A 54,750-nucleotide genomic window follows, 5' to 3' on the forward strand; every position below is an offset into this window, starting at 1 on the left:
TTGCAGGCCCCGCCACAAGCTCGCCGGCGCGGGCGCGCCGGTGTTTGTGGCTGGCGAGGAAGCCGGCGGCAATATCGCCGCGGCCGTGGCGTTGATGGCGCGCGACCTGCAGGAGCCGGCCCTGGCCGGGCAGATATTGCTCTCGCCCATGCTGGACCCTTGCCTGGCCACGGCTTCGCTGCGCGACGCCGAAGCCGGCCCGGTGGGCTGCACCTGGGCCGACGGCTGGCACAACTACCTGCCGCGCCTGGAAGACGCGAGCCACCCTTACGCCGCGCCGGGCTCGGCCTTTCGTCTGGCCGGCCTGCCGCCCACCCTGCTGATCACGGCCCAGGACGACCCGCTGCGCGACGAGACGCTGGCCTATGCCGCGCGCCTGCGCGCCGCCGGCCTGGTCGCGCTCGACACGGTGTTGCCGGTTCCCACCGGCTGGCCCTGCAGCTACCTGGAGCCGGCGGACCCCCAAAACGCCTGGGGGCCGCTGCTGCGTGAGCGCTTTGGCCGTTTCTTTGCCACCGCGCTGGATGCGCGGACCGCCGCGCACGGCGCCGTGGCCTGAGTTTTATCGATTGTTTTATTGCTTCAATTTTTTCTTTGAGGGAGTTCACCATGCCACTGATTCATCCGGATACCGATCAACGCCGCGCGCAAGGCCGCGGCGGCTTGATGTCCCTGCCCGGGCAGCGTGTCGGGCGCCGCGCGCTTGACCTCAACTTAAGTTGAGGTTTTAGAGTCGCCGGTTTGCCGCTTTGCCCAACCCGCTCATCACCCCTCCATTTATCCGTTTATCCGTTTTCTTCATCCATCCCATCTTCGAGAGAATTGACATGCCATCCATACAACTGCATACCCCCAAGCGCCGCCTGCTGGCCGTGGCCCTCGCCGTGCTGGCCGTGACCGGCATCTCCGCCGCCGTGTTCGGCGTCTCCGGCACCCGCGCCCAGTCCGGTCCCGCCGCGCCGCAAGCCACCCCCGTCTCGGTTGCCACCGTGGTGCAGAGCGACGTGTCCGCCTGGGACGAGTTCTCGGGCCGGCTGGAGGCGGTCGAGCGCGTGGACGTCCGTTCGCGCGTGGCCGGCACCATACAGTCCGTGCACTTTCGCGAAGGGGCGCTCGTCAAAAAGGGCGACCTGTTGCTCACCATAGACCCGGCGCCTTATGCCGCCGACGTGGAACGCGCCGATGCGCAGGTCGCCGCCGCCCAGGCCCGGGTCACCCAGGCCAAGGGCGAGCAGGAGCGTTCGCAGCGCCTGTGGAGCGAGCAAGCCATCTCCAAGCGTGAATTCGACGAGCGCACCAACGGCAAGGGTGAGGCCGAGGCCAACTTGCGCGCCGCGCAGGCGGCCCTGCAGACGGCGCAGCTGAGCCTGGGTTACACCCAGGTGCGCGCGCCGGTCTCGGGCCGTGTCGGCAAGCTCGAAGTGACCGTGGGCAACCTGGTCGCCGCCGGCCCGGGCGCGCCGGTGCTGACCACGCTGGTGTCGGTGAGCCCGATCTACGCGAGTTTTGATGCCGACGAACAGGTCGTCACCAAGGCCCTGAAGGACGTGGGCGGCAATGGCGGCCCGGCCAGCCGCAACCTTGAGCGCATTCCCGTGCAGATGGGCACCGCCGCGAGCACCGACACGCCGTTTGAAGGCCGCTTGCAGCTGGTCGACAACCAGGTTGACGCCCGCAGCGGCACCGTGCGCGCCCGCGCCGTCTTCGACAACAAGGACGGCCAGCTCATGCCCGGCCAGTTCGCGCGCATCCGCATGGGCCAGGCCACCAAGGGTACGGCCTTGCTGATCAACGAACGTGCCGTCGGCACCGACCAGAACAAGAAGTTTGTGCTGGTGGTGGGCGCCGACAACAAGGCGGTCTACCGCGAGGTCACGCTGGGTGCGGCCGTCAACGGCCTGCGCGTGGTCAAGGGCGGCCTTGCCGCCAACGAACGCATCGTCGTCAACGGCCTGCAGCGCATCCGTCCCGGCGCGCTGGTCGCGCCGCAAACGGTGGAAATGTCCGCCAAGGCCGAGCTCACCGAAAAAGCCGTCAAGGTCGCGGCCAAATCCTGAGCCGGCTTTGACACCTGAACAAGAAGAATCGCCATGAATTTATCCAAGTTTTTTATTGACCGGCCCATCTTTGCCGGCGTGCTGTCGCTGCTGATGTTCATCGCCGGACTGATCGCGCTGCGCTCGCTGCCGATCGCCGAATATCCCGATGTGGTGCCGCCCACCGTGGTGGTGCGCGCCAACTATCCCGGCGCCAACCCCAAGGTGATCGCCGAGACCGTGGCCACGCCGCTGGAGGAATCCATCAACGGCGTGGACGGCATGCTCTACATGAGCAGCCAGGCCACCACTGACGGCCTCATGACGCTCAACGTCACCTTCAAGCTGGGCACCGACCCGGACAAGGCGCAGCAGCTCGTGCAGAACCGCGTCTCGCAGGCCGAACCGCGCCTGCCCGAGGAAGTGCGCCGCCTGGGCATCACCACCATCAAGAGTTCGCCCGACCTCACCATGGTGGTGCACCTGCTTTCGCCCAACGACCGCTATGACATGACCTACCTGCGCAACTACGCGGTGCTCAACGTCAAGGACCGCCTGGCGCGCATCAACGGCGTCGGCCAGGTGCAGCTCTTCGGCTCGGGCGACTATTCGATGCGCGTCTGGCTGGACCCGCAAAAGGTGGCAGAGCGCGGGTTGTCCGCCGGCGATGTGGTGCGCGCCATCCGCGAGCAGAACATCCAGGCCGCCGCCGGCGTGGTGGGCGCTTCGCCCGGCCTGCCCGGCGTGGACATGCAACTGTCCATCAATGCCCAGGGCCGCCTGCAAAGCGAGGAAGAGTTCGGCGACATCATCGTCAAGACCGACAAGGGCGGCGCCGTGACGCGCCTGCGCGACATCTCGCGCCTTGAACTGGGCGCCTCCGACTACGCCCTGCGCTCGCTGCTGGACAACAAGCAGGCGGTTGCTGTGCCGGTGTTCGCCGCGCCGGGCTCCAACGCCATCCAGATTTCAGACGACGTGCAGGCCGTGATGAAAGAACTCAAGAAGAACATGCCCGAAGGCGTGGACTACGAGATCGTCTACGACACCACGCAGTTCGTGCGCTCCTCCATCGAAGCCGTGGTGCACACCCTGCTCGAGGCCGTGGCCCTGGTGGTGCTGGTCGTGATCATCTTCCTGCAAACCTGGCGCGCTTCCATCATCCCGCTGCTGGCCGTGCCCATTTCCGTCATCGGCACCTTCGCGGTGATGCACCTCTTCGGTTTTTCGATCAATGCGCTCAGCCTGTTCGGGCTGGTGCTGGCCATCGGCATCGTGGTGGACGACGCCATCGTGGTGGTGGAAAACGTGGAGCGCAACATCGAGGCGGGGCTGAGCCCGCGCGACGCCACCTACCGCGCCATGCGCGAGGTGTCCGGGCCCATCATCGCCATCGCCCTGGTGCTGATCGCCGTGTTCGTGCCGCTGGCCTTCATCACCGGCCTGTCGGGCCAGTTCTACAAGCAGTTCGCGCTGACGATTGCGATCTCGACCGTGATCTCGGCCGTCAACTCGCTGACGCTGTCGCCCGCCCTGGCCGCCATGCTGCTCAAGGGCCACGACGCGCCCAAGGACGCGCTGACCCGCGGCATGGACAAGGTCTTCGGCCGTTTCTTCGGAGCCTTCAACAAGGCCTTCAGCCGCGGCTCCGAGAACTACAGCCGCGGCGTCAAGGGTGCGATCTCGCGCAAGGCCGTGATGCTGGGCATCTATCTGGTGCTGGTGCTGGCCACCACGGGCCTGTTCAAGGCCGTGCCCAGCGGTTTTGTGCCCGGCCAGGACAAGCAGTACCTGATCGGCTTCGCGCAGCTGCCCGACGGCGCCACGCTGGACCGCACCGAAGACGTGATACGGCGCATCAGTGACATCGCCATGAAACAACCCGGCGTGGAACACGCGATTGCCTTCCCAGGCCTGTCGATCAACGGTTTTACCAACAGCTCCAACTCGGGCATCGTGTTTCTGTCCCTGAAACCCTTTGACCAGCGCAGGAGTGCGGACCTGAGCGCGGGCGCCATCGCCGGCCAGCTCAACGGCAAGTTCAGCGGCATCCAGGAAGCCTTTATCGCGATGTTCCCGCCGCCGCCCGTGCAGGGCCTGGGCACCACCGGCGGCTTCAAGCTGCAGCTGGAAGACCGCGGCTCGCTCGGTTATGCCGCGCTGGACAAAGCCACCAAGGACTTCATGGCCAAGGCCTACCAGACGCCTGAACTGGCCGGCCTGTTCTCGAGCTTCCAGGTCAACGTGCCGCAGCTCTACGCCGACATCGACCGCACCAAGGCGCGCCAGCTCGGTGTGCCGGTGACCGACGTCTTCGACACCATGCAGATCTACCTGGGCAGCCTCTACGCCAACGACTTCAACAAGTTCGGCCGCACGTATTCCGTGCGGGTCCAGGCCGACGCGCCTTACCGCGCCCGCGCCGAGGACATAGGCCTGCTCAAGGTGCGCTCGGCCACCGGCGAGATGGTGCCGCTGTCGGCGCTGATGAAGGTCACGCCCAGCTTCGGCCCGGAGCGCGCCATGCGCTACAACGGCTTCCTGTCGGCCGACATCAACGGCGGCGCTGCGCCCGGCTATTCCTCGGGCCAGGCGCAGGACGCGGTCGCCCGCATCGCGGCCGAAACCCTGCCGCCCGGCATCAGCTACGAGTGGACCGACCTGACCTACCAGGAAATCATCGCCGGCAACTCGGCTATGTGGGTGTTCCCGCTGGCGCTGCTGCTGGTCTTCCTGGTGCTGGCCGCGCAGTACGAAAGCCTGACCCTGCCGATCGCCATCGTGCTGATCGTCCCCATGGGCCTCCTGGCCGCCATGCTGGGCGTGAAGCTGACCGGCGGCGACAACAACATCTTCACGCAGATCGGCTTGATCGTGCTGGTGGGGCTGTCGGCCAAGAACGCCATCCTGATCGTGGAGTTCGCGCGCGAGCTGGAGTTTGCCGGCCGCACGCCGCTGCAAGCCGCGATTGAAGCCAGCCGCCTGCGCCTGCGTCCCATCCTGATGACCTCGCTGGCCTTCATCATGGGCGTGCTGCCCCTGGTGCTGTCGACCGGCGCCGGCGCCGAAATGCGCCATGCCATGGGTGTGGCGGTGTTCTCGGGAATGATTGGCGTCACGGCTTTCGGCTTGTTCCTCACGCCGGTGTTCTACGTCACCTTGCGCGCGCTGACGGGCAACCGCCCACTCAAGTTGCACGGCGAAGTGCCGCACCTCGAAGCCTTCGCGGGCAGCGGCGGTGCAGGCGCGCACGCCCAGCCGGCCGCGCCCGTCAAGCTACACGAATAACAACAAGCATCAAGTTACAGGAGTTCATCATGAACCACGCATCCACAAAGCTGCGCAGCGCACTGCTGCCCCTGCTGGCCGCCCTGGTGCTGGCCGGCTGCGCCACCAGCGCCTCGGTAGACCCGGCCAGCATTCCCGCCGCGCCCGCGGCCTACAAGGAAAACGCCGGTGCGGCGGCTGTTGCCACGGCTACTGCCCCGCAATCACAAGGCGCCTGGTGGAAGGTGTTTGCCGACCCGGTGCTGGACCGGCTGGTCGAGCAGGCCGGCCAGAACAACAACAGCGTCAAGGTGGCCGCGGGCCGCCTGGCCCAGGCGCGCGCGATCTTGCGCAACACCGACGCCGACCGCCTGCCGCAAGTGGGCTTGAGCGGCGGCGCGGTGCGCCAGAGCAACATCACCACCAACCGCGTCGCGCAGACCACGGTCACGGCCGCCGCCAATTTTTCCTATGAGGTCGACCTGATCGGCAAGCTCTCGCTGAACTCGGACGCCGCATCGCTGGACGCCCAGTCGCGCGAAGCCCTGCTGCGCAGCACCCAGCTGCTGGTGCAGGCCGACGTGGCGCAGGCCTACCTGAACCTGCGCGCGCTGGACACCGAACGCACGCTGGTGCGCGATACGCTGCAGGCCTACCGCAACACCTTGCGCCTGACGGAAGTGCGTTTCCGCGAGGGCGACGTGGCCGAGCTCGACGTGGCCCGTGTGCGTACCGAAGTCGCTTCGACCGAATCCGAGGCGCTGGCCTTGGACCGCCGCCGCGCCGAAATCGAACATGCGCTGGCCGTGCTGGTCGGCGAGGTAGCCTCCAGCTTTGCCGTCGCGCCCACCGAATGGGCTACCGTGCTGCCCGTGATCCCGGCCGGCGTGCCCAGCACGGTGCTGGAGCGCCGCCCCGACGTGTCCGCCGCGCAAAGCAGCATGCAGGCCGCGCAGGCCCGCGTGGGCGTGGCCAAGGCCGCCTGGTTCCCGACCTTCTCGCTGACGGCCAACGGCGGTTATGCCGCGCCCGAAATCAAGGACCTGTTCAAGGTCTCCAGCCAGGCCTGGGGTGTGGGCGCGCTGCTGTCGCTGCCGCTTTTTGACGGCGGCCGCCGCCAGGCCGGCGTGCAGAACGCAAATGCCGAGCTCGACATCGCGCTGGCCAACTACCGCGAGCAGATCCTCGTTGCCTTCAAGGATGTGGAGGACCAGCTCTCGGCCCTGCGCCTGCTGGCCGAGCAGTCGGAAGCCCAGTCGCGTTCGGTGGCCTCGGCCACGCGCGCCACGGTGCTGTCGGATTCGCGCTACCGCAACGGCTTTGTCAGCCAGCTCGAGCTGCTGGACGCCCAGCGCAGCGAGCTGCGCAACCGCCGTCAGGCGCTGCAGGTCAAGACCGCGCAGTACCTGGCGACGGTGGGTTTGATCCGTGCGCTGGGTGGCGGCTGGAATGTCTGACTGGCACACCCCTATCGGCGCTCACTTCGTGTAGCGCCTTTTCCCCTTGCAGGGGACGGCGCCTGCGGCCTGGCAAAGCCAGTTCCGCGGCCCCCGCTTGGGAAGATGGGTACACCCCTATCGGCGCTCACTTCGTGTAGCGCCTTTTCCCCTTGCAGGGGACGGCGTCTGCGGCCTGGCAAAGCCAGTTCCGCGGCCCCCGCTTGGGAAGATGGGTACACCACTGTCGGCGTTCACTGCGTGTAGCGCCTTCTCCCCTTGCAGGGGGATGGGCGCCTTGGGGCCGGTAAAGCCGGACCCCGGCCCCCGCTTGTCAAAGCGCTATGCCGGGCCGGTCTTGGGCTCAATTCACCTTGTGTGTTTTGCGCGGGATGAATTCCGCGTGGGGCACCGCGTTGATATTGGGCAGGTTCATGCCGAAGCCGGGTGGCAGGTTGTAGCAGCCGTCGAGGAAGACGCCGCCCACGCGCAGCGCTTGCGCCACCAGGCATTCGGCTTCGTCAGGGCGCCAGGCAAAGCCAGGGGAGAGTTTCACGAAGGAGTAGCGGCAGTGGCCTTCCGACTCGATCAGGGCGAACTCCCTGCCTTGGATCAGCAGGTAGCTGAAGGCCCAGTCCTTGCCGTTGATGAGGCTGACCTCGAGGAAATAGGCATCGCGGCCTGGGTCCACGGCCCAGCTGCGGCGGCTCAGGTCAAACCGCTCCCGGGTGGGGTGGACAAAACCCATCAGCTGCTGCGTGAGTTCCGGTGTGTAGACCGCGTCAAAAGTCTCCTGGTCGATGGGCTTGATTTCAAATGGCATGGTGTTTTTGGACAGGCCTGACAGCGGCCTGTCCTCTCCAGAAGCCGCACCATAGAGGTATTCGCGGCGCGCGTTGGCGTTGAATGTCCGTGCGTGGAACATTGGCGCTGGATTTTTGAAAATAGTGCCGTGGGCCGGCTTTGGATACGGCATGCACTGCAGTTGGTGCGACCTGAACTTTCATGAAGGTTCCACCGGAAAAGCGGCCATTTGCAGCATTGGCAGGCAGTTTTAGGGCCATTCCGCCCAAACGGGTGGCTGCATCTGTTAAAACACTTGGCTCCCTTTGCTGTGTTTGCCCCTGATGCCTGTTTCACCTGCCGTCCCCGTTTCCCCGCCGCCCGCGCCCGCCTTGATCCACTGGATGGAAGGCGGCGAAGCGCATTCCGCGCGCTGGCGCTCCGAGCGCGGCGCGGCGCCGCCCAAGCGTGTGGTGCTGGCCGACGACAGCATGAGTGCCGACACGGCTTACCGCCTGGCCTGTGAGGGCACGGGGCTGCTGTGGCGCGGCGATTTCCAGAATGCCCGCATGCTGGTGCAGGCGCTGGCGCGCCGCGTCGACAAACCGGCCAGGCCCAAGCGCGACAAGCGCGTCAAAGCCCAAAAGGCCGGGGAGGCCGTGCAAGCCGTAGAGGCCGGCGCCCCCGCCGAAGCGCCGGCACCGATATTTCCGCAAGCTTTTCATCTGCATCGCCAGGCCCAGGCGCAGCGGGCCCGTGTATTGGGCATGGTGCTGGTTCCGTTTGACGCGGACTACGGCATTCCCCTGCGCCGCGCACCTGATGCCAAAAAAGCCTGCGCCGAGGCCTGGGGCCCCGCCAGGGACGGTGCGGGTCCTTCGGTCGCCTCCTTGCGCGAACTCATGGGATTTATCAGCGCGCACGAATGGCGCCGCAAGGGTGTGCCGATCCCCGCGCTTGGCGAAGACGGGCCGCACAACCGCATCCATCCGCATTACGGCGTGTTCTCGCCGGTGCGCGGCGAATACATAGACCTGGTGGCCCAGGCGCCCGTGCCCGAGGGCATGGCCGACCTGCTGGGCTTTGACATAGGCACGGGCACCGGTGTGCTGGCTGCCGTACTGGCCCTGCGCAGCGGCGTGCAGCGTGTGGTCGCGACCGACCAGGACCCGCGCGCGCTGGCCTGCGCGCGCGACAACCTCAAGCGCCTGGGTTTTCCGCAGGTCGAGGTGCGCGAGGCCGACCTGTTTCCCGAAGGCCGCGCCCACATCATTGTCTGCAACCCGCCCTGGTTGCCCGCGCGCGCCGGCTCGCCGGTCGAGCATGCGGTGTACGACGAAGACAGCCGCATGCTGCTGGGTTTCCTCAAGGGCCTGGCCGCGCACCTGGAGCCCGAGGGTGAGGGCTGGCTGATCCTGTCGGACCTGGCCGAGCACCTGGGCCTGCGCACGCGCGCCTGGCTCATGCAAGCCATCGATGCCGCGGGCCTCAAGGTCATAGACCGCCTGGACGCGCAGCCGCAGCACCCCAAGGCTTCGGACGCAAGCGATGCGCTGCATGCGGCGCGCGCGGCCGAAGTGACCTCGCTGTGGCGATTGGGCGCCAAACAAGCGTGAAGCGCGATGAAGGCTGAAGCGCACGCCACCGTCCTGCTGGCCCCCATGGAAGGGCTGCTGGACTTTGTGCTGCGCGACATCCTCACCCGGGTCGGCGGCATAGACCGCTGCGTCTCCGAATTCATCCGCATCACCGACCAGCTGCTGCCCGAACGCGTTTTTTACCGCATCGTGCCCGAGCTGCACCACGGCGGCCGCACCCTGGCCGGCGTGCCGGTGCGCGCGCAACTGCTGGGTTCGGACCCGGGCTGCATGGCCGAGAACGCCGCGCGGCTTGCGGGGCTGGGGCCGGCCGGCATCGACCTCAACTTCGGCTGTCCGGCCGCGGTCGTCAACCGCCATGGCGGCGGGGCCTCGCTGCTCAGGGAGCCCGAAACCCTGACGGCGGTGGTCGGTGCGGTGCGCCGCGCGGTGCCGGCGCACATGCCTGTTTCCGCCAAGATGCGTCTGGGTTATGAGGACGACACGCGCGCCGTCGAATGCGCGCTCGCGATCGAAGCGGGCGGCGCGGGCGAGCTGGTGGTGCACGGCCGCACCAAAGCCCAGGCCTACAGGCCGCCGGCTTACTGGGAGCGTATTGCCGACATACGCGCCGCGGTGAAGATTCCGGTCGTGGCCAACGGCGAGATCTGGACGGTGGAGGACGCTCGGCGCTGCCGTGAGCTTTCGGGCTGCGACACCCTGATGATTGGCCGCGGTGCGGTGCGCGACCCCGGCCTGGGCCTGGCAATCAAGGCAGACCGGCTGGGCGCGCACGCCACCGTGGGCTGGCCCGATTTGCTGCCGCTGGTCGCTGAGTTCTGGCGCATCGTCTGCTCACGGATTGAACCGCGCGCGCGGGCCGGCCGGCTCAAGCAGTGGCTGAATTTTTTGCGGCGGCGGTTTCCCGAAGCCGAGGCCGCTTACCAGGCGATCAAGACGGTCAACGACCCGGTGCTGGTGGAGGCCTGGCTGGTGCAGGCGCTGCGGGGCAGGGACCTTGATGCGCCTGCTGTGTGCCCGCGCGTGCCCGAAACCGTTTGAGAGAAGGGTGCTCAGGCGCTGACGCTAGCGCGGCGTCGCGACAGGCGTGGCGCGCGCGCCGCCCAGCGTGCCGCGCGCCATCGCATACGCCAGCAGCGCGCAGCCCGCGATGCCGGCCACCATGGGCAGGGCGGTTCCGTCGGCAAACACGCCGACCGTCGCCATCACCACCGCGCCGGTCACGAACTGCAGGGTGCCCATCAGGGCGGAAGCCGTGCCGGCAATCGCGCCGTGCTCTTCGAGCGCGAGCACGGCGGTGGTCGGCACCACCAGGCCCAGGAAGCCGTAGCCCACCAGCAGCAGGGCGATCATCACGTCCAGCCGTTCGATGCCGGCCAGGTTGACGACCAGCAGCAGCGCCATCACCGCCGCATAGCCCGTGACCGCCACTTTCACGATGGGCACCAGGCCGAAGCGCGCCGCGAGCTTGCCGGTGAACTGCGAGACACCGATGAAGGAGGCCGCGTTGACCGCGAAGGCGATGCTGTATTGGCGCGGCGTGAGGCCGTAGTGGTCTATCAGCACAAAGGACGAGTTGGCCAGGTAGGCGAAGAAACTCGAGATGCCGAAAGCGCCTATAAACACCAGGCCCATGAAATGGCGGTCCCGCAGCAGCACGCCGTAGGCCTTGATCGCGCTGCCGAAGCTGCTGTCCACGCGCTGCTCGGGCGGGCGCGTCTCGGGCAGGGTGAAGCCCACCAGCAGCAGGCCGGCGGCGGCCGCCACCGTGACGGCCCAGAACACGCTGCGCCAGCCGAAGGATTCGATCAGCAGGCTGCCGGCCAGCGGCGCCAGGATGGGCGAGACGCTGAAGACCAGCATCAGCAGCGACATCAGCCGCGCCGCGTCGTGGCCGGTGTGCAGGTCGCGCACGATGGCGCGCGGCACCACCATGCCGGCGCAGGCGCCCAGGCCCTGGATGAAACGCAGCACCACCAGCGTGTGGATGTCGGGCGCCAGCGCGCAGCCTATGCTGCCCACGGCAAACAGCAGCAGGCCGAAGTAGAGCGGCGCCTTGCGGCCCACCATGTCGGACACCGGGCCGTAAACAATCTGGCCTATGCCCAGCGAGATGAAGAAGGCCATCAGGCTGGCCTGCACCGCGCCCATGGAGGCACCCAGGCTCTGCCCGATGGAGGGCAGGGCGGGCAGGTACATGTCGATGGCGAAGGGGCCGATGGCGGACAGCAAACCCAGCACCAGGGCTGCCCGGTAGAAACTTTTGGTCATGAAAGGAAGTGGGTCAGGCCGCCCGTGCGCTAAAAAACGAGGGCTTGACCCTTGCACGAAAGCGGTTTTGTGAAAGCTGCCAGGGCCGCTGCCGTGGCTGCCAAAAAATACCTGGCGCTATTGTCGCCGACCTCGGACCATCGCGCTGGCGGGGCGATCCAGGCGGGTGTCCTGTCAGGCCTGACAGGGCCGAACGGACCTGAAATGTAAGCAGCCCCGAGCTGCTGCGTCAAACTGTAATGAACCGCTGAATTGGGCCTTAACCTGAACGCTTCAGGAAAGGGTTTTCATGCAAAGACGCGAATTTTCACAGGCCGCCCTGGCCGCAGGCGCCCTTGCGGCCCTGGGCCCCCTCACCGTGAGCCGCCAGGCGCAGGCCGCCGTGGCGCGCGCCGCGGCCGGCATGCCCGCCATGGGCACCAACCTCTCGGGCATGGAATGGGCCAAGCCCGGCTTGCGGGCCAACACCAGTTCGGCGCCCAACTACCATTTCACCGTGCCGCGCAAGGCCGATGTGTCTTACCTGGCGGCCTGCGGCTTCATCAAGAACCGGCTGCCCATCCAGTGGGAGCTGCTGCAGCCCATGCTGCACGACACGGTGGCCAATGCGGCCGCGAAAGCGGCCATAGGCAACCCGGGCGTCTTCCACGCGGGCTACGAGGCCTTTATCACCGGCGTGCTCGATGCCCATGCCGCGGCAGGCACGCGCTGCATCATCGACAACCACAACTACGGCCGCTACCAGGATTTCCGCTTCCAGCCCGACGGCTCGGTGATAGGCCTGACCGTGCCGCCCAGCCCTTTGCGCCCTTACACCACGGATGCGGTGCAGATCCAGTCGCGGATTTTTTCGCTGGCGCCGGGCGCGACGCTCAGGATTGCGCACTTCACCGATTTCTGGACGCGCGCCGCGACCAAGTGGAAGAACCACCCGGGCTTTGGCGGCTACGGCCTCATGAACGAGCCGCACGACATGCCCAAGCCCGGCGGCGTCATCGCCTCCAACGAGGAAGCGGTGAAGGGCGGCGAAGACCTCACGATATGGCCCGCCTTCGCGCAAGCCGCCATCCAGGCGATACGCGCGGTCGACACCGTCAATCCCATTTATGTGGCCGGCAACCTCTACGACTCGGCCATGTACATAGGCACCAAGAACCCCGGTTTCCCGCTGACCGGTGCCAACCTGGTCTACGAAGTCCATATGTACCTGGACGCCTTCAGCAACGGCGCTTTTTTTGACTACGACACCGAGGTCGCCAAAAACTACAGCGCCGGTTTCGGTACCGGCCCGATCAAGGTCTCCACCGGCGCGGATCGCCTCAAAATCGCGGTCGACTGGGCCGCAGCCAAAGGTGTGAAGCTGGCGCTCACCGAGGTGGGTATGCCCATAGACGACCCGCGCTGGGAGGCCATGTTCGCGCAGGCGGCGGTCTATGCCGCGCAGTCGGGCTGCGAGGTCTACACCTGGATGGGCGGCAACCACTGGCCCATCCACAACTACGCCATCAACCACGTGCCCGGCTGGCACCAGAACAAGTCGCTGGAGCCGGCGGTCTCGGGCGTGCTCAAGGCCGCGACCGGCATCGTGCAGGCGACCCTGTTCGACGACGGGCCGGGTTATGCGCCGGCGGGCACGCCGCTGACCATCACCGTCTATGCGCGCGGCAACCTGGCCCAGCCGGTGGTGCTCACGGTGGCCTCCAACAAGGGCGGCACGCTGAGCAAGTCGCGCCTGACGATTCCGGCCGGCGCCAACGGGCAGGACAGTTTCACCTACACGCCCGCGGCCAACCAGGTCGCCACGCTGAGTTACACCAGCGACGGGCAGCTCTCAGGCCAGGTGCCGCCGCCTCGCAAGGTGTTTTCGCTCACCGACCCGGTGGCCTATGCCGCGACCAGCCTCCCGGATGCCGCGCTGGCCATCATCGCCAAATACGGTGCCTGCAAATGGGAGCTGGCCGACGGCTACACCGACTACCTGCTGGGCGCGCCGGCCGCCGCCGGCCAGGTGGTGCGCGCCGTATCGGATTCGGGCTATGGCTCCAGTCCGGGCAATGCCATGGAGATGATCAACTGGATGAACAAGGACAGCGGTGCCGCCGGGCCCATGTCGGTGCCGGTGATGCGCGTGACCAACGGCAAAAAGAACTCCGACCACAGCGTGCCCGAGTCCTTCGGCTTCTGGTGCAAAAAATCCGGTCGCGTGGCGGGCGTGCAACCGAATCCGCGCAACCGCGTGCCCTACAACCTCGAGGATGCGCATTTCGCCATCGCGGCCCTCAGTGTTCCCGCGGCGACCAACACCGGCGTGGTGTTCCAGGCCTCCAAGGCGGAAGACCTGCAGACCTCGGAACTGGGTTTTCTCAACGGCCAGCCGCGCGCCAGGTGGATTGATTCAAAAGGCCAGACGGTGCAGTTGCTGGCCCCAAGCCGGTTGGCCGTCAACACGCCCGCGGTGCTGGCGCTGGCATCGGTGCCGGGCGCGCAAAAGCTGCGCCTCAATTCCGCCGAAATCGGCAGCGCCGCCGCGACCTTCGCGCCCAGCGCCTTCACCCAGATGCTGATGGGCTGCGGCTATATCAGTTACTACCCGCGCGAAGGCTTTCGGGGCAACCTGTATGCCGTTATCGCGGGCAAGGGTGCGCCCACGGCGGCCGAGCTGGCGGTGCTGGAGCAGTACCTGGGTAGCACCGCGGGCCTGGCGCTCAAGTAAGCGCCGGGGCCTTACCAGGCCGCGATGGCGCCGTCCGCTCGCGGTTCAGTGCCGCCGCAAAGCACGCCGTCGGCATTGCGCCAGATGATCTGCCCGCGGCCGAAGCCCATGCGGTTGCCGGACCAGGCCACCTCATGGCCCAGGCCGGCGAGGCCGTGGAAAAGGTGCTCGGGCGTCGATCGCTCAATGCTCACGCGCTTGCCGTTTTCCCACTCCCAGCGCGGGGCGTCCAGCGAGGCCTGCGGGTTCAGGCCGAAGTCCACGGTGTTCATCACCATCTGCACATGGCCTTGCGGCTGCATGAAGCCGCCCATCACGCCGAAGGGGCCGACCGCCTTGCCGTCCCGGGTCAAAAAGCCGGGGATGATGGTGTGGTAGGGCCGCTTGCCCGGCGCCAGGCAATTGGGGTGTTTGGCATCCAGCGAAAAATTGTTGCCGCGATTGTGCAGCGCGATGCCGGTGCCCGGCACGACCATGCCTGAGCCGAAGCCCATGTAGTTGCTCTGGATCAGCGAGACCATATTGCCTTCGCCGTCGGCCGTGCTCAGGTAGACCGTGCCGCCGCGTGAGGGCTCGCCCGGCATGGGCTGCAGGGCGCGCGCGCCTATCAGTGCGCGGCGCTCGGCGGCGTAGGCGTCAGACAGCAGGTCGGCCACCGACACGCGCATATGCGCCGGGTCGGCGATGTGCGCCAGGCCGTCGGCAAAGGCCAGCTTCATGGCCTCGATCTGCAGGTGGTGGGTGCGCAGGCTGTCGCGCTCGCTGAAGTCAAAGCCCTTGAGGATGTTGAGCGCCATCAAGGCCACCAGGCCGTGGCCGTTGGGCGGGATCTCCCAGACGTCGTAGCCGCGGTAGTTGACGCTGATTGGCTCGCACCAGTCGACCTGGAAGGCTGCCAGGTCTTCCTGCGCCAGGTAACCGCCTGCCGACTGCACAAAGGCCGCGATGCGTTCGGCCAGCGGACCGCGGTAAAAGCTCCCGGCGGCGGTGTCGGCAATCGACTGCAGGGTGTCGGCATGCGCGGCGGAGCGCCAGAGTTCGCCCGGCTTCGGCGCGCGCTCGGGCGCGAAGGTGTCGAACCAGGATTTGAAATACGGCTCCTTGAATTTTTCACGGAACAGCGCCGTGGCCTGCTGCCAGGCGGCCGCCACCGTGGGCGATACCGGGAAGCCTTCGCGTGCCAGTTCAACGGCGCGCGCCATCGAAGTCTTGAGCGGCAGTTTGCCGAAGCGCTGCGCCAGCGCGGCCCAGGCGGCGGGCGTGCCCGGCACCGTCACGGGCAGCGGGCCGTACTTGGGCACTTCGGTCAATCCCTGGCTGGTCAGTTTGTCGAGTGTGATGGCGCGCGGCGCCGGGCCGCTGGCGTTGAGGCCGTGCAGCTTGCCGCCGTGCCAGACCAGCGCGAAGGCATCGCCGCCTATGCCGTTGGCGTTGGGCTCCACCACGGTGAGCGCGGCGGCCGTGGCGATCGCCGCGTCGATCGCGTTGCCGCCGGCCTGCAGCACCTGCAGGCCCGCCTGCGCGGCCAGCGGCTGCGAGGTGGCGACCATGCCCTTGTTGGCATACACCACGTTGCGGCGGGAGGCATAAGGGTAGTGGAGGGCGTCGAAAGTCGGCATGGCGAATAGGAGGGTGGGCGCCTTGCGGCGTGAATTATTTGTGCTTGGGGTCCAGCGCGTCGCGCAGTCCGTCACCCAGCAGGTTGAAGGACAGCACCAGCAAAAAGATGGAAAGACCGGGCCAGATCGCCATCCAGGGTGCATTGTCCACGTAATTCTTGGCGGTGTTAAGCATGCTGCCCCAGCTGGGTGCCGGCGGCTGCTGGCCCAGGCCCAGGAATGACAGGCTGGCCTCGGCGATGATGGCCGCGGCAATTGCGAGCGAGGCCTGCACGATCAGCGGTGGCAGCACATTGGGCAGGATGTGGCGCAGCGCGATGCGCCAGTGCGGGTTGCCCACGGCGCGCGCCGCTTCGACGAAGTCTTCCACCTTCATGGCCAGCACCTGGGCGCGCGTCAGGCGTATGAAGATGGGCGTGGCCGACACGCCGATGGCGATCATCGCATTGCTCAGGCTGGGGCCCAGGAAGGCGGCCAGCGCGATGGCCAGGATCAAAAAGGGCACGGCCAGCATGGCGTCGGTAAAGCGCGAGATCAGGCTGTCCGTCCAGCCGCCGACGTAAGCCGCCAGAAGGCCGACCGGCACGCCCAGCGCCATGGAAATGCAGACCGACACCAGGCCCGCCAGCAGCGAGGCGCGCGCCCCCCACACCACGCGCGAGAGCACGTCGCGGCCGATTTCGTCGGTGCCGAACAGGTATTGCATGCTGGGCGGCTTGCGCACCGCGCTCCAGCTCGTGGCGATGGGGTCGTAGGGCGCGATCCAAGGGGCGAACAGCGCCAGCACCACAAAAATCACCACGATCGCCAGGCCCAGCATGGCGCCGCGGCGCCGCATCAGGCGGCGCAGCGCGCGGCGTGCCGGCGTGGCCTCGCGCGGAACGACAACGGGAAGGACTGCGCTCATGCCTCAGCCTCTCAGCCGCGGGTTGACCACGAAGTAGGCCAGGTCGGCCAGCAGGTTCAGCAGGATGTAGACGCTGGAGGTGAACAGCACCACGCCCTGCACGACCGCATAGTCGCGGTTGAAAACGGCGTCCACGATCAGCTTGCCGAAACCGGGAATCGAAAACACCTGCTCGGTCAGCACCGCGCCCGACAGCAGCGTGCCGAACTCGAGCGCGCCCAGCGTGATGATGGGCGTGAGGGCGTTGCGCAGTGCGTGCTTGAGCACCACGCGGCGCTCGTTCAAGCCCTTGGCGCGCGCGGTGCGCACATAGTCGGCATTGAGCACCTGCAGCATGGCGCTGCGCGTGTGGCGCATCAGTACGGCCGCAATCGCGTTGCCCAGCACAAAGGCCGGCATGATCATGGCCGCCAGGTTGGCCTTGAGGTCCTCAAAGGGGCTGACATAGCCCGAGGCCGGCAGCCAACCCAGCTGCACCGAAAACACCAGGATCATCAGGATGCCCAGCCAGAAGTTGGGCGTGGACAGGCCCCACAGCGCAATCACATTGGCCAGGTAGTCCCAGGCCGAGTCCTTGCCCACGGCCGAGACAATGCCGGCCGGAATACCGATCAGCAACGCGATGACCATGGCCATGGCCGCCAGCTGCAGCGTGACCGGCAGCTTTTCCTTGATCAGGTCCAGCACCGGCTGCTGGATGCGCATCGATTCGCCGAGGTCGCCATGGAACACGCCGGAAATCCAGTAGGCGTAGCGCATCGGCAGCGGCTCGTCGAGGTGCATCTTCTTTTGCAGGTAAGCGATGACCTCGGGGTCCTGGTTTTCGCCGGCCAGGACCGACGCGGCATCACCAGGCAGCAGTTGCTGCAGCCCGAAGATGATGACGGTGACGAAGAACACCGTCGGGATGATCGCGGCAAGCCGCTTGAGAAAGTACTGGAGCATGAAAGGTGATGGCTGCCTGCTTTATCTCGTCACGTCTTTACATCTTCAGGCCCTGGGGACGCACCAGGCCGTCAGGCACGGTGCGCATGCCCGTGATCTTCTTGTTATAGGCCCACAGCCAGTTGCGGTGGAACAGGTAAATAACGGGCTTTACCTTCTCGGCTTCGGCGGCCAGGGTCGCGAAAACCTTGATACGGCCGGCGGTGTCCAGCGTGTTGCGAGAGCGGTTCAGCAACTCGTCCCATTGCGGCCGGCATTCGCCGCTGTAGTTCAGCGGCTGCTTGCAGCCGTAAAAGCTGAACAGGTTGCCGTCCGGGTCGGCGCGGCCGCTCCAGGCCAATACATAGGCGTCGAACTGGCCTTTGTCGGCCAGGTTCAGCGAGGTCGCGAATTCGGTGGACTGTATCTTCACGTCGAAGCCGGCCTCCTTGGCCATGGCTTGCACCACCTGGGCCACGCGCTGGGCATCCGAAGTGGTGGGTGTCATCAGCGTGAAGCTGGGGTTGGGCACACCCGCTTCTTTCAGCAGCTGTTTGGCGCGCGCGATGTCGCGCTTGGGAATGGGCACGTTCTTGGCGTAGAAGCTGTTGGCGGGCGGAACCCACTGGTTGCCCGGCGTGGCCTCGCCGTCCATTGCGACCTGCACGATGCCGGCGCGGTCCAGCGAGAGTTCAAAGGCTTCGCGCACGCGCGGGTCGCGGCCCAGCGGGTTTTTCTGGGCCTGGTCGCTCTTGCCGGTGTTGATGGTGATGCCCTGGTAGCCCAGCTCGGTGATGCGCGAGAAGGCGAGTTTTTTGTCGGCTTTGATGGAGGCGATGTCGGACGGCGCCACGCGTTCGATGAAGTCGAGCTGGCCGGAGCGCAGGTTGGCCAGACGCACGGTGGCGTCCACGATGGGCTGGAACACGACCTTGTCGAAGTGGATGTTGGCCTTGTCCCAGTAGCCGGCATAGCGCTCCAGGACGATGCGGTCCTGCGCCACGCGCTCGCTGAACTTGAACGGGCCCGAGCACACCGGCTTGGTGCCGAAGTTGGTGGGCGCGGCCTGCGCCGCCTTGGGCGAGACCATCATGCCGGCGCGGTCCGCCAGCACGCTGAGCAGCGGCGAGAAGGACGCGCTCAGGTTGATCTTCACGGTCAGGTCGTCGACCACGTCCACCGTGGTCACGGGCGCGAGTTCGCCGCGGCGATTCGAGCCCGCGAGGTTTTTGTGGCGGTCTATGTTGAACTTCACGGCGGCGGCGTCGAACTTCTCACCGTCATGGAAGGTCACGCCGCTGCGCAGCTTCATGGTGAGGGCCTTGTTGTCGGCCGACCACTGGTAGGAGGTGGCCAGTTGCGGCACGATGTTGAGCTTTTCATCGATGTCGACCAGCTTGTCGCACAGCGAGGAAAACACAATGCGGCTCACGAAGCTGCGCGCCAGTGTCGGGTCCAGCACGTCCGGGTCTTCGGCCAGGCCTATGCGCAGGGTCTGGGCCTGCGCCACGCAGGCGGTGGCGGCCAGCGCCAGGGCCAGCAGGATCTTCTTGCTCATGGTTCTTCCTTCACGGTTGTCGGTTGCGATGATGGTTTGCTTGGACGGCTGCCTGGTGCCGGGGACGGTTGAATCAAGGGTGAACATCATGGTCTCCATCAGGCCGCTTGCGCATGAAAAGCCGCCTGGAGCCGGAGCAGCCTCTCGTTCACGACGGCGCCGCCCGTGATGCCGGCCGGCGCCTTGATCTCTTCCCAGAAATGGCAGGCCACGGCGTGGCCGCCTTGCGAGCGCAGCACGGGCACTTCCTCGGCGCAGCGCTCGCGCGCGTGGGGGCAGCGCGTCCTGAAGCGGCAGCCCGAAGGCGGGGTGATGGGGTTGGGCACGTCGCCCTGCAGCAGCGTGCGCTCGCGCTTGAGGCCGGGTTCTGGCACGGGAATCGCCGACAGCAGGGCTTGTGTATACGGATGGCGGGGGTGCGCGAACAGGCTTTGCTTGTCGGCGTATTCGACGATCTGCCCGAGGTACATCACGGCCACGTGCGAGGCGATGTGCTTGACCACCGCGAGGTCGTGCGCGATGAAGACATAGGCCAGGCCCAGGCGCCGCTGCAGATCCTGCAGCAGGTTGACGACCTGCGCCTGGATGGACACGTCCAGCGCCGACACGGCTTCATCGCAGACGATGAGCCGCGGCTCGACCGCCAGCGCGCGCGCGATGCCGATGCGCTGGCGCTGCCCGCCCGAAAACTCATGGGGGTAGCGCTGCAGGTATTGCGGCGCCAGGCCCACGAGGTCCAGCAGCTCGGCGGCACGTTCGCGGTGCCGGCCGCGCGCCAGGCCGTGCAGGGCCAGCGGCTCGGTCAGGGCCTGCTCCACCGTCATGCGCGGGTTCAGCGAGGAGTACGGGTCCTGGAAAATCATCTGCAGCTCGCGGCGCTTGGCGCGCAGGCGGCCGGCCGGCAGTGCCATCAGGTCCTCGCCGTCAAACCAGACCTGGCCCGAGGTCGCGTCCAGCAGCCGCAGCACAAGGCGGCCCACGGTGGATTTGCCGCAGCCTGACTCGCCGACCAGCGCCATGGTCTCGCCGGCATTGAGTTCAAAGTTGAGCCCGTCGACCGCGTGTACGACCGCCTTGGAGCGGCTGAACAGGTGCGGGCGCACCGGGAAATGTTTGACCAGGTTTTCGACTTTCAGCAGCGTGCTCACGGCATCACCTCGCTGGCCGCTATTGCGGCCGTGTGCCTTGTTGCCATGCCGGCCTCCAGCGGCGCGCGCCAGCAGGCCGCTTCATGGCCGCCGCCCATGTCCATCAGCGGCGGCACTTCCTGCCGGCATTTATCGACGGCAAACGGGCAGCGCGGCGCGAAGCGGCAGCCGTCCATGCGTGTCATGGGTGTGGGCACCTGGCCTTCGATGGCGTTGAGCCGCTCCTGTGCCAGATGCAGCTTGGGGATGGAGCCCAGCAGCCCTATGGTGTAAGGGTGCTGCGGCTCGGCGAACAGCCGGGCCACGGGCGCGCGCTCCACGATCCTGCCGGAATACATCACGGCGACGTCGTCGGCCAATTCGGCGATCACGCCCAGGTCGTGGGTGATCAGGATGATGGCGGTGCCGGTTTCCTCGCGCAGGGTGCGCATCAGGTCCAGCACCTGGGCCTGGATGGTGACGTCCAGCGCGGTGGTCGGTTCGTCGGCGATCAGCAATTGCGGCTCGCAGGCCAGCGCCATGGCGATCATCACGCGCTGGCGCATGCCGCCCGAGAGCTTGTGCGGGTATTCGTCGATGCGCTGCTCGGGCGAGGGAATGCGAACGCGGCGCAGCATGTCGATGGCGTGCGTCCTGGCCTCAGCCGCGCTGATGTCGCGGTGGCAGCGGATCCCTTCGATGAGCTGGTCGCCTATGGTGAAGGCCGGGTTCAGCGAGGTCATGGGCTCCTGGAAGATCATGGCCATGCGGTTGCCGCGCAGCGCGCGCATGGCGTCCGGGCCCAGCGTCGCCAGGTCCGTGCCTTCAAAGCGGATGGAGCCGGCCGAGACGCGGCCCTGGCCCTTGGGCAGCAGGCCCATGATGGACAGCGAGGTCACGCTTTTGCCGCAGCCCGATTCGCCGACGATGCCCAGTGTGCGGCCCGAATCCACCGAAAAGCTGATGCCGTCCACGGCGGCGAATTCACCGCCGCCCTCGAGCTTGAAGCTGGTGCGCAGGCCGCTCACTTCCAGCAAAGCCGTCATTCGGCGGCTCCGCTGCGCAGCGCGTGAAAGCGCGTGATCTCGGCCTCGATCACCGCGCGGTCGGTGACGCCGGCCGGGCTGCGCCGCGAGGGCAGGCAGGTGCTGAAGGGTTGGTAGCGCTCCAGGCTTTTGTCGTAAAGGCGGCGCAGTTCCTGAAGGGGCTCGGCGTGGTCGTCCACGCGTATGTCCAGCGCGCAGTAGTCTTCGGTGGTGAAGACCAGCAGGGCCGCGGCCTGCTTGCCGCGCTTGTCGCCACCCGCGGCTTCACCGGCGGCGAGCGCGGCGATCAGGCGTTCGGCAAACGGCAGCTCGGCATTGGCCTCATAGGCCAGGGCGGTGGCTTCAATCACCTGCGGCCCGGCCAGCATGTTGCCGGCGACCGAATAGCCAGCGCCCGCCCTGTGGCCGCACCAGTCTATGCAGGCGCTGCCGGTGTAGCCGGCGGCCTGGCCGTTTGCCCCTATCAGGTGCAACTGGCGGTGGTCACGGCCTTCGTCGGCCGAGGTCAGGCGCTTGATGATGTAGTCGGGAGACTGGCCGAAGGCCAGGCCGTCCAGCGCCGGCGCGGCATACAGGGGGTTGACCAGTGCCTGTGTGGCCAACGCGCCCACGCCGCTGCGCGCGTGCGGGCACAGCGCGCCCACGGCAAAAAATTTGCTGGCAACCGCCACGCCAAACGCGCCCGATGAATCGCGCGCGATGAGGGACCAGGTCATGTATTCAGAACTTTCGTCAGCAGCTGCGCCCTTGGTGAGGCGTCTGGCGTGCTCCCCGAACAAAAGCCGCATTCATGCGACTTCTATCTTGCAATAGATGACGCATGAATCATGCCATGCGCAAGCAGGTCCCTGTCTCCGCGGAGCTGCCGGCCAAGCGCAGTCTATTCCATCCTGGCCTTGCGCGTTTGCCCGGCCGCCACGGGGTTAACCCGCGGCGGTTTTCGGCGTGGCTCTGGCTTGTTGAGCCCGCGGACCAGCAGCCCGGTCGCGCCTTCGATGCGCTGCAGTTTTTGCGCAGGTGTTGTGCCTTCGCGCGTGATGCGGATGTTGACGCGGGTCGGGTGCAGACCTGCCGCTACTTATTCGATTTTGGCGCCCGAAGCCTTCACGACTTCGGCCATGCGCTTGTAGTCGTTCGCCAGCAGCTTCGCGAAGTCGGCATTGCTCATGGCCAGCGGTTCAATGCCCTGCTTGTCCAGGCGCTCGAGCACCACCGGGTCTTTGAGGACCTTGGCCATGGCCGCGTTGACGCGGTTGATCTCGGCCGCCGGTGTGGCGGCGGGGCCCAGCAGGCCGAACCAGGAATCGAACTGGTAGCCAGGCAGGCCGCTTTCGGCGATGGTGGGCACGTCCGGCAGGTACTTGGAACGCTTGGGCGAGGTGACACCGATCAGGCGTATGCGGCTGTCCTTGGCGAAGGCGAGCGCGCCGATGCTGGCGGCGATCACGGCCTGCGCGCGGCCCGAGATCACTTCATTGATCGCCTCGCCCGTCGCCTTGAGCGGCACGTGCACCACATCGATGCCGGCAAGGCCGTTGAAGTAGGCCATGGAAAGGTGGGTGGCGCTGCCCACGCCGGCGGTGGCGTAGTTGAGCTTGCCGGGGTTGGCCTTGGCGTAGCGGATGTATTCGGCGGCGGTCCTGGCCGGCACGTCCGGGTGGATCATCAGCACGTAGTCGGCCGTGCCGATGTGCGCCATGGGGGCGAAGTCTTTTTGCGGGTCGTAGCTGAGCTTGGTGTAGAGCGAGCCTGCGATGTTGTGGCTGGCCGCGCCCAGCACCATGGTGCCGCTGTCGGGCGCCGATTTGGCGACGTAGCCCGTGCCCACGGTGCCGCCCGCGCCGGGGCGGTTCTCGATGATGACGGTCTGGCCCAACGCAGCGCCGAGTTCGGTGGACATGGCGCGCGCCAGCAGGTCTTGCACGCCGCCCGCCGCGAAAGGCACCACGATGCGCGTGATCTTGTTGTTGGACTGGGCGAAGCTGCTGCCTGCGGCCAGGGCCAGGCCGCTGCCCAGGAAATTTCGGCGTTGCATCATGGAGTGTTTTCTTTCGGCGGGTAGTGGTTGTTGTTGCTGTCCGGATTTTTTCAGTTCACGCAGATCTCGTCGGCCAGGCGGCGCATAAAGCGTTCGCACCAGGCGAGCTGGTCCAGCGTGACCCATTCGTTGGGCTGGTGCGCTTGCGCGATGTGGCCGGGGCCGCACACGATGGTCGGCACACCGGCCTGGTGGAACAATGCAGCTTCCGTGCCAAAGGACACCTTACCGGCGCCTGATGCCGCATCCACGTCCGCGCATTTGAAGCACAGCTGGGCGATCTCGCTGCCGGCGTCGGTCGCGAAACCGGGCAGCACCGAGTTGAGCTTGTGGCTGATGCCGGTGTCGGCGGCCACGGCCTGCATGGCCGGCACCAGGCTGTCCGCGAAGGCCTTGGCCTCGTTGAACAGCTCGATCGGCGAATTCATGTGGTGGTGGCGGATCTCCCAGGTCACGTCGCAGTCGCGCGGGATGATGTTGAGCGCGGTGCCGCCGGCGATCACGCCGGTGTGTATGGTGGTGTGCGGCACATCGTAGACGGGGTCGAACGGACCCTCGGCCACCAGGCGGCGGTGCATGGACTTGAGGTGGGCGACGAACTCGCAGGCGATCTCCACCGCGTTGACGCCCAGCGGCGTCAGCGAGGAGTGGGCCTCGAAGCCGCGCACCGAGGTTTTGTAGGCATGCTTGCCCTTGTGCGCGATCACCACCTGCATGCCGGTGGGCTCGCCGACGATGCAGCCGGCGGGTTTGTAGCCCTGCTCCACCATGTCGGCGATCAGGCGGCGCACGCCTATGCAGCCGACTTCCTCGTCGTAGCTGAAGGCCAGGTGCACCGGGCGCTTGAGTTTGCGCTTGAGCAGCTCGGGCACCATCATGAGGGCGGTTGCGCCGTAGCTCTTCATGTCGGTCACCCCGCGGCCGTAGAGTTTGTCGCCTAGGACCTGCGCGGTGAAGGGGTCGGTGTCCCAGGGCTGGCCGTCCACCGGCACCACGTCGGTGTGGCCCGAGAGCACCAGGCCGCCTGTTTTGGTTTCGCCGTTTTCCGCGGGCAGGGTGGCCCAGAGGTTGGCCTTCTTGCCGCTGTCGTCATAGGTGCGGCGGCATTCAATGCCCAGGGCTTCGAGCCGCGCCTGCGTCCAGTCCAGCAGGGGCAGGTTGCTGTCGCGCGAGACGGAGGCAAAGGACACCCATTTTTCAATCAGCGGCAGGGCGGCGAGGTCGGCGGCCTGGATGGACTGGCGGGTGGAGCTGGGGAGGGGGGCGTTCATGGCAAGACCTTTAAAAGGACGGGCGGGGCGGCGGAAAATTGTATGACAGCATACTATTTTGCGGCGGGCCGCGCGCAGGTGCCGTCCCACCGGTGGCGTTCGCCGTTCGGAATAAAAAAAGCCGCCGGAATGCGAGGACTCCGGCGGCGTTGGGTGCCCGCATGGATGCGGGATGGGTCAAGGAATTGCGGTGGCGCTATTTTTTCCCGCCGCCACCACCACCGCCTCCATTGCCGCCACCGTTTCCACCCGCATTGCCGCCGCCATTACCGGCACCATTGCCATTGCCTTTTCCGCCGCCATGGCCCGAGTCCTTGCCGGCGCCCAGCCCCTTGCCCGCGATGTCGGCTTTGGCGACGGTGTCTGTTTTGGCATGGTCGGTTTTTTTGCCGCTCTTGTCGGTGTGTGAAGCGCTGACGACCGAGCCCAGCGTCACGCCCATGCCTTTGGCGATCTGCCCCCAGCCCAGGCCCTGGCTTCGTTGGCCCAGCACGCCGCCCAGCGCAGCCGAGAGCTGCCCCGGCGTCGGGTTACTGATGCCTTGCTGGGCCAGCGAGGTTTTGGTGAGCGAGAGGGCGATGTTGATGTTGCCGTAGCCCATCTTGCCCGTCGCGGGCGAAAGGCTGGCGGAAGGCGCCGTCGCGTTGGGCCCGGTCAGGCTGGGCCCCAGCGTAATGGGGGTGCTGGTGCGAAGACCGTCGACCAGGGCGCGGGCATTTTCCGGAGAGCCGGCAAAGGCGCTGTAATTGGCCGCGAGCCGGGCGCCTTCGGGATTGCCGGCGGCAGCGCTTGTCGCGCCGGCCGTGGCGGTTTGTGCCTGGAGCAGGCCGCCGCACAGCAGCGCGGCACTGCCGGCCGCCACGGCGATAAGGGTTTTGGGGAGGGTGAACATGGTGGGTACCTCACGCTGAGAACGCCGGCCGCGGGGTGCGGCCTTGGCTTTTTGATGTTAGGCCTTCCCGCATGCGCGCAATGCGTATTGCGGTGGCGTCCTACGCGGTCATCAGCATAAAAGGGAAGGGCTGCGCCTAAATGTAAGAGTAGGCGCAAAACGTTGGGTGGAATTTGCGGGCGGGCCGCCGCCCGTCACCGAAGCCGGCGAGAATGCGTCTCGCGGCATCGCGCCGCCACTCTTTATTCCTCACAGAAAGCATTCCCCATGACCAGCACCATGTACACCACCTCCATTCCCGTCTTCAAGCAGATGCTGGGCGGCCTGAAGGGCGTCCTGGCCAAGGCCGAGGCCCATGCGGCCGCCAAGAACATAGATCCCAATGCGCTGCTGCAGGCGCGCCTTTATCCGGACATGTTTCCCCTGCTGCGCCAGGTGCAGGTGGCCAGCGACTTCGCCAAGAGCGTGTCGGCCCGGCTGGCCGGCGTTGAAGTGCCCAAGATCGAAGACAAGGAGACCACGTTTGCCGAGCTGCAGGCGCGCATAGACACCATACTGGCCTTCATCGAGGGGCTGGGTGCGGCGAAGTTCGATGACGCCGCCGTGCGCGAGATCGTCACGCAGGCCGGCACGCCCAAGGAAAAACGCTTCACGGGCCAGTCCTACCTGCTCAACTATGGCCTGCCGCACTTTTTCTTCCACACCACCACGGCCTACGCCATCCTGCGCCACAACGGCGTGGAGGTGGGCAAGAAGGATTACATCGGCAGCTACTGAGCCCTGAGGAGTCCTGAGCCGCCGGCCGCCCGGCCGTCGCGGCGCATCAGTGCTTGTGCAGGTTCTGCGGTTGCGTCTTGTCGTAGGTGCCGGCGGGATAGGCCGCGTCCGCACCGCGCACCAGCATGTCGGCATCGCGGATCGCGAAGATGTGCGCGATGTCCTGCTTGATATCGCCGCCCGCCGCCAGCGGGTGCGCCGTGGGGCTTTCCCACACATGGCGGTCGGGCAGCGAGGTGTAGGGGCAGCTGTCGCCGCAGTCTATTTGCCACGAAATCCCGTACAGCCACTGGTCGGCATGCGGCTCGAAGCGGGTGATGTCCACCATCAGGGATTTCTGGAAGGCCAGCGCGTAGGTCAGCAGGCGTATGTCCCAGTGCTTGATGATGATGCGCAGGTACATGCCCTCGCCGCGGCTGCGGCTGGACACCAGCAGCATCTGGCAGTCCAGCCATCCGGCCGGAATGCCGTGCCGGCGCATGGAGTCGTGCAGCAAGACCTGGATCAGCTGTCGGCGCAGGGCATTGGCGGAGCCGTCCTCAATCGTGGACGGGCCCTCATGCGGGGGCCGGGTGCTGGTCGGGGCGGGCTGTGCGTGGCCGTTCAGGCCGAATAGGCGCCTTAGATTCATGTTGGTTCCCCTCGTCCCCGCGTAGGCCGAAATCAATGTGTTGTTCCATTTATCCGCGGGATATGGTAAATGTTACAAAGTGTTTTGTATGCTCCTCTTCTGGCTCGGACAAGTCAAGCGAGCGGTTTCTGAAAAGCGGAACTTTTTCATGAAATAGAACTGAAATAGCATCTATTTTTGTGGCTTTAAGAATGAAAAAGGATTCAAGTAGCCTGAGGATGATCTGATGGCTTTAAATGTAAATAGTTGTAATGAAAATTGTAAAAACACAGCTTCCAGCCGCAGCACGCCGCACGAGGCTGGCTGGCGGTGCGCGGGCTGTTGTTCGCCGCTCAAGCTGGCTTAGGCCCGCACAAAGTACACAAAGGTGGTGCGCGGAAAAATATGCCGGTACACCGGCCTGGCAATCGCCCGTGCCAGGTTTTTGGGCTGCAGCAGCCCCGAGGCGCTGTTGTACAGCCGGTAAAGGCTAGGCTGTAGCGGCTTGAGGCCAAACTCTTTTCCGAAGGCGACCAGCGAGTCGTGGCTGAAGGCGTTGATGTGCTCCAGCGGGGCAATCGGCATCTGGTCGTCGGCCGATAGCGCTCCGAAATTTTTTCCCTGGCCGATTTTTTTCAGTACGGCGGCCGCATTGGGCACGCTGATCTTGATGACGCCGTCGCCCGACAGCGCGTCGCGCAGTTTTCCGAGCACCTGCCGGGGTTCGGTCAGGTGTTCAAAGACCTGCTCGGTGTTGATGAAGCGAAAGCGCCGGGGCGGCAGGTCGTCCAGGCCGACGACGCGCAGGCCCACGGACCTCCCATACTCGGCGCGCTCCTCGGAAAGCTCCACGCCCCACACATTGCAGCCGAAACCCATGGCCATCTTGGACCAGTGCGCCCAGCCAAAGCCGAAATCCAGCGCATCCAGCCCGCCCGGCGGCAGGCCGAAGTACTGGATGATGAACTGCACCTGTTCGGCGAGGTAGCGGTATTCGTCCAGGCTGTAGTTGCGGTGTTCGCGCTCCAGCTCGGTGCCCGGGACCCAGTCGTTGTAGATCTCGCCCAGCAAGGCGTCGTCGGGCACCTGCTGCTGGAAGACCATGCCGCAGTTCTCGCAGCGGGCCAGGACATAGACGCCTGCTTCGGCTGTCCTGGACGCGTGGCCTTCATAGTGCCTTGCCAGATAGGCCTGCATGCCGGGGCCGGTGTACGGCTCCTGGTAGACCACGGCTAACGAGCTTGAAAGGCAGGCGGGGCAGCAGGTCCTGGTCTTCAGGGACGATTCGCGCGGCGCCGTGGCGCCCTCAAACGCGCGCGCCTGGCGCGGCGTCGGCAGGTCTTGCCTGCGGGGTGGGGAGGCCGGTTCAACCGGCAGGCGCGGGAATTCCAGCGATGGGCTGGCAGGCATCATGTTCATGGGGGGCTTCCGAAGCGCCGCAACGCAGCAGTAGCAGCCACCTTAGCCCCTGGCGGCGCGCGCGCGGTAACCTGCTGTAATCCATGTATCGGCTTCCTGCCTTGAAGCCGCCGCCTGTGGCGACGGCTTTTTGTGCGCGCGGCGCCTGCTGCAAGGCCTTGCCGCTGCTCTCCCCCGCAGGGGGAAGCGTCGCCCGGGCGGCGGCCCGTGCTTCAATGCTTCAGGCCATGCGGCCCCTGTTTTCGACCACCACGCAGCCCGTGATGCGCCACGCTTTGTTGCTTTGCCGTTCCAGGCTGTAAACCGCAAGCCACGAAACGCCGCTGCTGTCGGCCATCTGCACGCGCTGGACCGCCTGGTCGTCCTTGCCGTCGGGTTTGAGGAAGGCGACCGATGCCGGACGGTACACCACCGGGTAATCGCGGCGCACCATGGCCATGAAGGCCTGGGCCGTTCCCAGGGTTTTGCGGACATTGGGCGCGGCAAACGAAAACGCCTTGGCCGCGTCATCCCTGGCGAAGGCCGCAAGCTGCCCCTCCACGGCGGCGCGCACGCCTTTCTCGTCGGCGGGCGCCAGCGGGTCCGCATGGGCCGCGCCGCATAGCAGCATGGCCGCCGCGAAAGCGGCCAGCAGGCGGCGCCATTGCGCCAGGGCCGGGTGTGAATGCGTCTTCATGCTTGCCTCCTCTTTTGCCGCCGGTGCGTGCGGCTGACATGCCAAAAGCCTATGCCTTGCCGGATCATGCCGCAAGCCGCCCCGTAGCAGGTACGCGGCCGGCGCCGCCGTGGATGCGCGGCACTAAACCAGTTCGCCGCGCGCCAGCACCACGACGCCGCCGCTGACCATGATGTCGCCGGCCGCATCGGCCTGCACCGTGATCTTGCTGGGGCGCCCGACAAAGCGCCCCTGCTTCAGGGTGATGAGCTCGCCGGCGGCGGCCGCGCCGTGCTGCATCAAATAGGCGCCCACAGGGCCGGCCGCGCTGCCGGTCGCGATGTCTTCCACCAGCCCGGCGTTGTCCCAGGTGCGGCCTTCGCGTGCCGCGACATCGAACACGTAGGCGAACTTGGCGCCCACCGTGGCCAGCAGCGCCTCGAAGGCCGGGTGCACGACGCGCGCGCGGTCCAGGCCGCCCGCCGCGGGCACCAGCAGGTAGGGCAGGCCTGTCGACACCACCTGCAGCGGAAAGCGGATGTCCAACTGGGAGGCGTCGAGGTTGAGCGCCGCCAGAAAGGCCTGGCTTTCGGCGCGGCCCAGCGGCGGCAGCAGCGTGGCCTTGCCCTGGTTCATGCGGGCATCGTAAGTGGCGGCCGTGCCTTCCAGCCGCGTGGTGGACAGCGCGACCGCGCGCGTGCCCAGCATCAGGGTCCAGTCGGCGGACGCTTGCCCGGCGGCATGCAGGTGGTGCAGCAGGCCGGCCGCGCCCAGCATGGGATGGCCCGCGAAATCGAGCTCTTCCTCCATGGTGAAGATGCGCGCCTCAAAGCGGCGGCCGGGGCCGGCGGGTGTGAGGAAGATGCTTTCGAACTGCCGCATCTCCACGGCCAGGCGCTGCATCGCGCGCGCCGGCAACGGGCTCTCGGGCAGGAAGACCGACAGGCCGTTGCCGGCCAGCGCTTCATGGGTGAATACATCGACCTGGTAGTAGCCCAGGCCCGTCAAGGAAGTCATGCTGTTTTCTCCTGGCGGCCGCGCATGATGGCGGCCGGCAGGGGAATTATCGCGGGGCGCCCGCGTGGCGTGCCCTGGACCGTGAGCAGCTTAGATGCCGAGAATCTTCTTGGCGCTGCCCAGCGCCTTCATCGAGTCGTCGTGCTTGCCTTCCTTGTGGAATTTTTCGCCGTCGGCGCGCAGCTCCTTGACCTTGCTCATGTCGGCGGGCGACAGCTTGGGGTTGGTCGTCAGCTTGGCGTCTATAGCCTTCATCTCGTTGGGACAGTTGTGGGCCAAAGCCAGGGAGGATGTGGCAAGCGCCACGGCGGCAATGATGAGCTTCATGGGAATCTCCACCTGCGTCAGAAAATGCTGACGGGAAATACTAGCAAGCCGCGGGACGGCTCACAAGGGCGCTTGCCCGTAGGGCCGGCTGGCCGGCTAGCCGATCTGCAGCTGGGAATCGCCGATGAACTGGTAGGGCGGAATCTCCAGGTTGGTCGGTGCCGGCACGTTTTTCACCACGCGGCCGGCCAGGTCGAAGCGGGAGCCGTGGCAGGGGCAAAAAAATCCGCCGGGCGCGTGCAGCTCGGCATTGAGCGCGCCGTCATCCAGGCGCAGGCTTGGTGAGCAGCCCAGGTGGGTGCACACCCCCACCGCCACCAGAATCTCCGGGCGCTCGGAACGGGTCGCGTTGGCGCAGGATTTGGGTTGCTCGGAGCGTTTGGACTGCGGATCCGCCAATGCCGGGTTGGGCTGCTGCAGCGCGCGCACCATTTCATCGCTGCGGCGCATCAGCCAGACGGGCTTTCCGCGCCAGGCCACCGTGCGCAGCTCGCCCGTCGCCAGCGTGGAAATATCCGCGAGCACCGGTCCGCCCTCGGCACGCGCCGCCTCGGAGGGGGCCAGGCTGGCGGCAAAAGGATATGCGGCGGCCAGCAGGCCGGCGCCGGCGGCGATGCCGGTCGCGGCCACCAGCAGGCTTCGCCGGTCGGCGTCCTGCAGGGTCCCTTCGTCAATCGCGTGAACCAGTTCGGTGAGGGTCAGCATGGTTTGGCTTTTTCAGGGCGGCAAGTGAATGCACTGTTTCATGTTGTCGTCACACCGTAGCAGGCTTCAGTCGCCAGGTGTTCAGTGCGGCTGGAAACCATTGTTCGCGGGTCAGCTTAGGCTGGCCTTAAACAAAAAGAGGGCGGGCAGGCGGACGCGCCTAAAATTCCCGGCAGCTGTTACCTGAACCACCTGGATCCATTACCCCATGCCACTCGAAGTCCTTGAAGCCCAGACGGGCGACAACCCTGTCGCCACCATCCTCATCATGCACGGCCTGGGGGCGGACGGGCGCGACTTTGTGCCGATTGCCGAGCAACTCAATCTCTCCAGCGTGGGCCCTGTGCGCTTCCTGTTCCCGAGCGCGCCGTCGATTCCCGTCACCATCAACGGCGGCTACGTCATGCCCGCCTGGTACGACCTGCTGGGTGCCGACCTGGTGAGCCGGCAGGACGAGGCCGGGCTACGCAAGTCGCAGGCCGACATCGAGGCGCTGATCGCCCATGAAACATCGCGCGGCATTCCGGCCAGCCGCATCGTGGTTGCGGGCTTCTCGCAGGGTTGCGCCATGGCCTTGATGACGGGCCTGCGCCACGGCGAGCGGCTGGCCGGCATCGCGGGGCTGTCGGGTTACCTGCCGCTGGCCGACAAGACCGCGGGTGAGCGCAGCGCCGCCAACCGGGATGTGCCCATCTTCCTGGCCCACGGCACGTATGACGGCGTGGTCGTGCTGCCGCGCGCCAGCGCCACGCGCGATGCGCTCACGGCCATGGGCTACCCGGTCGAGTGGCATGAATACCCGATGGAGCACTCGGTGTGCCCGCAGGAAATCGTCGACCTCGAGAAGTGGCTGTTAAAGGTCCTGGCCTAAGGGCGGTTGCTCAGGCCGGTTGGGCCGTTCGCGCATCCCGCGCCATGCGCCGCACGCGCCACAGCAGAAAAAACGCGATGCTGAAGTTCAGCAGGTTCCAGGCCAGGCCGTTGAGAAAGGCCGCGTGGTAGGAGCCGGTCAGGTCGAACACCTTGCCTGACATCCAGCCGCCCAGCGCCATGCCCAGCAGGGACGCCATGATGACCGTGCCCACGCGCGCGCCGGCCTCGGCCGGCTCGAAGTATTCGCGCACGATGATGGCGTAGGCCGGCACGAGGCCGCCCTGGAACAGGCCGAACAGCGCGGCGATGACATAGAGCGACACCAGCCCGTCAAAAGGCAGGAACAGCAGCAGCGCGATGCCCTGCAGCACCGAGCCCAGTATCAGCGTGCGCAGCCCGCCTATGCGGTCGCAGATCGCGCCCGACACCAGGCGGCTCACCACGCCGCAGGCCAGCATCAGCGACAGCATTTCGGCGCCGCGCGCCGCGCCGTAACCCAGGTCGGTGCAGTAAGACACGATGTGCACTTGCGGCATGGCCATGGCGACGCAACAGGCGACGCTCGCCACGCAGAGCAATGTCTGCGCCGCACCCGGTGTGAGGCCGAAAGGCATGCTGCTGGTGGTGGCCGCCCGGCCGCTGTTGCCCACGGCGGAGGCCACGGCCACCGGCGGGCGCTTGCGCATCAGCAGGGCCAGCGAGGCCATGGCCACAAAACTGAAAATGCCCAGGCCCAGGTAGGTCTGCCGCCAGCCCACGCTTTCCACGAAGTGCTGCACGATGGGCGGCCAGATCGCGCCGCCCAGGTAGTTGCCGCTGGCGCACACCGCCACGGCAAAACCGCGCCGGCGCGCAAACCACAACGAGGTGTCGGCCAGCAGCGGCGCGAAGGTGGCGGCCGACCCGAGAAAGCCGATCAGCAGCCCGTGCGCCAGCGAGAACATCCCTATGTTGCCGGCCGTGGCCGCCAGCGCAAAACCCAGGCCCAGGCCCGTCGCGCCTATCAGCAACGGCACCATCACGCCGAAGCGGTCGGCCAGCCGGCCCATCATCACGCCGCCCACGCCGAAACCTATCATCAGCAAGGTATAGGGAATGGAGGCGTCGGCGCGCGTGACGCCGAACTCGGCCTGCACCGCGGGCAGCACCACCGCCACCACATACATGCCGCAGGCGCCCACGGTCATCAGGGCCAGCGTGACCATCAGCCGCATCACGGCATAGCGCGAGTCAACAAGTGCCGAGGAATCCTGGGTGTGGTTTTGCACGGAAGCGGGGGATGCGGGCGGAGGGCTCATTGGCCCCAAGCGTACACCAGCCGCCGGCGTGCTGCAGGAGCGCGCGGGCTAGGCGCATGAGGCCTCGCCCGCCTGCACGCGCACCCGGCCCACCATATTCATGCACAGGGTTCGGCTGTAGCTGCTGTTGGTGGCGAGGGAGCCGGCCGCCTGCACCAGCCAGCGGGTTTGCAGTCCCACGGCGCGGCCGTTGGCGTCAAAGCTGATGTGGTTGCGGTTGTTGACGGGCTTGCCTGCATTGTTGACCGCCAGAAAATTCCCGGCGTTCGCGAAGGCCTCCTGGACGCGCACCACCGTGTCGGTGCCGCCGTCGAAAGCGCCGTCGCTGTCCTCGTCGGTAAAGACAAACCAGCCCTCCCGCCAGCCGCCGACGGCCGCGCCGTTCCCGCTGGAGCATTTGGGCGGATTGGCCGCCGGATTGGCGCTTCGGCAGATGGTGACGGTTTTTCCGCGCCGCATGGCCTCGCCGCGGGCATAGCGGGCGTCCAGCACAAAGGCGTTGACGGTCGAGGAAACGCGGGTGCTCGCGACCAGCCCCAGGAAGGAGGGAATCGCAAAGCCCGCAACAATCGCGATGATGGCCAGGGCCACCAGCAGTTCAACCAGTGTGATTCCGCGCGGCCGCGGGCGGGCTGACAGACGGCGTGCGCCGGCCGGTGGGGTGTTTTGCAAGAGGGGGTTGTCGAGGCGCTTGGGCCTGGTCGCGGCAGGGGCGGCCGCGGCCTGGTGCTGCAAATTCATGGCGGCTGATCCGGATGTTTTGGGGGAACATCTGGACCGTACTGGAGGCCGCCGCGCCCGGACGGCTCAATTGTCCGCTGCCGGACTTTGATTGGCGGAAATCGTGCGCGATGTCATTTCGCGCGAAGCGGGAGCAGTGTCGCGCGGACGCCGCGGGGATGCGGCGGTCGTGTTTTTATCAGGAGCGGCCTGGCCGGCCCGTCGGCCTTACAGCGGCGAAGGCTGGGTGGCTTCGTAGCCGACCGGACCGATGGCGCCATCGTTCTTGATACCCAGTTCCTGGTCGCGAATGCGGAACAGGCGCTCCAGGTCCTTCATGGCATCGCCGTCGGGGGCCGCGGCGGCGGCCGCGACCGGCGCGGCTTGTTCCGCTTGCGGCGGCTGCGGCACCTGGGCTTGGGCCAGCGATGCGAGTATGGGCGCGGCGGCGGCGGCCGCGGCGGCCGCACTCATAGGCGCGCCTGCCGCAGCGGCGGGCGGGATCAGGGGCTGGCCGGTGCGGGGCGGCGCCACGCGGGGAGCCGGCTTGGCGGCAACCGGGTCAGCCCAGTAGGACTTGTCGGGCATGCTGCGGTAGGGGCAGGTGTCCGCGATGTCCAGCTGCCAAGAAATTCCGTGCAGCCAATGGGTAGCCTGGGGTTCAAAGCGGGTGATCTCGACCATGAGCGCGTTCTGGAAGGCATAGGCGTAGTCCATCAGGCGCTCGTCCCATTCCCGTACGACCAGGCGCACATACATGCCCTGGCCCTTGCTGCGGCTGTTGACCAGCAGCATCTGGCAGTCGATCCAGCGCGGCGGTATGCCGTACTTGCGCAGCGCATCGCGCAGCAGCACCTGCACCAGCTGGCGGCGCGTGGCGTTGTCCGAGCCGTCCTCAATGGTCAGCGGGTTGTCCCGGCTCGAGGCGGACGTGTGTTTGGCTGTATTCCCATGGCGCGGCCCGCCAAACAGCGAATTTATCAATTTTTTCATTTTGGTGCGCACTCATCGCAGTTTCAGCTCAATTCCTCCCCTGAAAAATCAATGATTTTTGGAGGTTTATGATCTGAAACACAGGTGTTACTGAATGTTTTTTATCGTCGTCCAGCTTGACCGACAAGTCAAGGAAGTTTCAACAGCCAGGCCTGGCCGCGTCGCTCGCTTTCCACATTCAAATGGCTAAAGTGTGTATTTGTGCCGTAAACGTGTGTGCCTGTCCGAAATCCGGCCGGCTTGCCGGCCGGGTGGCCAGACCCCACCCGGCCTGTGCTGGCAAGCCCGCCCGCACCAGCGTAAAGCGGCGGGCTGTGATAACTTCCAGCCAGTTTCAAGAACCTGGGGGAATGACGATATGACCAAGTTGCAGGCGCCCGCGGGCGCGCTACAGGGCCGCCTGAAAGCGCTGACCCCGGACCGGCTCAAGGGCATGCGCCGCGGCATCGAGAAGGAAAGCCTGCGCGCCCAGCCCGGCGGCGGCCTGGCCTTGACGCCGCATCCCGCCGCCCTCGGGTCGGCCCTCACGCACCCCACCATCACCACCGATTTCAGCGAGTCGCAGGTGGAGCTGGTCACGGGCGCGCACAAAAGCCCCGAAGCCGCGTTGCAGGAACTCACGCGGCTGCACCAGTTCACCTACAGCACCATGAAGGCGCTGGGCGACGAAATGCTGTGGGTCTCCAGCATGCCCTGCGGCCTGCCGACCGACGAAACCATTCCCATCGCGCGTTTCGGCTCGTCCAATGTCGGGCGGGCCAAAAGCGTTTACCGCATGGGCCTGTCGCACCGCTACGGCCGGCGCATGCAGACGATCTCGGGCATCCACTACAACTGGTCGCTGCCCGATGTGAGCAGCGAGCAGTACTTCGCGCTGATCCGCAACTTCCGCCGCCAGGCGTTTTTGCTGCTCTACCTGTTCGGCGCCTCGCCCGCCGTGTGTTCGAGTTTTGTCGAGGGCCGCCAGCACGAGCTGCAGACCCTGAGCGGCAGCACCATGTACATGCCCCACGGCACCTCGCTGCGCATGGGGCGCCTGGGCTACCAGAGCGATGCGCAGGCCTCGCTGGCCGTGAGCTACAACAGCCTGGACGGCTACGGCGCCTCGCTGCAGGACGCGCTGACCCGGCCTTACCCGGCCTACGAGGCGGTTGGCATCCGCAACCCCGGCGGCGACTACAACCAGCTGGCCACCACGCTGCTGCAGATCGAAAACGAGTTCTACGGCACGATACGCCCCAAGCGCGTCATTTACCCCGGCGAGCGCCCGCTGCATGCGCTGCGCGAGCGCGGCGTCGAGTACATCGAGGTACGCCTGATGGACCTGGACCCTTTCGAGCCGGTCGGCATCAATGCGCAGACCATGCGCTTTCTCGACGTGTTTTTGCTGCACTGCCTGCTCAGCGACAGCCCCAGGGACACGCCGCAGGAAATCGCCGAGCTCAAGCACAACCAGCACCAGACGGCGGCACGCGGCCGCGAGCCCGGCCTCAAGCTCAAGCGCGGCGGGCAGGAAGTCCTGTTGACGGGCTGGGGCGCCGAGGTGCTGGCGCAATGCGCGCCCATCGCCGCCGCGCTGGACGCCGCGCACGGCGGCACGCAGTACAGCGATACGCTGACGGCCGCCAGCGCCGCCTTGCTCGACCCGTCCACCTTGCCTTCGGCCCGTGTGCTGGCGGCCATGGCCGGCGAGCACGGCAACTCTTTCATCAGCTTCGCGCGCGCGCAGTCCCAGAAAACCCAGGCCCTGCTGCAGGCGCTGCCCCTGGGCGCGGACGAACTCGCGCACTTCGCCGCGCTGACCGAGGAGTCCATCCAGGCGCAAAAGAAAATCGAAGCCTCGGACACCATGCCCTTCGAGATTTACCGCCAGCAATATGTGTCGGCCGAGCGCCTGGGCATGCCGGGCCGCGAGGCCGTGGCGATCTGATGCCTTGGGCGCAGCCCGGGGACTGAGTGCCTTGCGTTCAGTCCGCGAGCTTTAACAGCGCCTCCTCGCGCCAGTAGTCCACGGCCTCATACCAGCCTTCCCACACGCAACCATTGCAGCCGCGGCCGCAGCAGCTGTCGGGCTCGGAAGGTGGCTGCCGCAGCGTGACGCCGGCCTCGGCCGCGCGTTGCTGCAAAGACGCAAACATCGCCAGCGCGGCGTCGCGGTCGGTGTTGTCCGGCATCGGCCCGGGGGATTGTCAGGCCTTGGATCAGGCCTTGACGGGCGCTGCCATCCGCCGGCGCAGATACAGGCCCACAAAGGCACAGCCCAGCACCAGCGCGAACCAGCCCACCAGCGAGGATTTGGCGACGATGCCCTGCATGCCCGGCGAGGTGATGAAGTAGGGCGAGACCAGCACGCCCAAACCTATCAGCGTGCAGAGAATGCCTTTGATCAGCACCTCGTTGTTGGCCTTGAGGTCGGCGGCGGCCTGGCGGCGGGCGGGAACCACGGGTTTCTGTTCAGGGGCGGCGGGTAAGGGCATGGGGGACTCGGTAGGTGGGGTTGCGGGGCGGCGTGCTTGCGGCCCTGGTGCGCGTTGCTGCGTCCCGATTGGCCCGCAGCCGCGATACCCCGATTGTCCTCCATCGCGCCCGGGCGCGCGCGGACGGTGGGCACCCCCACCCTTAATGATTTCTTAATACCGCTAAGAAGTCCTTAAATTCGCATCGGCATCATCCGCTTCAGCTTAACCACCTGGAGAACCTGAAGATGACATCCCGCCCATCGCGTCCTGCCGCCAAACCTGCTATGGCCCGCGCCAAAACCGGCGCGAAGCCGGCGGCCGCCCGCCCAGGCGCAACAGCGGCCAAGGCCTCGTTGCCGCTCTTTTCGCTGTTCCTGTTCGCGGCCCTCGCGCAGCAACCGGCCGCCGCCCAGCCCAAGCCCGCGCAGGCCGAGGGCGAGTCCTCCTGGGGGCTGGGCCTGGGTGTCGGCATGGAGCGCAAACCCTACCGCGACTTTGACAACAAGACCAGGCTGCTCCCGCTGCTCAGCTATGAGAACCAATGGATCAGCGTCGCCGGCCTTGGCCTCGATGTGAAGCTGCCCTCGGCCGGCCCGGTGTCTTTCCGCCTGCGTGCGCGTTACTCGATGGACGGCTACGATGCCTCGGACTCGCCTTTCCTGGCTGGCATGGATGAGCGCAAGGACGGCATCTGGCTGGGCGGCGCCGCCATCTGGCGCAACGACATCGCCAACCTCTCGGCCGAACTGCTGGGCGACGCCTCGGGCAACAGCAAGGGCAGCAAGTTCAGGCTGATGGTGGACCGCCGCTTCCAGGCCGGCAGCTTCGACATCACCCCGCGCCTGGCCGCCACCCGGCTCGACGACAAATACGTCTCTTACTACTACGGCGTGAACGCCGCCGAGGTGCGCGCCGGCCGGCCCTTCTACCAGGGCGGCTCGGCCGTCAACCTGGAGGCCGGGCTGCGTGTGGGTTATGCGCTGGCGCCGCGCCAGACGATATTCCTGGACCTGAGCACCACCAAACTGGGCTCCAGCATCAAGGACAGCCCGCTGGTCGACCGCTCCAGCCAGAGCGGCGTGCGTGTCGGGTATCTGTATCGCTTCTAGGCGCGGGGCCATACCGGGCCGCGACCCGCGCCTCAAATTCGGCGGTCCTCACACAAAGGAGTTACCAGACATGCGAGCCGACATCCTCCACCTCATGAAAACCATGAAGAAAGCCGCCTGGCGCGGCTGGATACATTGCTTAAGCTGGCTGCGCAGGCATCGCGCCTACCCCGGTTGAGCCGGCTGCCCCGGCCGGCAGCGGAAACAGCACCCGCACGCTAAAGCCCCTGCCATCCAGGCCGGTCCCGGTCTCGATGGCGGCCTCGTGCAGCTGCGCGATGCCGGCCACCAGCGACAGGCCTATGCCGCTGCCGCGTCCGCCGTTGCCCGCGACGCGGTGGAAACGGCGAAAGATCGCTTCATGCTCGGCCTCGGGCACGCCCGGGCCGTCGTCGGCCACCTCCAGGCAGACCCGTTCCTGGCCGGCATCGCTGCGGTAGCCGCAGCTGAGCTTCACGCGCCCGCCCTCGGCGGTGTAGCGCAGCGCGTTGTCCAGCAGGTTGCGCAGCAGGATGCCGATCTCGTCGACGTCGCATTCAATCGGGCAGGGCGTGAGCGCCAGGATGATGGCGCGGCGCTGCTGCTGCGCCTGCATGTCGAACTCCTGGCTCACATGCAGGATCAGCTCGCTGAGGTCGGCCAGGCTTTTTTGCGGCCCGTGCACGCCCGCGTCCATGCGCGCCAGGTCCAGCAACTGGTCCGACAGGCGCGTGCTGCGTTCGGCCACGGCCAGCAGCTTGACCAGGGCGGCGTCCTTGTCGGCCGCGGTCGCGGCGCGCAAGGCGACCTGGGCCTGCGCCTGCAGCGCCGACAGGGGCGTGCGCAGCTCATGGGCCGCGTCGCCGATAAAGCGGCGCTCGCCCTGCATGGCCTGGTCCAGCTGGTCCAGCAGGTGGTTGAAGGACTCGACCAGCGGCCGGATCTCGGTGGGCAGTTGCGCCACCGGCAGCGGCGTGAGGTCAAACTTGCGGCGGCTACGCACGGCCGCCTCCAGCGCGGTCAGCGGGCGCAGCGACTTGCCCACCGCGAACCACGTCAGCAGGCCCGCCACCGTCAGCAGCAAGGTCGTCAGGCCCATCATCGCAAAAATCTTGTGGCGGATTTCCTGGTCGATCACGCTGTGGCGCACGGCCACCTGCACGCTGACCTCGCCGGTGCTGTCGGACACCGAGAAGATGCGCCAGCGCTCGCCGCTGACGGAGGCGCTGGTAAAGCCGTCGTTGAAGGAGGGCAGCAGCGGGACGCGCGGCGAATCCGGTGCCCGCACGATCAGTTCCTTGCGGTTCGTCCAGACCTGAAAGGTCAGGTTGACGTCGCGCGGCATGTTCTCGTTGCGCAATTGCAAGCCGTGACTGAAGGAGGGTTTGAGCTTCGCGCCGCTGGGAATGGCCATCAGGATCTTGGTGCCTATGGCCTGCAGCTTGCTGTCCCAGTGGCTGCTCTGGCCGCGCAAGGTGTAGGTCAGCAGCACGCTGAGCGCGGCGGCCCAGCACAGCGTGATGGCCAGGCCCAGCACCAGCAGCACGCGCCCCTTGAGCGACTTGACGGGACACAGCGTCACGGCTTGGCCTCGCCGATCATGTAACCCTGGCCGTGCACCGTGGTGATCAGGTGCTCGCCCAGCTTGCGGCGCAGCTGGTGAATGAAGACCGCGATGGTGTTGCTCTCGATGGCCGTGGTGTTGCCGTAGACCACGTCTTCCAGGTGGTCGCGCGTGACTACATGGCCGGGGCGCTCCAGCAGCGCCAGCAGCGTGCGGTATTCATGCGCGCTCAGGGCCACGCGCACGCCGGCGCGTGTGACGGCGCGTTTGCTGCGGTCCAGGCTGATGTCGCCATAGGTGTGCACCGGCACCACCTTGCCCTGGCTGCGGCGCATCACCGCGCGCACCCGCGCCCAGAGCTCGTCGACCTGGAAGGGTTTCACGAGGTAGTCGTCGGCGCCCGCGTCCAGCCCCTGGATGCGCTCGCTGAGCTGGCCGCGCGCCGTCAGGATCAGCACCGGCGTCACGTCGTAGCGCCCGCGCAGGGCCCGCAGCACCGTCAGTCCCGAGTCGCCCGGCAGGCCCAGGTCCAGCAGTACGGCCTCGTAGACATGGTCGACCAGCGCCAGCCGGGCGGACTGGGCGTCGCCGACATGGTCCACCGTCCAGGCGATCTGGCGCGCGGCATCGCACACCGCTTCGGCCAGCATCGTGTCGTCTTCTACCAGCAGCAGGTGCACGAAAAAATCCTCTATCGGGGTTCGCTTGGGAGTGGGGTGGGGCCGTGGGCGGCCATGCACCGATCGTGCCGGGGCCCGATTAATCACTTATTAACAAGATGCACCCCCGTCCAGTCTCACTGCGTGTAGCCTGTTCCCCCCTTGCAGGGGGCGGCGCCTGCGGTCTGGCCAAGCCAGTCCCGCGGCCCCCACTGATTGTGCCTCGCTGACCGCCCCATACCCGGTCTGGCGCCGGACTGCCCGCAGCGGCGACAATTGGGGAGTCGCAGGGGCCCGGAGGCCCCTGGCCCTGAACCCGCAAGCAAGAAAGAAAACTCCCGATGGCCATTCAGTGGTTTCCCGGTCACATGCACCTGACCAAAAAAGCCATTCAAGAGCGCATCAAGGAAATTGATGTGGTCATTGAGCTGCTGGACGCGCGCCTGCCCGGCTCCAGCGCCAATCCCATGCTGGCCGAACTCACCAGCGGCAAGCCCGCGCTCAAGGTGCTCAACAAGCGCGACCTTGCCGACCCCGCGCGCACCCCGCTGTGGCTGGAGCATTACAACAGCCTGCCCAACACCCGCGCCATCGAGCTGGATGCCAGCGAAACCACGCCCGCGCGCCGCCTCATCGACGCCTGCCACGCGCTGGCGCCCACGCGCGGCAGCATGGTCAAGCCCATGCGCGTGCTGATCTGCGGCATTCCCAACGTCGGCAAGTCCACGCTGATCAACACCCTCACCGGCAAGCGCGCCACCAAGACCGGCGACGAGGCCGGCATCACCAAGGTTGAGCAGCGCCTGGTGCTGGCCGACGGGTTCTATTTGTGGGACACGCCCGGCATGCTGTGGCCGCGTATCATCGTCGCCAAAAGCGGCTACAACCTGGCCGCCAGCGGCGCCATAGGCCGCAATGCCTTCGACGAGGAAGAGGTCGGGCTGGAGCTGCTCGACTACCTGATCAAGCACTACCCCGGCCTGCTGGAGGCGCGCTACAAGGTCGAGGTGGCGCCCGGCATCACCGACGAGCAACTGCTCGAGGCGATAGGCCGCAAGCGCGGCGCGGTGCTGGCCAAGGGCCGCGTCAACCTGCAAAAAGCCGCCGAGATCGTGATCCATGAATTCCGCGCCGCCACCCTGGGCCGCATCACGCTGGAGACGCCCGCCGAATTCGCCGAATGGCTGGCCGCCGGCCGCTTGCTGGATGCCGAGCGGCAGGTCAAAAAAGACAGGATAGAGACCAACCGGCTCATCAAATTCAAGAAAATCCCGCGACCGGACAAATCCCGCCAGTCCGGCGAAAGTGGCGAATCCTGAAATCGTCCTCGGCGCGCGGGTCTATTTGAGGCCGGTTTCGCAGGTCCGTATGCCCAGCAGCGTGTAAGCCGGGCACCAGCCCAGCAGGCCCGTCAGCAGGGGAACCAGCCCCAGCAGCGCCCACCAGCGGTAGGCGGGTTCCGCCACAAAATACAGGCTCAGGATGGCGAGCCCCGCCACGATGCGCACCGCGCGGTCGATGGTGCCGGCATTTTTGTTCATGATGACGTCCTTTTGAAAAATGGTTTTAGTGCAGCACCAGTGGCCTCGAAGGTGGTTCACCCTTGCCGCGGCAACCTTCGCAATGAAGCGGTTTCAGTCTAGGGATGCGGCCGCCGGACGGCTTGACGTATGTCAAGACCTTGCCTGAAATGGACGGGCCGCAGGCCGCTGTCCTTTTTCGGGTTTTCATGCAGGCCGATCCGTTGCGCTTGATCTTGATCAAGGCCGGTGGCGGCGCTTGCTGGCATTCTTGGCTGCAGTACCGACCACCTTACCGCCACCGGAGGCCGCCATCCATAAACATGCCAGCGTGCAAATCATCCTCGATGAGCACGCATCCCTTTCCGCCATGCTGCGCTCCATGCTGATGATGGTGGCGCGCGGCCCGGGCGACCATGCGCAGAAGTTTTTTGACGTGCTGCGGGCGATGCTGTTTTACATCGACGAATTCCCCGAGCGTTTGCACCACCCCAAAGAGTCGGACCTGCTGTTCCCGCGCGTGGTGCGCCTGGCGCCGGCGGTCATGTCCACCGTGGAGCGGCTGGAGCGCGACCACATGAACGGCGAGAAGGCCGTGCGTGAGTTGCAGCACCTGCTGCTGGCCTGGGAACTGCTGGGCGAGCCGCGCAAACCCGCTTTCGAACTGCACTGCAAACAGTATGTGGATTTCTACCTGGAGCACATGCGGCTGGAAGAGTCGGTCATCCTGCCGGCGGCGGAAAAAGTATTGGGCGAGGCCGACTGGAAGGAGCTGGACGCGGCCTTTTTGCAAAACCGCGACCCGCTCGCCGGCCGGCATGTGAGCGACCCGGTGTACGACCGCCTCTTCTCGCGCATCGTGAGGGAGGCACCCGCTCCCATAGGGCTGGGCGACGCCTGAGGCCGTCCGGCACACGCAAGCCTATTCCGGGCGCTCGCGGACGCGACATCTGTACCGGTTAAATGTTCGATTGCCCTACAGCAGCGGTTCAGCGAAGCAGTTCCGAGAGCCGCTTGCCCGACCCTGGGATGGCACTTCGGCCACCGCAAGAGCGCGCAAGCCGGAGCAAGACCCGGCCACGATCCTCAGGCCAAAAACTTCATCTCCCTCAACCACGCCGCCAAGCGTTCGGCAAAAACCTTATACCCCTGCGCATTCGCATGGATCTGGTCCGACCGCAGTTCGCTGCGCGACAGCACATAGGACCAGCCACCGCTGTATAGCGGCGTGCCGGTTTCCTTCGCCACTTCGGCGTACACCTCATGGTCGCTCAGCGAGTTCGTGGCGGCTGCGATGAACACCGGCTTGGGCTGGGCGATCAACACCACCTGGGCGCCGGCCGCCGCCGTCTGCACCAGGCTTTTGAGCGCGGCGCGTGTGCGGTCCAGCGGCAGGCCGCGTAAAAAATCGTTGCCGCCTATGGATATCAACACCAGGCCGGGCGCGTTCTCCTGCAGCAAGCCGGGCAGGCGTGCCAGCGCGCCCTCGGCGGTGTCGCCGTTGACGCCCGCGTTTTTGGTCACGTAGCCGGTCAGCTGTTCGAGCTGCTGCGGGTAGCCGGTGCCCACCGCGGCGCCGTAGCCAAAGGTCAAGGAATCGCCCAGGCACAGCAGCACGGCTTCCTTGGGCAGCGTCTTGCCTTGCGGTTTGGCTTTTTTGGAGCAGCCCGTCGCCAGCACGAGGGCCGAGGCCATGCCGGCCAGCAGCAGCCGGCGTTGGAGCAGGGGAGGAGGAGAGGTGAGCATGGCTTGTTTCCTGGTGCGGCAGTCGTCAGCGGATTTTGCCAGCGCTTGACCTGCATCAAGCGTGCACATGCCCAGGCCTTTTAAAGTCCGGGGTTTTCCCAACGCGGCGTTGCGCCGGCCCATCTCTCATGCCCATTGAACTCTACCGCGACAGCCGCCACGCCTGCCTGATGTTCACCGACCTCGTCGAAGAGGACAACCAGGCCGTGCAGGCCAACCAGTTCCTCATCGTGGACAACGGCACCGGCGCCGTGATAGACCCGGGCGGCAACCTGGCCTTCAATGAACTTTTCCTCGGCATGTCGCGCCACTTCAGCCCGCAAAAGCTGTCCTACATCATCGCCTCGCATGCCGACCCCGACATCATTGCTTCGCTGGACCGCTGGCTGACCTCCACGCCGGCGCAGCTGGTGATCTCACGCGTGTGGGAGCGCTTTGTGCCGCACTTCACCAAGGTCGGCAAGACCGACCAGCGCGTGATCGGCGTGGCCGACGGCGGCGGGCGATTGCCGCTGGGCCGCAACGAGCTGTGGCTGCTGCCCGCCCACTTCCTGCACTCCGAAGGTAACTTTCATTTCTACGACCCCGTCAGCCGCATTCTTTTCACGGGCGACCTGGGTGTTTCCATGACTTCGGGGCGCGACGCCCAGGTGCCGGTGAGCGACATCAAGGAGCATTTGCGCCTGATGGAGGGCTTTCACCGCCGCTACATGGTGTCTAACAAGGTGCTGCGCCTGTGGGTGCGCATGGCGCGCCAGCTCGACATCCGCATGCTGGTGCCGCAGCACGGCGCGCCGCTGGAGGGGCCAGCCATAGGCCAGTTCCTTGACTGGGCCGAATCGCTGATGTGCGGCATAGACCTGTTTGACGACAGGCATTACCAGTTGCCGACAGCGGCCATCCCGGTGCGGGAAGGGGCCCTGCCCGCGAACCCGGCCTAGCGCAAATTCCCGCGCACCCAACGCACAATATCCGCCGCCCCCATCGCGCCCGCCTGGCGCGCCACCTCGCGGCCGTTCTGGAACAGCGCCAGCGTAGGGATGCTGCGGATGTTGAAGCGTGCGCCCAGGTTGGGCACGGCCTCGGTGTCGACCTTGGCCACGCGCACCCGCGGCTCCAGCTGCGCGGCGGCCTGCTCATAGGCCGGCGCCATCTGCCGGCAGGGGCCGCACCAGGGTGCCCAGAAATCGACCAGCACCGGGATCTGGTTGCGGCTGATGTGTTTGTCAAAGGCCACTTCGTCGAGTGCGGTGGAATGGGCCACGAACAGCGCTTTTTTACAGTTGCCGCAGTTCGGGTCGCTGGCCAGCTGGTCCTCGCGCACGCGGTTGGTGGTGTGGCAGTGGGGGCAGACGATGTGGAGTGGGTCGGACATGCGACGCAACTGGGGGTGCAGGCGCGGCATTTCAAGCGCCGCGCCAGGCTTGCACCAGCCCGAGCCATGGCAAATACGGCTTTCCAGACGAGCGCTTGGCCTACGCATCCCGGCTTTTCCCGGGAGAACAATCAGGCTTCACCAACGAAGGATTTCCATGAAAACCAGAACCTTGATGGCCGCCCTGGCTGCGGCTTCTCTCGCCTTCGGCGGGCTTGCGATGGCCAAGGACCATGGCAATGACCACGACAACAAAGGCGGCCATGGGCACGGCAAAAAAGCAAACAAGCACCACCGCCACGGCCCGCCGCCGCACGCGCAGGCCGATGGGCGCGGTGCGGGGCCCGACCACAATTTCTACCGCGGCGGCCGCCTGCCCGCGCAGTACCGCGATCGCGGCTACTGGGTGGACGACTGGCGCGGCCACCGCCTGAGCGCTCCGCCGCCCGGCTACCACTGGGTGCAAACCGGCGGCGACTATGTGCTGGTCGCCAATAACACCGGGATCATTTTCCAGATCTACCTGGGCCAGTGACAGGCCGCTAAACTAAAGCAAAGGGGCCGTTGTCCGGCCCCTGTTTCAAGTTGCAAGGAGCGTACTGAATTTGAAACCGCCACAGATGCATCGCCAGGCTTTTCCGCGTGCAGCCCTGCTTGCGGCAGTGCTGGGCCTTGCCTTCCTGCTCACGGCCTGCGTCAGCACCGTCAAGTCATTCCCGCTGCAGGAGAAGTTCGGCTCCACCGCCACCTATTCGCGGCTGTTCGACGCCAGGCCCGAGCAGACCTGCGAGGCCGCGCGCCGCGCGCTGCTGAGCCAGGGCTACATCATCAACACCGCCAGGGTCGACCTGGTCGAGGGCCAGAAGAGCTTCCAGCCCGAGGCCGAGGCGCATTTGCAGATGGTGATACGAGTGGTCTGCGCCCCCGAAAGCGCCGACGGCAAGATCAGCCTGGGTTTTGTTACAGCGCTGCAGGACAGCTACCAGCTTAAAAAGAGCAACAACTCCGCCAGCCTGGGCGTGGGCGCCATAGGCTCGGTGTCCCTGCCTTTCTCGTCGAGCAACGACTCCATGGTCAAAGTCGGCAGCGTCACGATTTCATCGGACGCGTTTTACGACAGCTTTTTTGAGCTGGTCAGCCGCTACCTCGCGACGGTGGACGATTTGCCGCTGAGCCAGTAGGCGGTTTTCCCTCTCCCAGGGGAGAGAAATAGGAGGGGCAGCCAGCCTTCTGGGCATCCCTCTCTAACCCGTTAGGTCGCACTCACTAGGCAAAACCGGCAAGATGACCCCATCGTCAAAAGCCTATTGAAGGAACATTCCATGAGCGCCAAAAACCTCTCCACCGTTGCCACCGACCTGATCGAGTCCTACGGCAATACCGCCCTCAACGTCATCCAGGCTTACCGCGCCGGTGGCGAGCGCGTGGTCAGCCTGCTGGAGCAGCGCTGGAACCAGGCCCTGAAACAATCGCGCACCGAACTGACGGCTGAAACCGCGAAGAACGCATCGGCCGCGCAAGCCGCTTTCAGCGCCTACTACACCAAGGGCCTGCTGCTGACGACCAGCGGCGCCGAGCAGGTCGTGAGCCAGCTCGTGAAAGTGGCCGAAGCCGGTGTGGAACGCGCCGCCGCCAACGCCAGCCTGTTTGAAGAAAAAACCGGCGTGACCACGCTGAACACCCTGGCCCAGGCCACCGCGCCCGGCGCCCTGGCCTTGAGCAAGCTGGCCGCGCAGATCGAACAAAAGAGCGCCGAGCTGGCCGGCAAGATCGCCGGCGAGCACAAGCCAGCCGCCAAGCGCAGCTCGGCTTTCCGCCGCGCCAAGGCAGCCTGATAGACAGCGCCCTGCGCTTCCAGCAAAAAACCCCGGCCGGCGCCATGCGCCGACCGGGGTTTTTTCTTGTGCCTTGCAGTTTTGGCGCTTGACTTTTAACCGCGCGGATTGATCAGCCGCTCCACTTCATCGCGCAGCGCGGCCAACTGGGCGCGCAGGTCGCGTCGCTCCTGCGGGGTCACCACGCCGTCCGAGCGGTAGGCGGCCTCGCGGTTTTCAATCGCCTGCTCGCGCGCCTGCAAGCGGCCGGCTTCGCGCAGGCTCAGGCGGTGGCTGCGCACGCCTTCGTCAATGCGCTGGCGGATATTGAACTCCTGGCTGTCGATGGCGCCCAGCCTGTCGGCCGGGTAGGCGACAGCCACGGTGCGGTTGTTGGCAATGGCGCGCTCGACTTCGGCACTCAACTGGGCCATGTCGGCGCGCAGCTGCTGGCGCTCCTGCGGCGTCACGCGGCCGTCGGCCTTGTAGGCGGCTTCACGGTTCTGGATCTCGCTGTCGCGGCGGTACAGCAGGCGCGCTTCCGAGGGCGTGATGCGGCCGGACTGCAGGCCCTCGCGTATGCGCTCGCTGACGGCCTGCTGTGCCCTGTCTATGCCCGGCGTTTGCGGGGCTGCAGGCGCGTACACCACCTGGGGTGGGTAGGAAGGCGCTTGAGGGCCGTAAGGGCCGTAGGGTTGCGCCATGGCCGGCGCGGCTGCAAGGCCCGCGGCCAGCGCGGTGGCCAGAAGGGATGTGGTCAAGAGTTTCGATGTCATGGGGTCTCCTTTGCTCAATCAGTGAACCGGCAAGCCCTGAGGAGGAAACTTGCTTTCCGAAGCACCGGCCTGGAGGCTTTTTGGTGCTTCAGTGCTTTCATCGTGGAGGCCCAAGGTCAAGGCCGTGTAATGCGGAGGTAGGGCGCGTGTAATGAAGCCGGGGTTTTACCCCGTGTTTACCTCGCTACATGCCGTCGTATCAGGATGTGTTTTTTTCTCGCTCCCTGGGAGGGGGATGAGTGCAATCTCAGGCCGGCAAGCTCAGGCCGGCAAGAACAGCGCAGGATCCACCATGGCACGGTTCAGCATCACACCCCAATGCAAATGCGGCCCGGTCACCCGGCCGGTTGCGCCCACGGCGCCCAGGCGTTCACCGGTTTGGAGGGTGTCCCCCGGCTTCACGTCAATCGCGCTCAAATGGCACATCATGCACAGCAAACCACCCCCATGGTCCAGCCATACTGTGTTGCCGTTAAAGAAATAATCGCCCGTGTCTATCACCCGGGCCGGCAGCGGTGCCAGCACCGGCGTGCCGGTGGCGGCCGCGATGTCCATGCCGCTGTGCGGGTTGCGCGGCTGGCCGTTGAAGACGCGCCGCAGCCCGAAAGAGCTGGAACGCCGCCCCGGCACCGGCACCCGCATGCGCAGCGGGCCCTGCGGCAGGGGCTGGCTGAAGGTGGCCATCACGAGCTCCTGGTGCGCGCGCTCGCGCTCGTAGCGCGCCAGGTCTTCGGGCGACAAGTCCACCGTGCGCGGCTCGACCTTGAGCTGCTGCTCGGCATAGCGCTTGGGCGCTATGGTGTAAGGAATATCCCGCCGGCTGCCTTCAGCGGCTTGCACTGTGATGTTCGCCTCGCCGGGCGCGGCCGAGAGCGCGATGCCCACCAGTGCCGTCCATCCGGTCGCATCGCCCAGCACCAGCAAAGGAGTCTCGCCCGCAAAGGCCAGGGGCCGCTGCGCGGCCGGGCCCAGCGGTAGCCATGCCACGCCGCCGGGCACCTGCGAGGCGCGCGGCCAAATGATCCCGTCGGGTGAGGGCGCAGCCTGGGCCTGCAAGGAGGCGGGCAGGGCATACCCCGCCGCGGCGGCCAGCAGCACGGCGCGGCGGCTTAAGTCTGAAAAAACAAGGGTCTGTGAAGGGCGTGAATGCATGGCGCCATTATTGCGGCGTCATGGTGATCTTTCCCTCGCGCACATAGTCGTCAAACTGGATGCGCGGGATCGCCGTCACCGCGGCAACGCCGTCGCCGGCATCCCAACTCAGCGTCGCGCTGTCCGGCTGCAGCGCAACTTCAATGCGCACGCGCGGGATCTCAATCGGGGTACCGTCACCCGGTGTGTAGGTCACGTCACCGGTAATCATGGCGAACTGGGGCATGGCTTATCTCCTGGATGAGTGGGTAAATCGGACATTGGCGGGCGATAGTGCGAACCTGCGAACGCCAAGCCCGTGCCCTTCCATTTAAGCAGCGGTCACGGCCGGCCCGTGTAGGCGAACAGCCACTTCGCGTCACGGCGCGGCGGCTGCAATTGCTTGCAATTTGGGATCAAAATCATGCAACCAATATGTTGCATAAAAAGTTTTCCGGATGCAGAATAAACGCAACCAGGAGATTGCATATATGGCTTCACCCTCATCCACCGACCGCATCGAACGCAGCGTCCACATCAACACCGCACCCTCCAAAGTCTGGAAGGCGCTTACCCAGGCCGAAGAATTCGGCAACTGGTTCGGCGTGGCGCTCAAGGGCAAAACCTTCAGCGCCGGCCAGCAGGTGCAGGGCCACATCACCATTGCGGGCTACGAGCATGTGCTGTTTGACGTGCTCATTGAACGCGTGGAACCCGAAACACTGTTTTCCTACCGCTGGCACCCTTATGCGGTCGACCCGGCCGTCGACTACTCCAAAGAGCCCACCACCCTCGTGGAATTCACCCTCAAGGCGGCCAGCGGCGGCACCTTGCTGACCGTGGTCGAATCGGGCTTTGACAGGATTCCCGTGGCGCGCCGTGTCGAAGCCTTGCGCATGAACACTGGCGGCTGGGAAGGGCAGATGGTTAACATCCAGAAATATGTCGCCTCGCAAGCCTCGCCTTAAAACCAACGACCCCGCATCGCCCCAGCCCGGCCCCGCGGGCGTGTTTGCCGCCCTGGGCGACGAAACGCGCTTGCGCCTGGTCGCCGTGCTCTGCGTGGGCGGCGCCGTCTCCATCGCCCAGCTGACCGCCACCACCGACATCACCCGCCAGGCCGTCACCAAACACCTGCATGTGCTGGCCGACGCCGGCCTGGTGCACCATGTGAAAGTGGGCCGCGAGCGGCTGTGGCAGTTTGACCCGCAGCAGCTCGACGAAGCCCGCCGCTCGCTGGACCTGATTGCCCAGCAATGGGACCAGGCCCTGGGCCGCTTGAAGGCTTCGCTGGAGGCTTAGAGAGGAACACGGATGCCCAAGCACACTATTTTCACGATGCCGTTTGCCAAGGTCTATCCGCTCTATGTGCAGAAGGCGGAACGCAAAAACCGCACAAAACAGGAAGTCGACCAGGTCATCCGCTGGCTGACGGGCTATGACCAAAAGGGGCTTGATCGGCAAATCGAAAAGCAGAACGATTTCGAAACCTTCTTCGCCCAGGCCCCCGCCATGCACCCGAATGCTTCGCTGATCAAGGGCGTGGTCTGCGGCGTGCGCGTGGAAGAGGTCGAAGACCCGCTGATGCAGAAGATTCGCTACCTGGACAAGCTCGTGGACGAACTGGCCAAAGGAAAAGCGATGGAAAAAATCCTGCGCTCTTAAGACTTGAGCGCAGGCCCTAGGCCTTGCCCCATACCAGCAGCAAATTATTGGCCGGCATCGCATGCCGTGCCCGCAGCCGCAAGCCGGCCCGCGCCGCTTGCTGTTCCACATCTTCCCTGCGGCGTATGCCCCAGGCCGGGTCTTGCGCGCGCAGGCTTTGGTCAAACGCCACATTGCCTTCCGAGGTGGGCACAGCGTCTTCCAGGTAAGGCCCGTAGGTCACCAGCACGCCATCGGCTGCGAGGTGGCGCGCGCTGCCTGACATCAGCGCGGCACAGGTCGCCCAGGGCGAGATATGCAGCATATTGGCGCAGTAGACCAGGTCAAACTTCGCATCGCCCGGCAGCCATTCGGCCGCCATCACGTCCAGCACCAGGGCAGGGCGAACATTGGTCAAACCCTGCTCGGCCACCCAGGCCGCAATCGAGTCCAGTGCGGTGGGCATGAAGTCGGTGGGCTGCCATGTCCATTGCGGCAGGCCCGTGGCAAACCAGGCAACATGCTGGCCTGTGCCGGAGGCGATTTCGAGTGCTGTGCCTTGCGCGGGCAAGACTTTGAGCAGGACATCGAGGATGGGCTGCTTGTTGCGGTCTGCCGCAGGGCTGAAGTTGGGGGCTGGCATGCGGTGATTAAACCGCACACCGCGGGCCTCAGCTGAAATAGCCGCTATCCCGCATGTCCGCCAGCAGTTCCGCCTCCCGCGGCTGCCATCCCAAAGCGCTGCGCGTGAGCGCGCTCGAGGTCGGGTTGTCAATCGCCACAAAACGCGCCAGCCAGTCGAAGTGGGCGGGCGCCTCGTCCGCCGCGATGCCGCGCGCAGGTACACCCAGCCCTTCGCCTATGGCCTCGGCAATCGCACGCAAGGGCAGGCCTTTTTCGGCCACGGCGTGCAGGCGCGCGCCGGGCAGGGCGCTTTCCAGCGCCAGCCTGAAGAGGCGCGCCGCGTCCAGCCGGTGCACCGCCGGCCAGAGGTTGGCGCCTTCACCGATGAAGGCTGCCACACCCTTGCTGCGCGCAATGCGCACCAGCATAGGCACAAAACCGTAGTCGCCCGCGCCGTGCACCGAGGGCGGCAGCCGCACCACGCTGGCCCGCACACCGCGACCGGCCGCCGCCAGCACCATGGCCTCCGCTTTGGCACGCGGGTTGGGCGAAGCTTCAGGCACGGGCATGTCTTCGGTCGCCGGGTGGGCGTGCGCCAGCAGCACGGTGACGGATGTCGCCACCAACGGTTTGCCCGAACCTTCCAGCGCGCCCAGCATGGCCGCGACGGCCTGGCGGTCCGTCTCGGCGGCAGCGGCGTGCGCTGAAAAGTCATGGATGAACGCAGTGTGGATCACGCCGTCGCAGGCCCTGGCGGCGGCGGCCAGGCCGGCGGTATCCGCCAGCTCAGCGCGATGGGCCTGCACACTCAGCCGCGACAGCGCATCCGCTGCCGCATCGCTACGCGCCAGGCCCAGCACCTCGTGGCCTGAAGAAAGCAGCTCTTGCACAATGGCGGAACCGATAAAGCCTGTGGCCCCCGTCAAAAAAACACGCATACTGAACTCCTGAAAAATCAATGAGCCCGCATCTTGCGTCGCCACCTTCATTGGCAAAAGCCGTGAGCGTATACAGGTATGAGCACTAACACCCTGAGCAACCCCGCAACACAAGCCGAACCCGCCATGACGGTGGCCCAGGCGGCCCAGGCGGCCCAGGCGGCACCCCTCACGCTGGGCGAGTTCCTGCGCGACCGCCGTGCGCGCCTGGCACCCGCGCCGGGCGCGGACAGCCGCCGCCGCACACCCGGCCTGCGGCGTGAAGAAGTGGCCACGCGCGCGCATGTGAGCGTCACCTGGTACACCTGGCTGGAGCAGGGCCGCGGCGGCCCGCCGTCCGACGAGGTGCTGGAGCGGCTGGCGAGTGCGCTGGCGCTGGACCGGGCCGACCGCGAGTTCATGTTTTTGCTGGCCCAGCAGCGGCCGCCGCCGATCAAGCCCACCGCGTCAGCGGCCGTCACACCCGCGCTGCAGCGAGTGCTCGACGGCATGCCCACCAGCCCCGCTGTCGTGAAGACGCTGACCTGGGACATCGTGGCCTGGAATGCCGCGGCGGCCGCGGTGCTGAGCGACTATGCCGCGCAGCCGCCCGGCGGGCGCAACCTGCTCAGGCGCCTGTTCACCGACCCGGCCCTGCGTGCCGTGCCCGACTGGGAAGCCAATGCGCGCTTTGCCATTGCGACCTTTCGCGTCGACGCGGCGCGGGCCGGTGACAGCCCCGAAGCGGCAGCGCTGGCGGAAGAGCTGCAGGCCTGCTGCAAAGACTTTCGCCGGCTGTGGGCCGACAACGAAACCAGCGGCCACTACGTGGGCGTCAAGCGCATCGAGCGCCCGCTGGCAGGCAGCATCACGCTCGAGCACCAGTCCTTCCCGGTCGACAGCGCGCCAGGGCTCAGCATGATTGTGTTCACGCCGGTGACGGCGGCGGATGTGGAGGGCGTGGCCTTGTTGATGTCCAACAAGGCCGCGCAGTTGAAGAAACGTTGAAAAGGAACGTTGAAAAAAGCGGAAAACCCCTGATCCGCCGGCCGGCTTCCCCGGCTTGTCAGGCCGGTTCGGCTTCAGCGGCGCGGGCTTGTTGCTGTGCCCGCATGATCTGGTGCCGCTGCCAATAGCTGCCCAACACCGCCTTGAACTGCTCCTCCTGCTTGCCCAGGCCCTTGAGCTTGATCGTGCTGGTGCGCGCGCCCAGCATGCCCTTGTCGAAATGCGTGACGGTGAGGGTGTTGCCGAACGTGCTGGTGTTGAAGGTCAGGGCCTTGACTTCGTCCCAGGAGATGGGCGCGCCGCCGTCGGCCGTGGCATGCACGCCTTCATAGCTGATGTCTATGCGCTTGTCCGCGCCGAGGTCAAACGACACCGGCGGGAAGTAGCGCAGCACCACCGCGCGTTCCTCGTCGTTGGCCGGCTCATAGAGGTAGGCCAGGCTTTGCTCATGCGCGGCGGCAAAGCGTTGTTCGTAGTCACTCCACAGCCGCTGTTCAATGGCGGCGGCTGTTGATATTTCATCGGCCCAGGTGGCTTGGGGCACGGTGGTCACGATGGCGCCGTAGCTGTCTTCCGCCACCTCGTGGTTCACATTGCGCATGCGTTCCCGCAGCGGCGGGTGCGTGTCGTAGGGGTGCGGCACGGCGGCGGTTTTCATGGCCGTCACAAATTCACCTGAGCGGGCATAGGGGTGCAGGCCCTCCGCCACAAAGCCGGCAATGCCTAGCGCGCCGGTGTGCTGCTGCTCTTGCTCGAACAGCTTGCGCTCCACCGTGTCCCGGTAGCTGGAATAAGCCGAGATCTTGATCAGCGACTGCACGATGGACTGCGGTGCCGTCAGCTTCGCGGCCACGCGGTCGGCGGTGTACTCGCGCTCGCGGCTGTCGCGTGCCAGCGCAAACTCAAACACCATGCGGTACAGGCGCAGCAGGTAGTGCGCCACGATGGTCAGCCCGCCGCTGCGCATTTCCCAGGTGTACAGGTCAAACTGGGTCAGCTTGGGGCCCAAGGCCGCGCTGCTGCGCGTGTCGCCGCCGCCCAGGTGGGCCAGCTCGTGCGCCAGCACGGCGTCGGCTTCGGTGGTGTCCAGCACCCGCAGCAGCGGAATGCTCACAAACAGCGTGCGGCCCGTCAGGGCCTGCCCGGCCACCGTGCAGGGCGCCTCGGTCACGAAAAAGTTGTTGTCAATACCCGCGATGATCTGGTCCGGCGGCGACGTCTTGACGCGGCCCGCCAGCTGGCGAATGCGGTCCCACAGGCGCGGGGCGTCGGCCTCGGACAGCAGCTCGCCCTCAATGGTGTTGCCCGAAGGCAGTTTTTTGAACAGCGTGTAGATGGCATAGAACACCGCCAGGGCCGCCATGATGCCGGCCAGGCCGACCAGCTTGATGTAGTAGCTGTGCCAGAAATACGCCGTGAGCCAGAAGGAAAGCCACACCAGCATGGCGCTTTGCAGCGTGACCTCCACCGCGCTTGAAATGGTCATCAGCCGCCAGCCCGCCACAAAGCTCGCATAGCGCAGGCCGCGGTTGACAAAGGCCAGCG

General features: G+C 66.2%; 55 protein-coding genes (1 of these 55 only partly in view). 21 read left to right on the top strand and 34 right to left on the bottom strand.

Annotated features, from left to right (window positions below):
- The 4 genes from PMI15_RS23155 to PMI15_RS23170 all read left to right on the top strand — a co-directional run.
- On the top strand, window positions 1-559 hold a 559-nt coding region (locus PMI15_RS23155; protein ID WP_007874832.1), incomplete at its 5' end, for an alpha/beta hydrolase fold domain-containing protein.
- 268 nt (window positions 560-827) lie between these two features.
- The gene (locus PMI15_RS23160) at window positions 828-2,057 is read left to right on the top strand and encodes an efflux RND transporter periplasmic adaptor subunit (RefSeq protein WP_007874834.1); all 1,230 of its coding nucleotides are present in this window, start codon (window positions 828-830) and stop codon (window positions 2,055-2,057) included.
- A gap of 33 nt (window positions 2,058-2,090) precedes the next feature.
- Window positions 2,091-5,324 (top strand): efflux RND transporter permease subunit, encoded by a 3,234-nt coding sequence (locus PMI15_RS23165; RefSeq protein ID WP_007874836.1) that lies wholly within the window; start codon window positions 2,091-2,093, stop codon window positions 5,322-5,324.
- Between the two features lie 29 nt (window positions 5,325-5,353).
- Window positions 5,354-6,760, top strand: coding sequence for an efflux transporter outer membrane subunit (locus tag PMI15_RS23170; RefSeq protein WP_007874845.1), 1,407 nt, complete (start codon window positions 5,354-5,356; stop codon window positions 6,758-6,760).
- Window positions 6,761-7,103: 343 nt separating this feature from the next.
- Here PMI15_RS23170 and PMI15_RS23175 read toward each other — a convergent pair whose 3' ends face one another.
- Window positions 7,104-7,664, bottom strand: a complete 561-nt coding sequence (locus PMI15_RS23175) for a hypothetical protein (RefSeq protein ID WP_007874846.1) — start codon at window positions 7,662-7,664, stop codon at window positions 7,104-7,106.
- A gap of 202 nt (window positions 7,665-7,866) precedes the next feature.
- On the opposite strand from PMI15_RS23175, the gene PMI15_RS23180 reads away from it, so the two are divergent.
- Together PMI15_RS23180 and PMI15_RS23185 are read left to right on the top strand one after the other, a co-directional pair.
- Entirely contained in the window at window positions 7,867-9,138 is a 1,272-nt protein-coding gene (locus tag PMI15_RS23180) for a class I SAM-dependent methyltransferase (protein ID WP_007874847.1), read from the top strand.
- Between the two features lie 6 nt (window positions 9,139-9,144).
- On the top strand, window positions 9,145-10,161 hold the full coding sequence (locus tag PMI15_RS23185) for a tRNA-dihydrouridine synthase (protein ID WP_007874848.1): 1,017 nt from the start codon (window positions 9,145-9,147) through the stop codon (window positions 10,159-10,161).
- Between the two features lie 24 nt (window positions 10,162-10,185).
- Here PMI15_RS23185 and PMI15_RS23190 read toward each other — a convergent pair whose 3' ends face one another.
- Window positions 10,186-11,391: a multidrug effflux MFS transporter gene (locus PMI15_RS23190; protein WP_007874850.1), complete on the bottom strand. Its 1,206-nt coding sequence runs from the start codon at window positions 11,389-11,391 to the stop codon at window positions 10,186-10,188.
- Window positions 11,392-11,680: 289 nt separating this feature from the next.
- On the opposite strand from PMI15_RS23190, the gene PMI15_RS23195 reads away from it, so the two are divergent.
- The gene (locus PMI15_RS23195) at window positions 11,681-14,104 is read left to right on the top strand and encodes a cellulase family glycosylhydrolase (RefSeq protein WP_007874852.1); all 2,424 of its coding nucleotides are present in this window, start codon (window positions 11,681-11,683) and stop codon (window positions 14,102-14,104) included.
- 11 nt (window positions 14,105-14,115) lie between these two features.
- Here PMI15_RS23195 and PMI15_RS23200 read toward each other — a convergent pair whose 3' ends face one another.
- From PMI15_RS23200 to PMI15_RS24175, 10 genes are all read right to left on the bottom strand, one after another.
- Window positions 14,116-15,723 (bottom strand): gamma-glutamyltransferase family protein, encoded by a 1,608-nt coding sequence (locus tag PMI15_RS23200; protein ID WP_007874854.1) that lies wholly within the window; start codon window positions 15,721-15,723, stop codon window positions 14,116-14,118.
- Window positions 15,724-15,757: 34 nt separating this feature from the next.
- The gene (locus tag PMI15_RS23205) at window positions 15,758-16,630 is read right to left on the bottom strand and encodes an ABC transporter permease (protein WP_007874856.1); all 873 of its coding nucleotides are present in this window, start codon (window positions 16,628-16,630) and stop codon (window positions 15,758-15,760) included.
- A gap of 3 nt (window positions 16,631-16,633) precedes the next feature.
- Window positions 16,634-17,575, bottom strand: a complete 942-nt coding sequence (locus PMI15_RS23210; RefSeq protein WP_007874858.1) for an ABC transporter permease — start codon at window positions 17,573-17,575, stop codon at window positions 16,634-16,636.
- 37 nt (window positions 17,576-17,612) lie between these two features.
- Complete coding sequence (locus PMI15_RS23215; RefSeq protein ID WP_051002043.1) at window positions 17,613-19,112, bottom strand: ABC transporter substrate-binding protein; 1,500 nt, start codon at window positions 19,110-19,112, stop codon at window positions 17,613-17,615.
- Window positions 19,113-19,210: 98 nt separating this feature from the next.
- Window positions 19,211-20,260, bottom strand: a complete 1,050-nt coding sequence (locus PMI15_RS23220; protein ID WP_007874861.1) for an ABC transporter ATP-binding protein — start codon at window positions 20,258-20,260, stop codon at window positions 19,211-19,213.
- The gene (locus PMI15_RS23225; protein ID WP_007874864.1) at window positions 20,257-21,285 is read right to left on the bottom strand and encodes an ABC transporter ATP-binding protein; all 1,029 of its coding nucleotides are present in this window, start codon (window positions 21,283-21,285) and stop codon (window positions 20,257-20,259) included. The genes PMI15_RS23220 and PMI15_RS23225 overlap by 4 nt, the downstream gene beginning before the upstream one ends.
- A complete protein-coding gene (locus PMI15_RS23230; protein WP_007874866.1) occupies window positions 21,282-22,001 on the bottom strand; it encodes a DUF1028 domain-containing protein in 720 nt (239 codons plus the stop codon). Before PMI15_RS23230 ends, PMI15_RS23225 begins: the two co-directional genes overlap by 4 nt.
- A 362-nt stretch (window positions 22,002-22,363) precedes the next feature.
- A complete protein-coding gene (locus tag PMI15_RS23235) occupies window positions 22,364-23,323 on the bottom strand; it encodes a tripartite tricarboxylate transporter substrate binding protein (protein ID WP_007874867.1) in 960 nt (319 codons plus the stop codon).
- Between the two features lie 50 nt (window positions 23,324-23,373).
- Window positions 23,374-24,594, bottom strand: a complete 1,221-nt coding sequence (gene argE, locus PMI15_RS23240; RefSeq protein WP_007874868.1) for an acetylornithine deacetylase — start codon at window positions 24,592-24,594, stop codon at window positions 23,374-23,376.
- Between the two features lie 196 nt (window positions 24,595-24,790).
- Entirely contained in the window at window positions 24,791-25,486 is a 696-nt protein-coding gene (locus PMI15_RS24175) for a hypothetical protein (RefSeq protein ID WP_007874870.1), read from the bottom strand.
- Window positions 25,487-25,753: 267 nt separating this feature from the next.
- On the opposite strand from PMI15_RS24175, the gene PMI15_RS23250 reads away from it, so the two are divergent.
- Window positions 25,754-26,263, top strand: a complete 510-nt coding sequence (locus PMI15_RS23250; RefSeq protein ID WP_007874873.1) for a DUF1993 family protein — start codon at window positions 25,754-25,756, stop codon at window positions 26,261-26,263.
- Between the two features lie 46 nt (window positions 26,264-26,309).
- On the opposite strand, the gene PMI15_RS23255 is transcribed toward PMI15_RS23250, so the two are convergent.
- From PMI15_RS23255 to petA, 6 genes are all read right to left on the bottom strand, one after another.
- The gene (locus PMI15_RS23255) at window positions 26,310-26,894 is read right to left on the bottom strand and encodes a hypothetical protein (RefSeq protein WP_007874875.1); all 585 of its coding nucleotides are present in this window, start codon (window positions 26,892-26,894) and stop codon (window positions 26,310-26,312) included.
- A gap of 342 nt (window positions 26,895-27,236) precedes the next feature.
- Window positions 27,237-28,292 (bottom strand): bifunctional 2-polyprenyl-6-hydroxyphenol methylase/3-demethylubiquinol 3-O-methyltransferase UbiG, encoded by a 1,056-nt coding sequence (locus PMI15_RS23260; RefSeq protein ID WP_007874878.1) that lies wholly within the window; start codon window positions 28,290-28,292, stop codon window positions 27,237-27,239.
- 220 nt (window positions 28,293-28,512) lie between these two features.
- Entirely contained in the window at window positions 28,513-28,968 is a 456-nt protein-coding gene (locus tag PMI15_RS23265) for a DUF4864 domain-containing protein (protein WP_007874879.1), read from the bottom strand.
- A gap of 123 nt (window positions 28,969-29,091) precedes the next feature.
- Window positions 29,092-29,964: a PhzF family phenazine biosynthesis protein gene (locus PMI15_RS23270; RefSeq protein ID WP_007874880.1), complete on the bottom strand. Its 873-nt coding sequence runs from the start codon at window positions 29,962-29,964 to the stop codon at window positions 29,092-29,094.
- 90 nt (window positions 29,965-30,054) lie between these two features.
- Window positions 30,055-30,291: a hypothetical protein gene (locus tag PMI15_RS23275; protein WP_007874881.1), complete on the bottom strand. Its 237-nt coding sequence runs from the start codon at window positions 30,289-30,291 to the stop codon at window positions 30,055-30,057.
- Window positions 30,292-30,387: 96 nt separating this feature from the next.
- Window positions 30,388-30,996, bottom strand: a complete 609-nt coding sequence (gene petA / locus PMI15_RS23280) for a ubiquinol-cytochrome c reductase iron-sulfur subunit (RefSeq protein ID WP_007874882.1) — start codon at window positions 30,994-30,996, stop codon at window positions 30,388-30,390.
- 208 nt (window positions 30,997-31,204) lie between these two features.
- On the opposite strand from petA, the gene PMI15_RS23285 reads away from it, so the two are divergent.
- The gene (locus tag PMI15_RS23285; protein WP_007874883.1) at window positions 31,205-31,867 is read left to right on the top strand and encodes an alpha/beta hydrolase; all 663 of its coding nucleotides are present in this window, start codon (window positions 31,205-31,207) and stop codon (window positions 31,865-31,867) included.
- Window positions 31,868-31,877: 10 nt separating this feature from the next.
- Here the strand turns inward: PMI15_RS23285 and PMI15_RS23290 are convergent, their stop codons facing one another.
- The 3 genes from PMI15_RS23290 to PMI15_RS24185 form a co-directional block, all read right to left on the bottom strand.
- Window positions 31,878-33,167, bottom strand: coding sequence for an MFS transporter (locus PMI15_RS23290; RefSeq protein ID WP_007874884.1), 1,290 nt, complete (start codon window positions 33,165-33,167; stop codon window positions 31,878-31,880).
- Between the two features lie 48 nt (window positions 33,168-33,215).
- Window positions 33,216-33,908 (bottom strand): GspH/FimT family pseudopilin, encoded by a 693-nt coding sequence (locus tag PMI15_RS24180; protein ID WP_007874885.1) that lies wholly within the window; start codon window positions 33,906-33,908, stop codon window positions 33,216-33,218.
- 207 nt (window positions 33,909-34,115) lie between these two features.
- A complete protein-coding gene (locus PMI15_RS24185; protein ID WP_007874886.1) occupies window positions 34,116-34,880 on the bottom strand; it encodes a hypothetical protein in 765 nt (254 codons plus the stop codon).
- A gap of 358 nt (window positions 34,881-35,238) precedes the next feature.
- Here PMI15_RS24185 and gshA point away from each other — a divergent pair, with 358 nt between their 5' ends.
- Window positions 35,239-36,810 (top strand): glutamate--cysteine ligase, encoded by a 1,572-nt coding sequence (gshA, locus tag PMI15_RS23305; protein ID WP_007874888.1) that lies wholly within the window; start codon window positions 35,239-35,241, stop codon window positions 36,808-36,810.
- A 37-nt stretch (window positions 36,811-36,847) separates the two neighbouring features.
- Here the strand turns inward: gshA and PMI15_RS23310 are convergent, their stop codons facing one another.
- Both PMI15_RS23310 and PMI15_RS23315 read right to left on the bottom strand, forming a co-directional pair.
- Window positions 36,848-37,054 carry an oxidoreductase-like domain-containing protein gene (locus PMI15_RS23310; RefSeq protein ID WP_007874890.1) on the bottom strand — a complete coding sequence of 69 codons (207 nt, stop codon included), beginning with the start codon at window positions 37,052-37,054 and terminating at the stop codon, window positions 36,848-36,850.
- 27 nt (window positions 37,055-37,081) lie between these two features.
- A complete protein-coding gene (locus PMI15_RS23315) occupies window positions 37,082-37,357 on the bottom strand; it encodes a hypothetical protein (RefSeq protein ID WP_007874892.1) in 276 nt (91 codons plus the stop codon).
- Window positions 37,358-37,584: 227 nt separating this feature from the next.
- On the opposite strand from PMI15_RS23315, the gene PMI15_RS23320 reads away from it, so the two are divergent.
- Window positions 37,585-38,448 carry a MipA/OmpV family protein gene (locus PMI15_RS23320; RefSeq protein WP_007874895.1) on the top strand — a complete coding sequence of 288 codons (864 nt, stop codon included), beginning with the start codon at window positions 37,585-37,587 and terminating at the stop codon, window positions 38,446-38,448.
- A gap of 139 nt (window positions 38,449-38,587) precedes the next feature.
- On the opposite strand, the gene PMI15_RS23325 is transcribed toward PMI15_RS23320, so the two are convergent.
- Window positions 38,588-40,009, bottom strand: a complete 1,422-nt coding sequence (locus PMI15_RS23325) for an ATP-binding protein (protein ID WP_007874897.1) — start codon at window positions 40,007-40,009, stop codon at window positions 38,588-38,590.
- A complete protein-coding gene (locus PMI15_RS23330; RefSeq protein ID WP_007874898.1) occupies window positions 40,006-40,671 on the bottom strand; it encodes a response regulator transcription factor in 666 nt (221 codons plus the stop codon). The genes PMI15_RS23325 and PMI15_RS23330 overlap by 4 nt, the downstream gene beginning before the upstream one ends.
- Window positions 40,672-40,991: 320 nt before the next feature.
- Between PMI15_RS23330 and ylqF the strand changes: the two genes are divergently transcribed.
- Window positions 40,992-41,969, top strand: a complete 978-nt coding sequence (gene ylqF / locus PMI15_RS23335; protein WP_036840883.1) for a ribosome biogenesis GTPase YlqF — start codon at window positions 40,992-40,994, stop codon at window positions 41,967-41,969.
- A 21-nt stretch (window positions 41,970-41,990) separates the two neighbouring features.
- Here ylqF and PMI15_RS23340 read toward each other — a convergent pair whose 3' ends face one another.
- Window positions 41,991-42,191 (bottom strand): DUF2892 domain-containing protein, encoded by a 201-nt coding sequence (locus PMI15_RS23340; RefSeq protein WP_007874902.1) that lies wholly within the window; start codon window positions 42,189-42,191, stop codon window positions 41,991-41,993.
- 310 nt (window positions 42,192-42,501) lie between these two features.
- Between PMI15_RS23340 and PMI15_RS23345 the strand changes: the two genes are divergently transcribed.
- Window positions 42,502-43,071, top strand: a complete 570-nt coding sequence (locus tag PMI15_RS23345; protein WP_255348967.1) for a hemerythrin domain-containing protein — start codon at window positions 42,502-42,504, stop codon at window positions 43,069-43,071.
- A gap of 185 nt (window positions 43,072-43,256) precedes the next feature.
- On the opposite strand, the gene PMI15_RS23350 is transcribed toward PMI15_RS23345, so the two are convergent.
- Entirely contained in the window at window positions 43,257-43,916 is a 660-nt protein-coding gene (locus tag PMI15_RS23350; protein ID WP_007874906.1) for a GDSL-type esterase/lipase family protein, read from the bottom strand.
- Window positions 43,917-44,044: 128 nt separating this feature from the next.
- Here PMI15_RS23350 and PMI15_RS23355 point away from each other — a divergent pair, with 128 nt between their 5' ends.
- On the top strand, window positions 44,045-44,857 hold the full coding sequence (locus tag PMI15_RS23355) for an MBL fold metallo-hydrolase (protein ID WP_007874908.1): 813 nt from the start codon (window positions 44,045-44,047) through the stop codon (window positions 44,855-44,857).
- Here PMI15_RS23355 and trxC read toward each other — a convergent pair.
- Window positions 44,854-45,291 carry a thioredoxin TrxC gene (gene trxC, locus PMI15_RS23360; protein WP_036840885.1) on the bottom strand — a complete coding sequence of 146 codons (438 nt, stop codon included), beginning with the start codon at window positions 45,289-45,291 and terminating at the stop codon, window positions 44,854-44,856. The two genes, PMI15_RS23355 and trxC, sit on opposite strands and share 4 nt — an antisense overlap.
- Before the next feature lie 157 nt (window positions 45,292-45,448).
- Here trxC and PMI15_RS24540 point away from each other — a divergent pair, with 157 nt between their 5' ends.
- The 3 genes from PMI15_RS24540 (at window position 45,449) to PMI15_RS23375 (ending at window position 47,126) form a co-directional block, all read left to right on the top strand.
- Entirely contained in the window at window positions 45,449-45,826 is a 378-nt protein-coding gene (locus PMI15_RS24540) for an RcnB family protein (protein WP_007874912.1), read from the top strand.
- Window positions 45,827-45,911: 85 nt separating this feature from the next.
- Window positions 45,912-46,472 (top strand): DUF2242 domain-containing protein, encoded by a 561-nt coding sequence (locus tag PMI15_RS23370; RefSeq protein ID WP_051002040.1) that lies wholly within the window; start codon window positions 45,912-45,914, stop codon window positions 46,470-46,472.
- Between the two features lie 141 nt (window positions 46,473-46,613).
- Window positions 46,614-47,126: a hypothetical protein gene (locus tag PMI15_RS23375; RefSeq protein ID WP_007874916.1), complete on the top strand. Its 513-nt coding sequence runs from the start codon at window positions 46,614-46,616 to the stop codon at window positions 47,124-47,126.
- A gap of 95 nt (window positions 47,127-47,221) precedes the next feature.
- Here the strand turns inward: PMI15_RS23375 and PMI15_RS23380 are convergent, their stop codons facing one another.
- The 3 genes from PMI15_RS23380 to PMI15_RS23390 form a co-directional block, all read right to left on the bottom strand.
- Window positions 47,222-47,881 (bottom strand): hypothetical protein, encoded by a 660-nt coding sequence (locus PMI15_RS23380; RefSeq protein WP_007874918.1) that lies wholly within the window; start codon window positions 47,879-47,881, stop codon window positions 47,222-47,224.
- Window positions 47,882-48,142: 261 nt separating this feature from the next.
- On the bottom strand, window positions 48,143-49,033 hold the full coding sequence (locus PMI15_RS23385) for a peptidoglycan DD-metalloendopeptidase family protein (protein ID WP_007874919.1): 891 nt from the start codon (window positions 49,031-49,033) through the stop codon (window positions 48,143-48,145).
- Window positions 49,034-49,040: 7 nt separating this feature from the next.
- On the bottom strand, window positions 49,041-49,259 hold the full coding sequence (locus PMI15_RS23390) for a hypothetical protein (RefSeq protein WP_007874920.1): 219 nt from the start codon (window positions 49,257-49,259) through the stop codon (window positions 49,041-49,043).
- 244 nt (window positions 49,260-49,503) lie between these two features.
- Between PMI15_RS23390 and PMI15_RS23395 the strand changes: the two genes are divergently transcribed.
- From PMI15_RS23395 to PMI15_RS23405, 3 genes are read left to right on the top strand one after another with little or no spacing between them, the layout of a single operon-like run.
- Window positions 49,504-49,980 (top strand): SRPBCC family protein, encoded by a 477-nt coding sequence (locus PMI15_RS23395; RefSeq protein WP_007874921.1) that lies wholly within the window; start codon window positions 49,504-49,506, stop codon window positions 49,978-49,980.
- Window positions 49,955-50,314 (top strand): helix-turn-helix transcriptional regulator, encoded by a 360-nt coding sequence (locus PMI15_RS23400; RefSeq protein WP_007874923.1) that lies wholly within the window; start codon window positions 49,955-49,957, stop codon window positions 50,312-50,314. The genes PMI15_RS23395 and PMI15_RS23400 overlap by 26 nt, the downstream gene beginning before the upstream one ends.
- Window positions 50,315-50,326: 12 nt before the next feature.
- On the top strand, window positions 50,327-50,677 hold the full coding sequence (locus PMI15_RS23405) for a DUF2200 domain-containing protein (RefSeq protein WP_007874924.1): 351 nt from the start codon (window positions 50,327-50,329) through the stop codon (window positions 50,675-50,677).
- A gap of 16 nt (window positions 50,678-50,693) precedes the next feature.
- On the opposite strand, the gene PMI15_RS23410 is transcribed toward PMI15_RS23405, so the two are convergent.
- Window positions 50,694-51,299: a DUF938 domain-containing protein gene (locus PMI15_RS23410; protein ID WP_007874926.1), complete on the bottom strand. Its 606-nt coding sequence runs from the start codon at window positions 51,297-51,299 to the stop codon at window positions 50,694-50,696.
- Window positions 51,300-51,327: 28 nt separating this feature from the next.
- On the bottom strand, window positions 51,328-52,218 hold the full coding sequence (locus tag PMI15_RS23415) for an SDR family oxidoreductase (RefSeq protein ID WP_007874928.1): 891 nt from the start codon (window positions 52,216-52,218) through the stop codon (window positions 51,328-51,330).
- Between the two features lie 78 nt (window positions 52,219-52,296).
- On the opposite strand from PMI15_RS23415, the gene PMI15_RS23420 reads away from it, so the two are divergent.
- Entirely contained in the window at window positions 52,297-53,205 is a 909-nt protein-coding gene (locus tag PMI15_RS23420) for a helix-turn-helix transcriptional regulator (RefSeq protein WP_007874930.1), read from the top strand.
- 58 nt (window positions 53,206-53,263) lie between these two features.
- Here the strand turns inward: PMI15_RS23420 and PMI15_RS23425 are convergent, their stop codons facing one another.
- Window positions 53,264-54,750: the 3' portion of a M48 family metallopeptidase gene (locus PMI15_RS23425; RefSeq protein ID WP_007874932.1), read on the bottom strand. The gene runs 385 nt beyond the window's last position; only the last 1,487 of its 1,872 coding nucleotides appear in the window; the start codon falls outside the window, past its right edge; its stop codon occupies window positions 53,264-53,266.

Origin of the sequence: Polaromonas sp. CF318, from assembly GCF_000282655.1 — a bacterium.
In the GTDB taxonomy this organism is placed as follows: domain Bacteria; phylum Pseudomonadota; class Gammaproteobacteria; order Burkholderiales; family Burkholderiaceae_C; genus Polaromonas.

Excerpts from the sequence above, each read along its gene's own strand:
- PMI15_RS23175 (WP_007874846.1), bottom strand. The coding sequence starts at position 7,664 with ATGTTCCACGCACGGACATTCAACGCCAACGCGCGCCGCGAATACCTC.
- PMI15_RS23230 (WP_007874866.1), bottom strand. The coding sequence starts at position 22,001 with ATGACCTGGTCCCTCATCGCGCGCGATTCATCGGGCGCGTTTGGCGTG.
- PMI15_RS23165 (WP_007874836.1), top strand. The coding sequence starts at position 2,091 with ATGAATTTATCCAAGTTTTTTATTGACCGGCCCATCTTTGCCGGCGTG.
- PMI15_RS23225 (WP_007874864.1), bottom strand. The coding sequence starts at position 21,285 with ATGACGGCTTTGCTGGAAGTGAGCGGCCTGCGCACCAGCTTCAAGCTC.
- PMI15_RS23395 (WP_007874921.1), top strand. The coding sequence starts at position 49,504 with ATGGCTTCACCCTCATCCACCGACCGCATCGAACGCAGCGTCCACATC.
- PMI15_RS23265 (WP_007874879.1), bottom strand. The coding sequence starts at position 28,968 with ATGAAGACGCATTCACACCCGGCCCTGGCGCAATGGCGCCGCCTGCTG.
- PMI15_RS23195 (WP_007874852.1), top strand. The coding sequence starts at position 11,681 with ATGCAAAGACGCGAATTTTCACAGGCCGCCCTGGCCGCAGGCGCCCTT.
- PMI15_RS23400 (WP_007874923.1), top strand. The coding sequence starts at position 49,955 with ATGTCGCCTCGCAAGCCTCGCCTTAAAACCAACGACCCCGCATCGCCC.
- PMI15_RS23405 (WP_007874924.1), top strand. The coding sequence starts at position 50,327 with ATGCCCAAGCACACTATTTTCACGATGCCGTTTGCCAAGGTCTATCCG.
- PMI15_RS23250 (WP_007874873.1), top strand. The coding sequence starts at position 25,754 with ATGACCAGCACCATGTACACCACCTCCATTCCCGTCTTCAAGCAGATG.
- PMI15_RS23290 (WP_007874884.1), bottom strand. The coding sequence starts at position 33,167 with ATGAGCCCTCCGCCCGCATCCCCCGCTTCCGTGCAAAACCACACCCAG.
- PMI15_RS23255 (WP_007874875.1), bottom strand. The coding sequence starts at position 26,894 with ATGAATCTAAGGCGCCTATTCGGCCTGAACGGCCACGCACAGCCCGCC.
- PMI15_RS23315 (WP_007874892.1), bottom strand. The coding sequence starts at position 37,357 with ATGCCCTTACCCGCCGCCCCTGAACAGAAACCCGTGGTTCCCGCCCGC.
- PMI15_RS23420 (WP_007874930.1), top strand. The coding sequence starts at position 52,297 with ATGAGCACTAACACCCTGAGCAACCCCGCAACACAAGCCGAACCCGCC.
- PMI15_RS23160 (WP_007874834.1), top strand. The coding sequence starts at position 828 with ATGCCATCCATACAACTGCATACCCCCAAGCGCCGCCTGCTGGCCGTG.
- PMI15_RS23415 (WP_007874928.1), bottom strand. The coding sequence starts at position 52,218 with ATGCGTGTTTTTTTGACGGGGGCCACAGGCTTTATCGGTTCCGCCATT.
- PMI15_RS23385 (WP_007874919.1), bottom strand. The coding sequence starts at position 49,033 with ATGCATTCACGCCCTTCACAGACCCTTGTTTTTTCAGACTTAAGCCGC.
- PMI15_RS23380 (WP_007874918.1), bottom strand. The coding sequence starts at position 47,881 with ATGACATCGAAACTCTTGACCACATCCCTTCTGGCCACCGCGCTGGCC.
- PMI15_RS23350 (WP_007874906.1), bottom strand. The coding sequence starts at position 43,916 with ATGCTCACCTCTCCTCCTCCCCTGCTCCAACGCCGGCTGCTGCTGGCC.
- PMI15_RS24175 (WP_007874870.1), bottom strand. The coding sequence starts at position 25,486 with ATGTTCACCCTCCCCAAAACCCTTATCGCCGTGGCGGCCGGCAGTGCC.
- PMI15_RS23185 (WP_007874848.1), top strand. The coding sequence starts at position 9,145 with ATGAAGGCTGAAGCGCACGCCACCGTCCTGCTGGCCCCCATGGAAGGG.
- PMI15_RS23210 (WP_007874858.1), bottom strand. The coding sequence starts at position 17,575 with ATGCTCCAGTACTTTCTCAAGCGGCTTGCCGCGATCATCCCGACGGTG.
- trxC (WP_036840885.1), bottom strand. The coding sequence starts at position 45,291 with ATGTCCGACCCACTCCACATCGTCTGCCCCCACTGCCACACCACCAAC.
- ylqF (WP_036840883.1), top strand. The coding sequence starts at position 40,992 with ATGGCCATTCAGTGGTTTCCCGGTCACATGCACCTGACCAAAAAAGCC.
- petA (WP_007874882.1), bottom strand. The coding sequence starts at position 30,996 with ATGCTGACCCTCACCGAACTGGTTCACGCGATTGACGAAGGGACCCTG.
- PMI15_RS23310 (WP_007874890.1), bottom strand. The coding sequence starts at position 37,054 with ATGCCGGACAACACCGACCGCGACGCCGCGCTGGCGATGTTTGCGTCT.
- PMI15_RS23410 (WP_007874926.1), bottom strand. The coding sequence starts at position 51,299 with ATGCCAGCCCCCAACTTCAGCCCTGCGGCAGACCGCAACAAGCAGCCC.
- gshA (WP_007874888.1), top strand. The coding sequence starts at position 35,239 with ATGACCAAGTTGCAGGCGCCCGCGGGCGCGCTACAGGGCCGCCTGAAA.
- PMI15_RS23320 (WP_007874895.1), top strand. The coding sequence starts at position 37,585 with ATGACATCCCGCCCATCGCGTCCTGCCGCCAAACCTGCTATGGCCCGC.
- PMI15_RS23190 (WP_007874850.1), bottom strand. The coding sequence starts at position 11,391 with ATGACCAAAAGTTTCTACCGGGCAGCCCTGGTGCTGGGTTTGCTGTCC.
- PMI15_RS23235 (WP_007874867.1), bottom strand. The coding sequence starts at position 23,323 with ATGATGCAACGCCGAAATTTCCTGGGCAGCGGCCTGGCCCTGGCCGCA.
- PMI15_RS23275 (WP_007874881.1), bottom strand. The coding sequence starts at position 30,291 with ATGAAGCTCATCATTGCCGCCGTGGCGCTTGCCACATCCTCCCTGGCT.
- PMI15_RS23270 (WP_007874880.1), bottom strand. The coding sequence starts at position 29,964 with ATGACTTCCTTGACGGGCCTGGGCTACTACCAGGTCGATGTATTCACC.
- PMI15_RS23340 (WP_007874902.1), bottom strand. The coding sequence starts at position 42,191 with ATGAACAAAAATGCCGGCACCATCGACCGCGCGGTGCGCATCGTGGCG.
- PMI15_RS23180 (WP_007874847.1), top strand. The coding sequence starts at position 7,867 with ATGCCTGTTTCACCTGCCGTCCCCGTTTCCCCGCCGCCCGCGCCCGCC.
- PMI15_RS23355 (WP_007874908.1), top strand. The coding sequence starts at position 44,045 with ATGCCCATTGAACTCTACCGCGACAGCCGCCACGCCTGCCTGATGTTC.
- PMI15_RS23200 (WP_007874854.1), bottom strand. The coding sequence starts at position 15,723 with ATGCCGACTTTCGACGCCCTCCACTACCCTTATGCCTCCCGCCGCAAC.
- PMI15_RS23170 (WP_007874845.1), top strand. The coding sequence starts at position 5,354 with ATGAACCACGCATCCACAAAGCTGCGCAGCGCACTGCTGCCCCTGCTG.
- PMI15_RS23285 (WP_007874883.1), top strand. The coding sequence starts at position 31,205 with ATGCCACTCGAAGTCCTTGAAGCCCAGACGGGCGACAACCCTGTCGCC.
- PMI15_RS23215 (WP_051002043.1), bottom strand. The coding sequence starts at position 19,112 with ATGAGCAAGAAGATCCTGCTGGCCCTGGCGCTGGCCGCCACCGCCTGC.
- PMI15_RS24185 (WP_007874886.1), bottom strand. The coding sequence starts at position 34,880 with ATGAAAAAATTGATAAATTCGCTGTTTGGCGGGCCGCGCCATGGGAAT.
- PMI15_RS23375 (WP_007874916.1), top strand. The coding sequence starts at position 46,614 with ATGAGCGCCAAAAACCTCTCCACCGTTGCCACCGACCTGATCGAGTCC.
- argE (WP_007874868.1), bottom strand. The coding sequence starts at position 24,594 with ATGAACGCCCCCCTCCCCAGCTCCACCCGCCAGTCCATCCAGGCCGCC.
- PMI15_RS24180 (WP_007874885.1), bottom strand. The coding sequence starts at position 33,908 with ATGAATTTGCAGCACCAGGCCGCGGCCGCCCCTGCCGCGACCAGGCCC.
- PMI15_RS23370 (WP_051002040.1), top strand. The coding sequence starts at position 45,912 with ATGCATCGCCAGGCTTTTCCGCGTGCAGCCCTGCTTGCGGCAGTGCTG.
- PMI15_RS23390 (WP_007874920.1), bottom strand. The coding sequence starts at position 49,259 with ATGCCCCAGTTCGCCATGATTACCGGTGACGTGACCTACACACCGGGT.
- PMI15_RS23260 (WP_007874878.1), bottom strand. The coding sequence starts at position 28,292 with ATGAACATGATGCCTGCCAGCCCATCGCTGGAATTCCCGCGCCTGCCG.
- PMI15_RS23205 (WP_007874856.1), bottom strand. The coding sequence starts at position 16,630 with ATGAGCGCAGTCCTTCCCGTTGTCGTTCCGCGCGAGGCCACGCCGGCA.
- PMI15_RS24540 (WP_007874912.1), top strand. The coding sequence starts at position 45,449 with ATGAAAACCAGAACCTTGATGGCCGCCCTGGCTGCGGCTTCTCTCGCC.